Source organism: Nocardioides pyridinolyticus, from assembly GCF_054653575.1.
On sequence record NZ_BAAIFY010000016.1, the window covers coordinates 54,116 to 98,040 of the forward strand.

General features: G+C 72.5%; 42 protein-coding genes (1 of these 42 cut by a window edge). 13 read left to right on the forward strand and 29 right to left on the reverse strand.

The window, feature by feature from the left end; genetic code table 11:
* The 6 genes in view from ACYQ0U_RS14690 to ACYQ0U_RS14715 are tightly spaced (at most 27 nt apart) and all read right to left on the reverse strand, a layout consistent with a single transcriptional unit that may run on beyond the window.
* Positions 1-51: the 5' end (the start) of a class I SAM-dependent methyltransferase gene (locus ACYQ0U_RS14690; protein ID WP_459974140.1), read on the reverse strand. 1,221 nt of this gene lie to the left of the window's left edge; the window shows 51 of its 1,272 coding nt (coding positions 1-51); its start codon is at positions 49-51; the stop codon falls past the left edge of the window.
* Positions 48-1,403: an FAD-binding oxidoreductase gene (locus ACYQ0U_RS14695; protein WP_459974142.1), complete on the reverse strand. Its 1,356-nt coding sequence runs from the start codon at positions 1,401-1,403 to the stop codon at positions 48-50. The genes ACYQ0U_RS14690 and ACYQ0U_RS14695 overlap by 4 nt, the downstream gene beginning before the upstream one ends.
* Before the next feature lie 27 nt (positions 1,404-1,430).
* On the reverse strand, positions 1,431-1,784 hold the full coding sequence (locus ACYQ0U_RS14700; protein ID WP_459974144.1) for a cytidine deaminase: 354 nt from the start codon (positions 1,782-1,784) through the stop codon (positions 1,431-1,433).
* Positions 1,777-3,069, reverse strand: coding sequence for a hemolysin family protein (locus ACYQ0U_RS14705; RefSeq protein WP_459974148.1), 1,293 nt, complete (start codon positions 3,067-3,069; stop codon positions 1,777-1,779). Before ACYQ0U_RS14705 ends, ACYQ0U_RS14700 begins: the two co-directional genes overlap by 8 nt.
* Positions 3,066-3,527 carry an rRNA maturation RNase YbeY gene (ybeY, locus tag ACYQ0U_RS14710; protein ID WP_459974150.1) on the reverse strand — a complete coding sequence of 154 codons (462 nt, stop codon included), beginning with the start codon at positions 3,525-3,527 and terminating at the stop codon, positions 3,066-3,068. Before ybeY ends, ACYQ0U_RS14705 begins: the two co-directional genes overlap by 4 nt.
* Entirely contained in the window at positions 3,524-4,537 is a 1,014-nt protein-coding gene (locus tag ACYQ0U_RS14715; RefSeq protein ID WP_459974152.1) for a PhoH family protein, read from the reverse strand. Before ACYQ0U_RS14715 ends, ybeY begins: the two co-directional genes overlap by 4 nt.
* A 93-nt stretch (positions 4,538-4,630) precedes the next feature.
* On the opposite strand from ACYQ0U_RS14715, the gene ACYQ0U_RS14720 reads away from it, so the two are divergent.
* Positions 4,631-4,900: a hypothetical protein gene (locus tag ACYQ0U_RS14720; RefSeq protein WP_459974154.1), complete on the forward strand. Its 270-nt coding sequence runs from the start codon at positions 4,631-4,633 to the stop codon at positions 4,898-4,900.
* A 3-nt stretch (positions 4,901-4,903) separates the two neighbouring features.
* On the opposite strand, the gene ACYQ0U_RS14725 is transcribed toward ACYQ0U_RS14720, so the two are convergent.
* Both ACYQ0U_RS14725 and ACYQ0U_RS14730 read right to left on the reverse strand, forming a co-directional pair.
* Positions 4,904-6,106, reverse strand: a complete 1,203-nt coding sequence (locus ACYQ0U_RS14725; protein ID WP_459974156.1) for a hypothetical protein — start codon at positions 6,104-6,106, stop codon at positions 4,904-4,906.
* A gap of 11 nt (positions 6,107-6,117) precedes the next feature.
* Positions 6,118-6,456 (reverse strand): histidine triad nucleotide-binding protein, encoded by a 339-nt coding sequence (locus ACYQ0U_RS14730; RefSeq protein ID WP_459974157.1) that lies wholly within the window; start codon positions 6,454-6,456, stop codon positions 6,118-6,120.
* A gap of 51 nt (positions 6,457-6,507) precedes the next feature.
* Here ACYQ0U_RS14730 and ACYQ0U_RS14735 point away from each other — a divergent pair, with 51 nt between their 5' ends.
* From ACYQ0U_RS14735 to ACYQ0U_RS14745, 3 genes are read left to right on the forward strand one after another with little or no spacing between them, the layout of a single operon-like run.
* A complete protein-coding gene (locus ACYQ0U_RS14735) occupies positions 6,508-7,011 on the forward strand; it encodes a SigE family RNA polymerase sigma factor (RefSeq protein WP_459974159.1) in 504 nt (167 codons plus the stop codon).
* On the forward strand, positions 7,008-7,913 hold the full coding sequence (locus ACYQ0U_RS14740; protein ID WP_459974161.1) for a Gmad2 immunoglobulin-like domain-containing protein: 906 nt from the start codon (positions 7,008-7,010) through the stop codon (positions 7,911-7,913). The genes ACYQ0U_RS14735 and ACYQ0U_RS14740 overlap by 4 nt, the downstream gene beginning before the upstream one ends.
* A gap of 26 nt (positions 7,914-7,939) precedes the next feature.
* Entirely contained in the window at positions 7,940-8,830 is an 891-nt protein-coding gene (locus ACYQ0U_RS14745) for a Gmad2 immunoglobulin-like domain-containing protein (RefSeq protein WP_459974163.1), read from the forward strand.
* Positions 8,831-8,858: 28 nt separating this feature from the next.
* On the opposite strand, the gene ACYQ0U_RS14750 is transcribed toward ACYQ0U_RS14745, so the two are convergent.
* The 3 genes from ACYQ0U_RS14750 to hrcA are packed head-to-tail and all read right to left on the reverse strand — an operon-like array spanning position 8,859 to position 11,851.
* Positions 8,859-9,599: a 16S rRNA (uracil(1498)-N(3))-methyltransferase gene (locus tag ACYQ0U_RS14750; RefSeq protein ID WP_459974164.1), complete on the reverse strand. Its 741-nt coding sequence runs from the start codon at positions 9,597-9,599 to the stop codon at positions 8,859-8,861.
* Complete coding sequence (dnaJ, locus tag ACYQ0U_RS14755) at positions 9,599-10,777, reverse strand: molecular chaperone DnaJ (RefSeq protein ID WP_459974166.1); 1,179 nt, start codon at positions 10,775-10,777, stop codon at positions 9,599-9,601. The genes ACYQ0U_RS14750 and dnaJ overlap by 1 nt, the downstream gene beginning before the upstream one ends.
* Before the next feature lie 51 nt (positions 10,778-10,828).
* The gene (gene hrcA / locus ACYQ0U_RS14760; protein ID WP_459974168.1) at positions 10,829-11,851 is read right to left on the reverse strand and encodes a heat-inducible transcriptional repressor HrcA; all 1,023 of its coding nucleotides are present in this window, start codon (positions 11,849-11,851) and stop codon (positions 10,829-10,831) included.
* A gap of 157 nt (positions 11,852-12,008) precedes the next feature.
* On the opposite strand from hrcA, the gene ACYQ0U_RS14765 reads away from it, so the two are divergent.
* From ACYQ0U_RS14765 to ACYQ0U_RS14780, 4 genes are read left to right on the forward strand one after another with little or no spacing between them, the layout of a single operon-like run.
* Positions 12,009-12,674 (forward strand): hypothetical protein, encoded by a 666-nt coding sequence (locus tag ACYQ0U_RS14765; RefSeq protein WP_459974170.1) that lies wholly within the window; start codon positions 12,009-12,011, stop codon positions 12,672-12,674.
* A 19-nt stretch (positions 12,675-12,693) separates the two neighbouring features.
* Positions 12,694-13,542: an MBL fold metallo-hydrolase gene (locus ACYQ0U_RS14770; protein ID WP_459974172.1), complete on the forward strand. Its 849-nt coding sequence runs from the start codon at positions 12,694-12,696 to the stop codon at positions 13,540-13,542.
* Between the two features lie 18 nt (positions 13,543-13,560).
* On the forward strand, positions 13,561-13,761 hold the full coding sequence (locus ACYQ0U_RS14775; RefSeq protein WP_459974174.1) for a hypothetical protein: 201 nt from the start codon (positions 13,561-13,563) through the stop codon (positions 13,759-13,761).
* A 48-nt stretch (positions 13,762-13,809) separates the two neighbouring features.
* Entirely contained in the window at positions 13,810-14,658 is an 849-nt protein-coding gene (locus ACYQ0U_RS14780) for a DUF3097 domain-containing protein (protein WP_459974176.1), read from the forward strand.
* A gap of 8 nt (positions 14,659-14,666) precedes the next feature.
* On the opposite strand, the gene ACYQ0U_RS14785 is transcribed toward ACYQ0U_RS14780, so the two are convergent.
* The 11 genes from ACYQ0U_RS14785 to lepA all read right to left on the reverse strand — a co-directional run bounded on the left by ACYQ0U_RS14785 (position 14,667) and on the right by lepA (position 28,917).
* Positions 14,667-15,134: a TM2 domain-containing protein gene (locus ACYQ0U_RS14785; RefSeq protein WP_459974178.1), complete on the reverse strand. Its 468-nt coding sequence runs from the start codon at positions 15,132-15,134 to the stop codon at positions 14,667-14,669.
* A 28-nt stretch (positions 15,135-15,162) separates the two neighbouring features.
* Entirely contained in the window at positions 15,163-16,389 is a 1,227-nt protein-coding gene (gene hemW, locus ACYQ0U_RS14790; RefSeq protein ID WP_459974180.1) for a radical SAM family heme chaperone HemW, read from the reverse strand.
* Positions 16,390-16,423: 34 nt separating this feature from the next.
* A complete protein-coding gene (locus ACYQ0U_RS14795) occupies positions 16,424-17,266 on the reverse strand; it encodes a dioxygenase family protein (protein WP_459974182.1) in 843 nt (280 codons plus the stop codon).
* A 66-nt stretch (positions 17,267-17,332) separates the two neighbouring features.
* Positions 17,333-20,761: an error-prone DNA polymerase gene (locus ACYQ0U_RS14800; protein WP_459974184.1), complete on the reverse strand. Its 3,429-nt coding sequence runs from the start codon at positions 20,759-20,761 to the stop codon at positions 17,333-17,335.
* Positions 20,762-20,773: 12 nt separating this feature from the next.
* Positions 20,774-22,330: a DNA polymerase Y family protein gene (locus ACYQ0U_RS14805; protein WP_459974227.1), complete on the reverse strand. Its 1,557-nt coding sequence runs from the start codon at positions 22,328-22,330 to the stop codon at positions 20,774-20,776.
* Between the two features lie 2 nt (positions 22,331-22,332).
* On the reverse strand, positions 22,333-22,998 hold the full coding sequence (locus ACYQ0U_RS14810) for a hypothetical protein (RefSeq protein WP_459974186.1): 666 nt from the start codon (positions 22,996-22,998) through the stop codon (positions 22,333-22,335).
* A gap of 102 nt (positions 22,999-23,100) precedes the next feature.
* Complete coding sequence (locus ACYQ0U_RS14815; protein WP_459974188.1) at positions 23,101-24,918, reverse strand: AMP-dependent synthetase/ligase; 1,818 nt, start codon at positions 24,916-24,918, stop codon at positions 23,101-23,103.
* A gap of 133 nt (positions 24,919-25,051) precedes the next feature.
* Complete coding sequence (locus tag ACYQ0U_RS14820) at positions 25,052-25,699, reverse strand: MOSC domain-containing protein (RefSeq protein WP_459974190.1); 648 nt, start codon at positions 25,697-25,699, stop codon at positions 25,052-25,054.
* Positions 25,700-25,723: 24 nt separating this feature from the next.
* Positions 25,724-26,602, reverse strand: a complete 879-nt coding sequence (locus ACYQ0U_RS14825) for an aminoglycoside phosphotransferase family protein (protein ID WP_459974192.1) — start codon at positions 26,600-26,602, stop codon at positions 25,724-25,726.
* Between the two features lie 24 nt (positions 26,603-26,626).
* Entirely contained in the window at positions 26,627-26,959 is a 333-nt protein-coding gene (locus tag ACYQ0U_RS14830; protein WP_459974195.1) for a hypothetical protein, read from the reverse strand.
* Positions 26,960-27,006: 47 nt separating this feature from the next.
* Positions 27,007-28,917: a translation elongation factor 4 gene (lepA, locus tag ACYQ0U_RS14835; RefSeq protein ID WP_459974197.1), complete on the reverse strand. Its 1,911-nt coding sequence runs from the start codon at positions 28,915-28,917 to the stop codon at positions 27,007-27,009.
* 123 nt (positions 28,918-29,040) lie between these two features.
* Between lepA and ACYQ0U_RS14840 the strand changes: the two genes are divergently transcribed.
* Together ACYQ0U_RS14840 and rpsT are read left to right on the forward strand one after the other, a co-directional pair.
* The gene (locus ACYQ0U_RS14840; protein ID WP_459974200.1) at positions 29,041-29,997 is read left to right on the forward strand and encodes a phosphotransferase family protein; all 957 of its coding nucleotides are present in this window, start codon (positions 29,041-29,043) and stop codon (positions 29,995-29,997) included.
* Between the two features lie 119 nt (positions 29,998-30,116).
* Complete coding sequence (rpsT, locus tag ACYQ0U_RS14845) at positions 30,117-30,377, forward strand: 30S ribosomal protein S20 (protein ID WP_440902790.1); 261 nt, start codon at positions 30,117-30,119, stop codon at positions 30,375-30,377.
* A 188-nt stretch (positions 30,378-30,565) separates the two neighbouring features.
* Here rpsT and holA read toward each other — a convergent pair whose 3' ends face one another.
* The 5 genes from holA to leuS all read right to left on the reverse strand — a co-directional run bounded on the left by holA (position 30,566) and on the right by leuS (position 37,936).
* Positions 30,566-31,552, reverse strand: a complete 987-nt coding sequence (holA, locus tag ACYQ0U_RS14850; protein WP_459974203.1) for a DNA polymerase III subunit delta — start codon at positions 31,550-31,552, stop codon at positions 30,566-30,568.
* A gap of 12 nt (positions 31,553-31,564) precedes the next feature.
* A complete protein-coding gene (locus ACYQ0U_RS14855; protein ID WP_459974205.1) occupies positions 31,565-33,736 on the reverse strand; it encodes a ComEC/Rec2 family competence protein in 2,172 nt (723 codons plus the stop codon).
* Positions 33,737-33,742: 6 nt separating this feature from the next.
* A complete protein-coding gene (locus ACYQ0U_RS14860; RefSeq protein ID WP_459974207.1) occupies positions 33,743-34,492 on the reverse strand; it encodes a helix-hairpin-helix domain-containing protein in 750 nt (249 codons plus the stop codon).
* Positions 34,493-34,599: 107 nt separating this feature from the next.
* Positions 34,600-35,454 (reverse strand): DegV family protein, encoded by an 855-nt coding sequence (locus ACYQ0U_RS14865; RefSeq protein ID WP_459974209.1) that lies wholly within the window; start codon positions 35,452-35,454, stop codon positions 34,600-34,602.
* A gap of 10 nt (positions 35,455-35,464) precedes the next feature.
* The gene (gene leuS, locus ACYQ0U_RS14870) at positions 35,465-37,936 is read right to left on the reverse strand and encodes a leucine--tRNA ligase (RefSeq protein WP_459974211.1); all 2,472 of its coding nucleotides are present in this window, start codon (positions 37,934-37,936) and stop codon (positions 35,465-35,467) included.
* A 170-nt stretch (positions 37,937-38,106) separates the two neighbouring features.
* On the opposite strand from leuS, the gene ACYQ0U_RS14875 reads away from it, so the two are divergent.
* Positions 38,107-38,880: an SDR family NAD(P)-dependent oxidoreductase gene (locus tag ACYQ0U_RS14875; protein WP_459974212.1), complete on the forward strand. Its 774-nt coding sequence runs from the start codon at positions 38,107-38,109 to the stop codon at positions 38,878-38,880.
* Between the two features lie 50 nt (positions 38,881-38,930).
* On the opposite strand, the gene ACYQ0U_RS14880 is transcribed toward ACYQ0U_RS14875, so the two are convergent.
* Entirely contained in the window at positions 38,931-41,012 is a 2,082-nt protein-coding gene (locus ACYQ0U_RS14880) for a PhoX family protein (RefSeq protein WP_459974214.1), read from the reverse strand.
* A 112-nt stretch (positions 41,013-41,124) separates the two neighbouring features.
* Here ACYQ0U_RS14880 and ACYQ0U_RS14885 point away from each other — a divergent pair, with 112 nt between their 5' ends.
* Positions 41,125-42,573, forward strand: coding sequence for a flavin-containing monooxygenase (locus tag ACYQ0U_RS14885; RefSeq protein ID WP_459974215.1), 1,449 nt, complete (start codon positions 41,125-41,127; stop codon positions 42,571-42,573).
* A gap of 65 nt (positions 42,574-42,638) precedes the next feature.
* Here ACYQ0U_RS14885 and ACYQ0U_RS14890 read toward each other — a convergent pair whose 3' ends face one another.
* Positions 42,639-43,160, reverse strand: coding sequence for a VOC family protein (locus ACYQ0U_RS14890; RefSeq protein WP_459974217.1), 522 nt, complete (start codon positions 43,158-43,160; stop codon positions 42,639-42,641).
* On the opposite strand from ACYQ0U_RS14890, the gene ACYQ0U_RS14895 reads away from it, so the two are divergent.
* Positions 43,105-43,566 (forward strand): helix-turn-helix domain-containing protein, encoded by a 462-nt coding sequence (locus tag ACYQ0U_RS14895; RefSeq protein ID WP_459974219.1) that lies wholly within the window; start codon positions 43,105-43,107, stop codon positions 43,564-43,566. The genes ACYQ0U_RS14890 and ACYQ0U_RS14895 overlap by 56 nt on opposite strands.
* Positions 43,567-43,925 lie beyond the last annotated feature (359 nt).

Here is a 43,925-nt window from a genome sequence, read left to right on the forward strand (position 1 = left end):
GTCGCGCAACAGCGTCTCGACAGCCTGGCCGATCGTGTAGCTCCTGCTCACTGTCTCTTCACCGCCTTGTCGTAGAGGCTGGTCAGCCGGTCGTCGGGGTCGTAGCGCCCCTTCACGGCGGCGAGGTTGTCGCCGTCGTAGAGATCGTCGAAGGTGGCGCGGTCGTAGAAGGCCTCGCTGTAGAGCGACTTGTGGCCGCCCAGCTCGTGCACCTTCTGCTCGATCGCGCGGTTGAGCGGCCCCTCGAGGGCGTCCGGCCCCCGGTGGACCGTGCCCCAGAAGCCCACGTTCACGTAGAGACGGTCGGGCTCGAGGGGGTACGTCGGCCAGTCGCGCAGCGCCTGGCACGGGCAGAGCCACACCGGGCGCATGCCCACCACGTCGTCGAACCACTCGAGGAACTCCGGCAGCTGCTCGACCGGCACCTCGATGTCCTGGATGACCCGCTCGCGCAGCGGGCGCCCCTTCCGGCGGTCGATCCGGTCGACGATGCCGTAGCGGCGGTCAAGGGCGACGAGCCTGTGGTAGACGTCCGAGCGCCGCCACCGCTTGGGCCACAGCCGCCGGATCCGGGGGTTCTGCACGCCGAACGCCCCCGAGCACCAGAACCAGTCGGTGTCCCAGCGCCACAGGTAGTCGTACGTCGTCAGCAGGTCGGTCTCTCGCTGCTGGATCGACCGGTAGTAGATGTCCTGGCCGGTGTAGTCGCTCGTCACGCCGCCCTCGTCGGTCCAGCGGGCCAGCGTCAGGTAGTACTCCCCCGGCCCGAACGCGACCCCGTCGAGCGCGTCGACCGCGACCCCGTCGTACGCCCTCGCCTCGGAGATCTCCTGGATCGACTTGGCCAGCAGCCCGGGGTCGTCGAAGCGCAGGTGGCGAAGGGCGACCCGGCCCGGCACCTCGATCAGCGAGATCGTCAGGCGGGTGGCGTAGCCGAGCGACCCGTAGGAGTTGGGGAACGTGTCGAACAGGTCGTCGCCGGGACGGCAGGTGACGACCTCGCCGGCGCCGGTGAACACGTCCATCTCGAGCACGGACTCGTGCGGGAAGCCGAGCCGGAAGCTGGTCGACTCGATGCCGAGCCCGGTGACGGCGCCGCCGAGCGTGATCGTGCGCAGCTGCGGCACGACGTGCGGGATGAGGCCGAAGGGCAGCGTCGCGTCGACGAGGTCCTCGTAGGTGCACATCCCCTGCACGTCGGCGGTCCGGGCGTCCCGGTCGACCGCGATCACGCCGTTCAGGCCGGAGACGTCCAGGCCCGGGGCCGAGGTCGCCGCCCGGGGGCGGAACAGGTTCGAGGTCTTCTTCGCCAGGCGTACGGGTGCGCCGGCCGGGACCGCGGAGTACGACGCCCGCAGCCGCTCGACGGCATCCTCGTGTGCCTCCCAGCCACGCAGACTCACGGGCAGCAACCTACTCTGCCCGGAGGATCAGGTGGACAGAGTCTCGGTGATTGCACCCTTGACGTCCCCGCGGTGCACGACGACGCCGGCGCCGCCGAGGTCGCGGAGCGCGTCGAGGTCGCCGGGCGCGACGGCGTCGGCGCCGGTCAGGACGACCGCCGCCTCGAGCCCCCGCGAGCCGGAGGCGACGGCCATCGCCACGCACACGCCGGCAGCGGAGACGCGGAGCGACGGCAGGTCGACGGTGGCGGCGGCGTAGGTGCGGCCATCGGAGTCGCGGACGGCGGCGCCCCCGGCCGCGCCGGTGCGGGCGCGGGTGGCGCGGGCGAGCGTCACCAGCTTCTTGTCCTCGGCCGACAGCTCGGCGGAGAGGTCACTCATCGTCGTCCTCGGTCTCGTCGTCGGGCACGGGCACGCGGGCGATCCGCACGGTCCCGATCTTGTTGCGGCGGCCCTGCGCGGCCTCGGCCTCGAAGCGCAGCCCGTGCGCCTCCACGACCGACCCGGCGATCGGGACCAGGCCGAGGTGCTTGGCCATCAGGCCGCCGACGCTGTCGACGTCCTCCTCCTCGATGTCCTCGCCGAAGAGCTCGTCGAGGTCGTCGATCGGGTAGCGCGACGACACCCGCACCGCGCCGTCCTCGAGCTGCTCGACCTCGACGGTCTCCTCGTCGTACTCGTCGGTGATCTCGCCGACGATCTCCTCGAGCACGTCCTCGATCGTGACCAGGCCGGCGGTGCCGCCGTACTCGTCCACCACGACGGCGATGTGCTGGCGCTTGGCCTGCATCTCCGCGAGCAGCGCGTCGACGGGCTTGGACTCCGGCACGAAGTACGCCGGGCGGCAGATCTCCTCGATCCGCTGGGTGAACTCGACGTCGGGTGCCTCGAAGTCGCGGCGCACGATGTCCTTGAGGTAGGCGATCCCGACGACGTGGTCGAGGTTCTCGCCGATCACCGGCACGCGGGAGTAGCCGCTGCGCAGGAACAGCGAGAGCGCCTGGCGCAGGTTCTTGTAGTGCTCGATGTAGACGACCTCGGTGCGCGGCACCATCACCTCGCGGGTGGTGGTGTCGCCGAGCTCGAGGACGTCGTGGATCATCTTGCGCTCCCCGGACTCGATCACCGACGACGCCTCGGCGAAGTCCACGAGCTCGCGCAGCTCGGTCTCGGTGTTGAACGGGCCCTCGCGGAAGCCCCTGCCGGGGGTCAGCGCGTTGCCGACGAGGATCAGCAGCTTCGGCAGCGGGCCCAGGACCGCGGTGATCATCGCGAGCGGGGCGGCGGAGATCAGGGCGACCTTCTCGGCGTGCTGGCGGCCGAGGGTCCGCGGGGCGACGCCGATCGCGACGAACGAGACGACCAGCATCACGCCGATCACAGTGAGCACCGTCGGCCACCAGGACTCCGCGTACGCCTGGTAGACCTCGAGCGCGACGAGCACGATCGCGGCGATCTCACAGAGCAGCCGCAGGAACAGCGCGGTGTTGAGGTAGCGCGGCACGTCGTCGAGCAGCGCCAGCAGGCGACCGGCCCCGGCCCGGCCCTCGTCCTCGAGCTCCTCCGCGCGGGCGCGGGAGAACGTCGCGAGGGCGGCGTCGGCGGCGGAGAAGAGGCCGGCGAGGAGGACGAGGACGGCTGCCGCGGCCAGCAGCCAGACGCTCACTGCGGCTGTCCCGGGGACCGCCAGGCGGCGAGCAGCTCGTCCTGGAGACCGAACATCACCCGGTGCTCCTCGGGCTCGGCGTGGTCGTAGCCGAGCAGGTGCAGGATGCCGTGGACGGTGAGCAGCTCGATCTCGGCGTCGGCTCCGTGCCCGGCGGTCTCGCCCTGCCGGGCGGCCACGTCGGGGCAGAGCACGAGGTCGCCGAGCACGCCCTCCTCGGGCTCCTCGTTGACCAGGCCCGGGCGGAGCTCGTCCATCGGGAAGGCCAGCACGTCGGTCGGTCCCTCCTTCTCCATCCAGTGCTCGTTGAGCTCGGCGATGGTCGCCTCGTCGACGGCCTTGATGCACAGCTCGGCCATCGGGTGCACGCGCATCCGGTCCATGACGAAGCGGCTCAGCTGCGCGAGCCGCTTCTCGTCGAGCTGGCGGCCGGACTCGTTGAGGATCTCGATGCTCACTTCTGCGGTGCCGCCTTCAGGCCGCCGCGGGCGTCGAAGTCGTCGTACGCCGCCACGATCTTGCCGACCAGGCGGTGCCGGACGACGTCGTGGCTGGTGAGGCGGTTGAACGACAGGTCCTCGACGCCGTCGAGGATGTCCTCGACGACCCGGAGCCCGGACTTGGTGCCGCCGGGCAGGTCGACCTGGGTCACGTCGCCGGTGACGACGATCTTCGAGCCGAAGCCCAGGCGGGTCAGGAACATCTTCATCTGCTCGGGCGTGGTGTTCTGCGCCTCGTCGAGGATGATGAAGGAGTCGTTGAGCGTCCGGCCGCGCATGTAGGCCAGCGGGGCGACCTCGATGGTGCCCGCGGCCAGCAGCTTCGGGATCGTCTCGGGGTCGATCATGTCGTGCAGCGCGTCGTAGAGCGGGCGCAGGTAGGGGTCGATCTTCTCGCTGAGCGTGCCGGGCAGGAAGCCGAGCCGCTCCCCCGCCTCGACCGCCGGCCGGGTCAGGATGATCCGGTTGACGTTCTTGGACTGGAGGGCCTGCACGGCCTTGGCCATCGCGAGGTAGGTCTTGCCCGTGCCGGCCGGCCCGATGCCGAAGGTGATCGTGTGCTTGTCGATCGAGTCGACGTACCGCTTCTGGTTGAGCGTCTTCGGGCGGATCGACCGGCCACGGTTGCTCAGGATGTTGAGGCTGAGCACGTCGGCGGGGCGCTCGGTCGTCTCGGCCCGAAGCATGGTGTGGACCCGCTCGACGGTCTCGGACGTGATGCCCTGACCGGTGCGGATGATCGCGACCAGCTCGTCCAGGAGACGCTCGGCCAGCGCGACCTCGCCGGGCTCGCCGCGCAGGCTGATCCGGTTGCCGCGCACGTGGATCTCGGCGTTGAAGGCGCCCTCGATGATCCCGAGGTACTCGTCGCCCGGGCCGAGCAGGCTGACCATGTTGATGCTGTTCGGGACGACCACGGTGTGGCGCGTGGCGTTCGCGGGGGTCCCTTGGTGGTTGCTGTCAGTCATGGAGGCCCGTGCGGGCGGCCTTTCGGTAGGGGTTCGGCGCCCCTCCATGTTACGGGAGCGCCACGGGCGGTCCCAGCGAGTAACGTGGCAGGCATGCAGAGGGAGCCGGGTGGGGACCCGGACCGGGATCTGGACTGGGACCACGACGACGACACGCCGCCGATGTGGTTCGCCGGCCAGCACCTCCCCGAGGACGCCCGCCGGATGGGCCTCTCCCACCACGTGCCCGACGGCGCGATCCTCGACTTCGCCGGCCGGCTCGACCCCGACAAGCCGTGGCACCGGCTCACCGCGTGGGCGATGCTGCTGGTCTTCGGGCTGCCGGTGGTGCTGGTCGCGATGCGGGTCGCCCAGCTGTTCTGAGCGCTACCGCTCGTCGTCGAAGGCGACCGTGAGCGTACCCAGGCACATCTCGTCGGTGCTGCCCTCGGCCCACAGGACGTAGCGGTCCGGCTGGCCCTCGAACGCCGGCAGCACGTCGCGCAGCCACTGCACGTGCTTGCAGGTGACCCGGACGGTGTCGCCGGGGTCGAGGTGGAGCGGCTCCTTCAGCGGCTTGGAGCCCTGGTCGTCGAAGTCCCAGACCGGGATGTCGAGGACCCGCCTCTCCTCCGGCGTACCGGGGTTGACGTCGATCCTGATCTGCCGCCCCAGCAGATGCATGTGGCCGGCGACGCCGAGGATCGTCATGCCCCGGTTCACGACCCGGTTGCAGACGGCGGTGGACGTCGGCTCGATCGGGGTGTCGCACAGCAGGTGCAGCAGGTTGTGGGTGTTCTGCCCGGCACCGAAGCGGGCGCGCACGTCGGCCTCGGCCGCCGCGCGGGTGCACAGCGGGCCGTCGTCGTGGTCGGGGCGGCAGGGCATCTCGACCGGCGCCGGGAGCTGGTAGGTGTGCAGCGGGGTCAGGTCCTCGCTGCCCCTCATCCAGCGCAGCTGGGCGCTGGAGACGTCCGGGGACGCACCCTTCAGCAGGTTGTAGTGGACCTGCATCACGATCCGGGAGCCGGCGTCGAGCCGGACGCCGTAGCCGTCGGTCGTCATCGTCTCGTCGCCACCGGGCGCCCACGCGGCGAGCCACGGGGCGTCGTCGACCTCGGCGAAGTCGCTCCTCAGCCCGGTGCCGCCGAAGCAGGTCCAGCCCTGCCCGGGCGTGTCCGCGTCGGTCTGCTCGGCCTCCGCGATCTGGTCGGGGTCGAGCCGGAACAGGATGACGTGGTGCACGACCGACAGGTTGCCGGGCAGCACGTTGCTGCCGGTCAGCCAGACGTCCTCGTCGAGGCCGGGGTCGAGCAGGAAGCAGCGGTAGTCGTCGGTGCCGGTCCCGTTCGGCGCCGCGGGCGTATAGGGCTCGGGCATGCCGAGCGTCATCCGCCTCTCGCCGTCGCGCAGCGGCCGCAGCTTGCCCTGCGGCACGTCCGCGAGCTGGTCGGCCACCACCTCGGGCGGCGCGGCCGGCGACAGCAGGTCGGTGGGGGCGCCGGTGCGCCGGTCCTGACCCTCCTGCACGCAGGCCGTGAGGACGAGGAGGAGCACCGCGACCAGTCCGGGAGCGAGCCGGCGGCTCATCCCGGTCTCCCTCATCCGGGCGGCCAGGTGAAGGAACGCCCGGCCAGCAGGTGCAGGTGGGTGTGGAAGACCGTCTGCCCGGCGTCGGCGCCGGTGTTGAACACGAGCCGGTAGTCGTCGTACCCCTCGGCGGTCGCGACCGCGGCGGCGGTGCTCACGAGCTCGGCGGAGGCAGCCGGGTCGCCGGCGGCGAGCTCGGCGGCGTTCGCGAAGTGCCGCGTCGGGACCACGAGGACGTGGAGGGGCGCTTGGGGATTCAGGTCGCGGAACGCGACGGTCCGCTCGGTCGTGTGCACGATCTCGCCGGGGATCTCCCCCGCGACGAGCTTGCAGAAGATGCAGTCCTCCACGCCCCCAGTAAACCCGATGGCCCCGCCGCGCGTGGAAGTAGCGTGACCGTGATGACCGAACGAGCTGCCTGGACGGCGGACGAGGCGCTGGAGCAGCTGTACGCCGCTCACTGGCGCCAGCTCGTCCGGCTCTCCGTGCTGCTCGTGCGCGACCAGGGCACGGCCGAGGAGGTCGTCCAGGACGCGTTCGTCGCCGTCCACGGTCGATGGTCGCGGCTGCGCGACCCGGACAAGGCGCTCGCCTACCTGCGTCAGGCGGTCGTGAACCGCTCCCGCTCGGCGCTCCGGCACCGCGCGGTCGTGGCGCGGCACGCCGCGACCGTCCGACCGCTGGACGCAGCCGATCCGACCCCCGACTCCGACCGCCGCGCCGCCGTCCTGCAGGCGATGCGTGCCCTCCCCGACCGGCAGCGCGAGGTGCTCGCGCTGCGCTACTACCTCGACCTGTCCGAGGCCGACATCGCCGACACGCTCGGAATCAGCCGCGGCGCCGTGAAGAGCCACGCCTCGCGGGGCGCGGCCGCCCTCCGTGAGCTCCTCCAGGAGGACCAGTGAACACTCCCTTCCCCGACCTGGGCGATCTCCTCCACGACGCGGTCGACGAGCTCGAGCCCAACGACCGGCTCGCCGCGATCCGCGAGCAGGTGGCGTCGGCGCCCGCGCACGCCGCCCGCCCCTGGTGGTACGCCGCCGGCGGCGTCGTTCTCGCGACGGCCGCGGCCGTGACCGCGTTCGCGGTGATCGGCGACGGCGACGACGGCGCTGACCACGACCACGTGGCCACCTCGCCCGGGACGTTCCTGGTGCCGGCCTACTTCCTCGGCGACAGCCCGCGCGGCGAGCGGCTGTTCCGCGAGTTCGACGAGGCCCCCGGAGACGACGCGCTCCAGGCGGCGCTGGACCGCATCGAGCGGCCCGCCACCGACCCGGACTACCGGACGCCGTGGACCACCTCGTCGTTCGGCGACGTGATGCTCATGGACGGCGTCATCCACGTCGAGGTCGGCGACCCGGAGAACGCCGTGCTCGACGACGAGCTGGCCGTCCAGCAGGTCGTGTACACCCTCCAGGGCGCGGCCCAGGAGCGGCTGCCGGTGCGGATCGGCGACACGACGTACGAGGCGCAGCCGCAGAACGATGTGCTCAACCTGGTGAGCATCAGCGATCCGGCGGAGGGTGCCGCCTACGAGGACGGCGTCTTCACGGCTCGTGGGCGCGCCAACGTGCACGAGGGCACCGTGGGGTGGGAGGTGCGCGACGCGTCCGGGCAGACGGTGCGCGAGGGGTTCACGACCGCCCTCGGGACCGGCGACCGGCTCTACCTGTGGGAGGCGGAGGTCGACGTCTCCGGCCTCGCGTCGGGGTCCTACGAGTTCGTCGCGTCCTCCACCGACCCGTCCGGGGGCGCCGAGCAGGCGCTCCTCGACTACGACACGCGCACGATCATCGTCAGATAGCACCGACTCGCCGGAAGGATGAACCCATGCACACCCGGACCCGAATCGCCGTCCTGCTCGCGACGGCCGCGCTCGCGCTGGCCGGCTGCGGGGACGACCCCTCCGCCGACGACCAGCAGCCCGCCAGCAACAGCAACCGCCACCAGAACGGCACGGGCGGCACGGGCGGCGACGAGCCGTCCGACGACGACGCGCCGATGGCCGACCAGGTCACCGTGCCCGTGTACTTCACCGGCGAGACGCCGCAGGGCACGAAGCTCTACCGCGAGTTCCGCCGCGTCGACGCCGCGGACCCGCTCGGCGCCGCGCTGACCCTGGCCGCGTCCGGCGACGCGCTCGACCCGGACTACGGCACGGCCCTGCCCGCCGGCACGTTCACCACGTCGGGCAGCGCCGAGATCCCGCTGCCCGACGACTCGTGGACCGGCATCCCGGGCGGCATGTCCGAGAGCGCCTCGATCCAGGCGATCCAGCAGCTCGTCTACACCGCGCAGGGCGTGCTCCAGTCCCGCGACCCGATCACGTTCACCGACTCCTCGGGCGCGGCCACCCAGATCTTCAACATCGCCTCGGAGGACGGCTTCACGGCCGCCGACCCGATCAGAACGCTCGCGCTCGTCAACGTCACCGCACCCGAGCAGGGCGCCACCGTGGGCGACACGTTCACGGCCAGCGGGGTGTCGAGCTCCTTCGAGGCCACCACGCCCTGGCAGCTCCGGGACTCCTCCGGCGCCGTCGTGCTCGACGGGTTCTCGACCGCCGAGGGCTGGATGGACAAGCTCTACCCGTGGCAGACCGAGGTCGACGTCTCCTCGCTCGAGCCCGGTGAGTACACCTTCGTCGCATCGACCGACGACCCGTCCGACGGCGAGGGCGCCGGTCCCACGGAGGACTCCAAGACCATCGTCGTCGGCTGAGCGAGCGCGTCGGCGCGCCGCTGCCGACCTAGGTCCAGCGGGGCGTGCGCGCCAGCAGCGCCGACACGGCCGCGAGCCCGGCGGTCGAGGTGCGCAGCACCTCGGTGCCGAGTCGCACCGACACCGCACCGGCGGCGACGAACGCGGCCACCTCGTCGTCGGTGAGGCCGCCCTCGGGCCCGACCACGACGACGATCCGGCCGGCCGGTGGCACCTCGACGGCGGCCAGCGAGCCGGTCGCCTCCTCGTGCAGGACCACGGCCAGGTCGGCACCCGCGACCAGCGCCTCCACCTCGGCGGTGGAGACCATCTCGTCGACCTCGGGGAACCACGACCGGCGGGCCTGCTTGGCGGCCTCACGGGCCGTGGACCGCCAACGGGCCAGGGACTTCGCGGCCCGCTCGCCCTTCCAGACCGCGACGCTGCGCGCCGCGGCCCACGGCACGATCCGGGCGGCACCGACCTCGGTCAGCACCTCGACGGCCAGCTCGCCGCGGTCGCCCTTCGGGATCGCCTGGACCACGACGACCTCCGGCGTCGGAGCCGCGGTCGTGACGACCTCCTCGGCGACCACCGCGAAGACCCGCTTGCCGGTCGAGGAGACCACGCCGCGCACCGACACGCCGGCGCCGTCGGTCAGCACGACCTGCTCGCCCACGCGCAGCCGGCGTACCGCCACCGCGTGGTGGGCCTCGTCGCCCTCGACCGTGACCTCGTCACCGGTCGCGACCCCGTCGAGGGCCGGCACGAGGTGGACGGGCAGGGACATCAGTGCGGGTTGAACGCGTCGCGGAGCCGGCCGAACACGGACTTCGAGCCGGGGCGGACCTGCCCCGAGGGCGCCTCCTCGCCGCGGATCGTGGCGAGCTCGCGCAGCAGCTCCTCCTGGCGCGCGTCGAGCCGCGTCGGCGTCTCGACCACGACCGTGACGACCAGGTCGCCGCGACCGCCACGCAGGCCGGGGACGCCGCGCCCCTTGAGCACCTGCTCCGAGCCCGACTGCGTGCCGGGGCGCACCTCGAGCTCGAAGCTGCCCTCCGGCGCCGTCTCGCTCGGCTCGTCGTCGACGACGTCGGCCTCGAGGGTCGGCAGGGTCAGCGTGGTGCCCAGCGCGGCCGCGGCCATCGGCAGCGTGACCGTGCAGTGCAGGTCGTTGCCGTGGCGGGTGAAGGTCGGGTGCGGGGCGACGTGCATCTCGACGTACAGGTCACCGGCCGGCCCGCCGCCGGGACCGACCTCGCCCTCGCCGGTCAGCTGGACGCGGGTGCCGTTGTCGACGCCGGCGGGGATCTTCACGGTCAGCGTGCGGCGCGAGCGGACCCGGCCGTCGCCCGAGCACTCGCGGCAGGGCTCCGGGATGATCGTGCCGAAGCCGCGGCAGGCCGCGCACGGGCGCAGCGTGCGGATCTCGCCGAGGAACGAGCGCTGGACGTGGGCCACCTCGCCCGCGCCGCGGCAGGTCTCGCACGGCACCGGATGCGTGCCCGGCGCGGCGCCCTCGCCGTGGCAGGTGCTGCACAGCACGGCGGTGTCCACCTTGAGCTCGCGGGTCACGCCGAACGCCGCCTCGGCCAGCGTGACCTCGAGTCGGATCAGCGCGTCCTGGCCGCGGCGCTCGCGCGGTCGCGGGCCCCGCCCGCCGCCGCCGGCCGCACCGCCGCCGAAGAAGGCGTCCATGATGTCGGTGAACGAGAAGCCGGCGCCCTGGCCGAAGCCGGCACCGCCCATGCCGCCGAACGGGTCACCGCCGCGGTCGTACGCCGCCCGCTTGTTCGGGTCGGAGAGCACCTCGTAGGCCAGCGAGACCTCCTTGAACCTCTCCTGGGCCTCGGGGTCGGGGTTGACGTCCGGGTGATACTGCCGCGCGAGCCGCCGGTAGGCCTTCTTGATCGCGTCGCCGTCCGCGTCGCGGTCGACACCGAGCAGCTCGTACAGGTCCTGGCTCAACTGGGTTTCCTTGGTTGTTCGGGGATCGATCGTGGTGTGCGGGAAGGGGGCTCAGGCCTCGTCGAGGATCCGCGAGACGTAGCGCGCCACCGCGCGCACCGCGGCCATCGAGCCCGGGTAGTCCATGCGGGTCGGCCCGACGATGCCGAGCCGGGCGAACGCCTCGTCGCCGGGGCCGTAGCCCGCGGCCACGACGCTGGTCGCGGCGAGCTCCTGGTAGGGGCCCTCGTGGCCGATCCGCACCGTCAGCACCTCGCCGGCGTGCGCCTCGCCGAGCAGCTTGAGCAGCACGACGTGCTCCTCCAGCGCCTCGAGCAGGGGGCGTACGGCGGAGTCGAAGTGGTCGCCGTACCGGGCGAGGTTCGCCGCCCCTCCGACGGCGATCCGCTCGTCGGAGCGGTGGTCGGACATCGCCTCGGTGAGGGCGTCGACGACGGCGGCGAGCACCGCGTCGGACCCCTCGGCCTCGGCCGGGAGCAGGTCGCGCAGCCGGGTGACCGCCTCGGCGATCACCTCGCCGACGACGGCTCGCAGGACGCGCGTGCGGAGCTCGCCGAGCGCCTCCTCGTCCAGCGCGACGGGGAGCTCGACCAGGCGCTGCTCGACCCGGCCGGTGCTGAGGATCAGCACCACGAGCAGCCGGCTCGGCGCGAGCGCGACCAGCTCGACGTGGCGCACCGTCGAGCGCGACAGCGTCGGGTACTGCACGACCGCGACCTGGCGGGTCAGCTGCGAGAGCAGCCGCACCGAGCGGTTCACGACGTCGTCGAGGTCGACGGCCCCGTCGAGGATCGTGGCGATCGCGCGCTTCTCGGCCGCGCTCATCGGCTTGACGGTCGTGAGGCGGTCGACGAAGAGCCGGTAGCCCTTGTCGGTCGGCACCCGGCCGGCGCTGGTGTGGGGCTGGGTGATGTAGCCCTCGTCCTCGAGCGCCGCCATGTCGTTGCGGACCGTGGCCGGGGAGACCCCCAGGCCGTGCCGCTCGACGAGGGCCTTGGAGCCGACGGGCTCCTCGGTGGTCACGTAGTCCTCGACGATCGCGCGGAGGACGGCGAGCCGGCGCTCCTCCTGCATGCCCGTCCTCCTCTGCGTCTCACCCGGATGTTGGCACTCGAATGTCGGGAGTGCCAAGGGTACTAGCCCCACGCGGCGACCACCTCCCGGCACGACCGTTGACGCCGAGACGAATCCGGATAAGGTTAGGCTTGCCTAACTAGTCACAGGAGGTCCCATGCTCGCCGCCGTCGCCCGGAGCATCCTGGCCTGCCCCTCCGAGGTCAGCCTCGTCATCGACGGCGAGCAGCTCGTCGAGGACGACACCGGTCTCACCGACCGCCGCGGTACGCCGACGTTCCTGTGCCGTCCGGGCTCCCCCGTCGCGCGCGCCGCCGAGGCGCGCCGCAGCGCGCTCCTCACCCTGACCAGCGGACTCGGCCCCCGTGGCGGGGCTGAGCGCGCCGACATGCTCACGCTCGCCGGCCGGCTCGAACGGGTGGCCGTCGAGGACTGCGACTGCTGCCAGGACGTACGCCACGTGGTCTCGCTCGACCTGAACTTCGTGCTGCTCGAGCGGGCGTCGCGCCAGCACCGGGTGCCGCTGCTGGAGTTCCGCAGCCTCGAGCACGACCTCAACCGCGGTCACCTCCAGCGCTCCACGGAGCACGCCAACGACTGCCACCAGGAGGAGCTGCGCCAGGCCGTCTCCACCGGCACGCGGACCCGGCCGGCCGAGCTGCTCGGGGTTCGGCTGGTCGACCTCACTCCGGCGAGCGTCGAGGTGCAGTGGGTGGACGTCCAGGGCGCCCACTGGCACGTGATCGAGTTCCCGCGGGTCGCCGGCAGCCTCGAGGAGCTCGGCGACCTGCTGCGGCACTGCCTGCATGCCGGGATCTGCTGAGGCTCTCTACGCTGGGCCGGTGGCATTCACCGAGGTCGCCGACCGGGTCTGGGTCGCGCGCTACGAGTGGTTCGACGTCAACGTCTCGCTGATCGGCGGCGCCGACGGCGTGCTCGTGGTCGACACGCACGGGTCCGCGCGGGCCGCCGGCGAGGTGGTCGAGGACGTGCGCCGGCTCGGCGCCGGACCGGTGACCGGGATCGTCAACACCCACTGGCACTTCGACCACACCTTCGGCAACGGCATCTTCCGCGCGGCGTACGGCGAGATCCCGATCGTCGCCCACGAGACCGCCGCGACCGAGCTGGCCGACGGCGCGGACCGGATCAAGGAGCGGTACGCCGCCGAGCCGGCCGACCCGCACACGGCCGACGTGGTCACGACCGACGTCGTCGGCCCGGACCGCACCTTCTCCAGCGCGCTCGTGCTCGACGCCGGCGACCGGATGGTCGAGCTGGTGCACCCGGGGCGCGGACACACCGGCGGCGACCTGGTGGTCCGGGTGCCCGACGCGGACGTGCTGCTCGCCGGCGACCTGGTCGAGGAGTCGGCGACGCCGTGGTTCGGCGAGGACTCGTGGCCGATGGACTGGCCGCTCACGCTCGACGTGGTGCTCGGGCTGACGACGCCCGCGTCCGTGGTGGTGCCGGGTCACGGCGCACCGGTGGACCGGGAGTTCGTGGAGCAGCAGCGCAACGAGATCGGGATCATCGCCGAGACCATCCGTGACCTGGCCGGCCGCGGCGTGCCGCTCGACCAGGCCCTCGACGCCGCCGACTGGCCGTGGCCGCGGGAGCGGCTGGGCGAGGCGGTCCCCCGCGGCTACGAGCAGCTGCCGCGGAGCCAGCGGCGGTTGCCGCTGATCTGAGCGGGGTACGTCCCCGCCATGAGCGAGAACACCGACGAGCCGGCCACCGGGATCAGCGACGAGGCCCTCCCCGAGGACCTCCGGCCCACCGAGGACAACCCGCTGGCCCAGCCGCTGGACGAGGACGAGGCCAAGTCGCCCGAGGAGCTCGACATGCAGGGCGGCAAGACGCCCGACGAGCGTGACGACGAGCGTGACGAGGACGACAGCGCCGACTGACGGCGTGCCCTCCCGGGCGCCGTCGGTGGTCGCGCCTACCGTCGTGGGATGACCTCCCGCGACCGCTACGGCACCGACGTCCTCTCGACCGACTGGCGCGCCCCGAAGCGCGGCCGCGCCGTCGAGGCACCGGCCGAGATCGGCGCCGTCGTCGAGGAGGTCACCACCGACTGGTGCGGCGAGATCGTCGCGGTCGATCGCGACCTGCACACCGTCACGCTCGAGGACCGGCGCAACCGGCGCCGCACCTTCACGCTCGGCCCCGGGTTCCTGCTCGACGGCCGGCCCGTCATCCTCACCGCGCCGGTGCGGGCGACGGCGCCCGCGAGGCCGACCCGCACCGCGTCCGGCTCGGTCGCCGTCCACGACGCGAAGGCGCGCGTCGCCCGCGCCAGCCGGATCTTCGTCGAGGGCCGCCACGACGCCGAGCTCGTCGAGAAGGTGTGGGGCGACGACCTGCGCATCGAGGGCGTCGTGGTCGAGTACCTCGGCGGCGTCGACGACCTCGCCGACCACCTGCGCGACTTCCGTCCGGGGCCCGACCGCAAGGTCGGCGTACTCGTCGACCACCTGGTCAAGGGCTCGAAGGAGAGCCGGATCGCCCAGGGCATCGCCGCGTCCCCGGTCGGTCAGCACGTGCTGATCGTCGGCCACCCGTTCATCGACATCTGGGCCGCGGTGAAGCCCGAGCGCCTCGGGCTCGAGCGCTGGCCGGACGTGCCCCGCTCGATCGAGTGGAAGAAGGGCGTCTGCCAGCAGCTCGGCTGGCCCCACCGCGACCAGGCCGACACCGCCCGGGCGTGGCAGCACATCCTCGGCAGGGTCTCCAGCTACCACGACCTCGACCCTGCCCTGCTGGGCCGGGTCGAGGAGCTGATCGACTTCGTGACCAGCTAGCCGAGGGCCTAGCTGGCGCGCAGCGGACGTCCCTGGGCGTCCGTGCTGTCGGTCGCGAGGATGATGATGCCGTCGATGAACGGCCACAGCGCGCCGATGCCGCAGGTGAGGATCGTGACGACGAGCTGCCACACGCCGGTCTTCGTGTCGCCGATGTAGAAGCGGCCGATGCCGAGCGGGATGAGGATCTGCAGCAGGCCCGCGACGAGCTTGCTCTTGTCGGAGTACGGGAGCCCGGTCACCGGGTGCACGCCGTAGGGCGCGGCGGGGTTGTACCCGTAGCCGGCCTGCGGGTACTGCGGCGGGATCGGCTGGCCGTACGGCGGCGGGGCGGCCTCCTGGTAGGGCGGCGGCGGCGCGGACTGGCCACCGGACTGGCCACCGGACTGGTCACCGGACTGGCCGTCGGGCTGGCCGTCGGGCTGGCCGGGCTGCTGCTGGTTCGGGTCGAGGGGTTCCTCGGGGCCTTGGGTCATGGCGCTCACCCTAGGCCCGTCGGGTGTCCTACGGCAGCAGGTCGCGGACGATGGCGTCGGCCAGCAGCCGGCCGGTCCGCGTCGGCACCAGCCGGCCGCCCGCCGGGGCGAGGAGGCCGCGTTCGACCAGACCGGGCACGGCGGCCAGCCCCTCGGCGTCGAGGGCGTCGGTCGGCAGCCCCTCGCGCAGCCGCAGCTCCAGCAGGACCTGCTCCACGCGGCGGCTCTCGTCGTCGAGGACCTCCCGGGCGTGGGCCGGGCTCCGGCCGGCAGCGAGCCGCTCGGCGTACGCCGCCGGGTGCTTGACGTTCCACCACCGCACGCCGCCGACGTGGCTGTGCGCGCCGGGGCCGACGCCCCACCAGTCGCCGCCGGTCCAGTAGCGGAGGTTGTGGCGGCAGCGACTGGCCTCGTCCTTGGCCCAGTTGGAGACCTCGTACCACTCCAGACCGGCGGCGCCGAGCCGGTCGTCGACGAGGACGTACTTGTCGGCGAGGTCGTCCTCGTCGGGCATCGGCAGCTCGCCGCGCCGGACCCGCCGGGCCAGCGCGGTCCCCTCCTCGACGATGAGGGAGTACGCCGACACGTGGTCGGGGGCGCACGCGAGCGCCGCGTCGACGGTGGTCTCCCAGTCGGCGAGCGACTCCCCCGGCGTGCCGTAGATGAGGTCGAGGCTGATGCTTCCGCCCCCGGCCCGGTCGAAGCCGGCGGCCCGCGCCCACTCGACCACCGCCGGCACCCGGCGCGGGTCGTGGGTGCGGTCGAGCACCGCGAGGACGTGCGGCACGGCCGACTGCATGCCGAAGCTGATCCGGTTGAACCCCTGCGCCCGCAGCGACTCCAGCGCCGCGAGGTCGACGCTGTCGGGGTTCGACTCGGTCGTCACCTCAGCGTCCGGCGCGAGCCCGAACTCGTCGTCGATCGCCCGCAGGATGCCGCCGAGGTCGGAGGGGCTCAGCAGGGTCGGGGTGCCGCCGCCCAGGAACACCGTGCTGACCGGGACGTCCGCGTCACCGAGCACCCGGCGCGCCCGGCGTACCTCGTCGATCGCGGTCTCGGCGTACGTCGCCCGGCTCGCCCCCGGCCCGAGCTCGTCGGCGGTGTAGGTGTTGAAGTCGCAGTAGCCGCAGCGCACCGTGCAGAACGGCACGTGCACGTAGAACCCGAACGGCCGCTCCCCCAGCCCGGCCAGCGCCGACTCCGGCAGCGACCCGTCCTCGGGCACTGCGTCACCGGTCGGGAGGGCGGAAGGCACTGACCCATCCTCCCACCCGTGCCCCGACGCCGAGTCAGACAGGGATCGCGAGGGAGATCGTGTAGCCGTCGTCGACCGAGCCGGTGACCTTCGCGAGCTGGAGGGAGTGACCGTCGGCGAAGACCATGTCGGAGTCCAGGCCGACGCGGGACAGGTTGTCGACGGAGGCCTCGTAGCCCTCGGTGGCGTACACCTCGGCGCAGACGTCCTCGGGGAGGGCGAGCTGGGAGGTGCGCAGCTTGTTCGTGTACGACGTGGCGGAGTCGAGCGACTCGTAGACCTCGAAGTGCATGTGCGGCCAGCGGCCGTCGTAGCAGGCCGGGAAGACCGAGGTGAACTCCACGCGGCCCTCGGCGTCGGTCTCCTGGACGCCGCGCAGGTAGTTCTCGTCGGCGATCTCCTCGTCGTACATCGAGTAGCGGCCCTCGCGGTCGCAGTGCCACAGGTAGACCGCGGCGCCGGACAGCGCGGTGACGTCGTCGCCGTCGAGGTCGTAGACCTTCAGCCTGATCGTGACCGGGACGCCGTCGGCGACACCGGTGGCGTCGCCGAACGACGTCGTCAGGTCGCTGCGTACGACGCCGGACTCGGTGAGCACGTTGACGCCGTTCGAGCCGTCGCCCGGGTAGGGGCCCGCGGTCTCCTCCGGGATCTCGCCGGCCGCCACCTCGACCGAGGAGTCGCCGCCCATCGGGGCACCGCCGTCACCGGACGGCGGCCGGGTCCGGGAGGAGACCGTCGCGGTGTCGTCGGTGGCGCAGGCCACCGCGACGGTCGCGATGCCGGCGGCGCCGAAGAGGCCCAGCAGGCCGCGCCGGCCGAGGATCTTCGGGAGGTCGTGGGACAGGCCGAGGTCGTGCTCGTCGCGTTCTTCCATGCCCGCAAGGAGACCCGACCCGGCTGTGCGCTCCCTGTGTGCTCCCTGGGCGATGTCGGTGCAGCGTCAGTGGAAGTCTCGTGAGCGGTGCCGCGCGCGCAGCGCCTGGCCGGCCTCGGGGTGCACGGTCTCGATCGCGGAGAGCCGATCGGCGACCAGGTTGGTGACGCCGTCCTCGCGCTCCAGGATCCCGCGCACCACCATGCCGGCCGCGCTGTTGGCGACGTGGCGATGGCGCCGCCACACCCCGACCGTGCAGACCACGTTGAGCATCCCGGTCTCGTCCTCGAGGTTGAGGAAGGTGACGCCGCCGGCGGTGCCCGGGCGCTGCCGGTGCGTGACCAGCCCGGCGACGTGCACGCGGCGGTTGGGCTCGCACGTGTTGCAGTCCGCGACCGACCTGATGCCCGCCGCCGTGAGCTGGCCGCGCAGGTGCTCGAACGGGTGCCCGGCCGGGGTGATGCCGGTGGCCCACATGTCGGCCATGGTGATCTCGACGTCGTCCATGTCCGGCAGCGTCGGCGCCGGCCCGGCGACCCGGATGCCCTCGAGGTGCTCGTCGGTCTCGGTCCAGCCGGCGTTCCACAGCGCCTGCCGCCGCGAGAGCGTTCCAGAGGGGAACACAGCGTCGAAGGCGCCCGCGGTGGCCAGTGCCTCCAGCTGCCGCGCGTCGAGCCCGGCCCGCCGGGACAGGTCGGCCTGGTCGGCGAACGGCCGCTCCTCCCGTGCCGCGACGATCCGCTGCGCCACCCCGGTGCTGATGCCGCGCACGGAGTCCAGGCCGAGCCGGACGGCGTACGCCGTGTCGCGCCGGTGCTCCGGCGTCGGGTCGGGCGTGCCGGGCACCCACTCCGTGCGCTCACCGTCGCGGAGGCACGCGTCCAGCCCCGTCGGGCCGGGCGAGCCGATGAGCTCGAGGTCGGCGGTCGCGCGCGAGTGCAGGAGGTCGGGGCGCAGCACCTCGACGTCGTGGCGCCGCGCGTCGTGCACCAGCGACTGCGGCGAGTAGAAGCCCATCGGCTGCGCGCGCAGCAGCGCGGCGAGGAACGCGCCCGGGTAGTGCAGCTTGCACCATGAGCTCGCGTAGACGAGCTTGGCGAACGACAGCGCGTGGCTCTCGGCGAAGCCGAAGTTCGCGAACGACAGGATCTGCAGGTAGATCGCGTCCGCGCGCTCGCCGGCGAGGCCCTTGGCCGCCATGCCCGACATCAGCTTCTCCTTGACCGACTCGATCCGCTCGATGCCGCGCTTGGAGCCCATCGCCCGGCGCAGCAGGTCGGCCTCGTCGCGGTTGCAGTCGCCGAGGACGCGCGCCATGTCCATCAGCTGCTCCTGGAAGAGGGGTACGCCGCGGGTCCGCTCGAGCACCGGGATCAGCAGCGGGTGCGCGTACTCGACGGGGTCACGGCCGGTCGCCCGGCGTACGTAGGGATGGACCGCGCCGCCCTGGATCGGGCCGGGCCGGATCAGCGCGATCTCGATCGCGAGGTCGTAGAACTCGCGCGGCTGGAGCCGCGGCAGGGTGCCGATCTGGGCCCGGCTCTCGACCTGGAAGACGCCCACGGAGTCGGCGCGGCAGAGCATGTCGTAGACCGCGGACTCCTCCTTGGGCATCGAGGCGAGCGTCCACGACTCCCCGAGGTGCTCACGCACGATCGCCATCATGTGGTCGAGCGCGCTGAGCATGCCGAGCCCGAGCAGGTCGAACTTCACCAGCCCCATGAACTCGCAGGCGTCCTTGTCCCACTGGAGCACGGTGCGGTCGTCCATCCGCGCCCGCTCGATCGGCACCACCTCGCCGATCGGCCGCTCGGTGAGCACCATCCCGCCGGAGTGGATGCCGAGGTGGCGCGGGGCACCGAGGAGGTCATTGGCCAGTGCCACCACCGAGCCGGGGACGTCGTGGTCGCCACCCTCGCGCACGGCCACCTCGGTCCAGGAGGTGATCTGCTTGGACCAGGCGTCCTGCTGGCCGGGCGAGTGGCCGAGCGCCTTCGCGGCGTCGCGGACCGCCATCTTGGGCCGGTAGCCGACGACGTTCGCGACCTGGGCGGCGTTGTGCCGGCCGTATCTGCGGTAGACCCACTGGATCACCTCCTCGCGCCGGTCGGAGTCGAAGTCGACGTCGATGTCGGGCTCCTCCTCGCGATGCTGGGAGATGAACCGCTCGAACGGCAGCCGGTAGAAGACCGGGTCGATCGCGGTGATGCCGAGCGCGTAGCAGACCGCCGAGCTGGCCGCGGATCCCCTCCCCTGGCAGAGGATCCCGTTCTCGCGCGCGAACTCCACGATGTCGTGGACGATCACGAAGTAGCCGTCGAAGTCCTTCTCGGCGATGATCCGCAGCTCGTGCTCGACACGCTCGCGGGCCTCGCGGGCGTGCGGCTCGTGGGCGTACCGCTCGGCGAAGCCGCGCTCGGTGAGCTCGCGCAGCCAGCCCGACGGGGTCCACCCGTCCGGCACGAACTTCGGCAGCCGCGGCGACGCCTTCTGGAGGTCGAAGGCGATCGCGTCGGCGATCTCGACGCTGCGCTCCACCGCGCCCGGGTAGCGGGCGAAGCGCCGCGCCATCTCCTCCCCCGACCGCAGGCTGGCCATCCCGGACGCCGGCAGCCAGCCGTCCATCTCGGCCAGGCTGCGCCGCGCCCGGACGGCGGCCATCGCGCCGGCCACGCGGTGCTGCTCGGGCCGGGCGTAGTGGACGTTGTTGGTCGCGACGTAGGGCAGCCCGTGGTCGACGGCCAGCCGGGCCAGCCGGTCGTTGCGCGCCGAGTCGCCCGGGAAGCCGTGGTCGATCAGCTCGACCGCGACGTGCTCGTGCCCGAACAGCGCGGTCAGCCGGTCGAGCTCCTCGGCGGCGTACGACGGGCCTCCCCTAGGTCCAGCAGAGTCCAGCGCCTGGCGCACCATGCCCTTGCGGCAGCCGGTGAGCACCAGCCAGTGCCCGTCCCGAGGCCCACCCGCGCGCTCGGCGAGCTCGGCGAGGTCGTAGACCGGCTTGCCCTTCTCGTCGCCGCGCAGCTGGGCGTCGGTGATCGCGCCCGCGAGCCGGTGGTAGCCCTCGACGCCGCGCGCGAGCACGAGCAGGTGGTTGCCCTCGGGGTCGGCGACGCCGTTCTGGGGCTTGGTGAGCCCGAGGGAGAGCTCGGCGCCGTAGATCGTCTTCAGCCCGCCGTGCAGCTGCGCGGTCTCCGCGAACAGCGGAGCGCCGTAGAAGCCGTCGTGGTCGGTGATCGCCAGCGCGTGCAGCCCGAGCCGCAGCGCCTCGAGCACCAGGTGGTCGGGGCCGCTGGCGCCGTCGAGGAAGCTGAAGTTCGAGTGCGCGTGCAGCTCGGCGTACGGCACGACCGGGCCGGCCGGCCGCTCGACGTCGACCAACCGGTTCTTGCGCTTGCGCTGCGAGATCGGCGCCTCGGGGTCCTGGGGCGTGACCATCCGCCCGGAGAGCCGCTTCTCCAGCTCGCCCCAGGAGATGGCGGGGTTCGACCAGCCCACTAGTCGGCCCTGCTAGTCATAGGCCGCTTCCGTGAACCAGACCCCGGAATCCCAGGTCAGCAGCCAGGCGCTGCCGTCGACACCGACCACCTGGAAGCGCGCGACCCGGCGTGGGGTCGACTCCCACCACAGCTCCTCGACCGGCCACGGGCCGGCCCAGGCGGCGACCGGCTGCAACGGGTCCGACGGTCCGGGGCGGAACCGCTCGGGCGGGCAGGTCACGCCTCCGCGGTCGTCGACGTCGACCGTGCGGCCACCGGTGCCGAGCACCTCGGCCGCCCACGGGCTGGCCAGCACCCGGGCCGGCGCGGGCGGCGGGATGCTGCCCGGCCACGGCGGGCCTCCCTGATCGGCACGGGGCCGGAGCCCGGTCGGGCGCTCGCCCCACGGCACCAGCGCCTGCCGGTCGGCGGGGCTGCGGCCACCCTGGAGGACCGGCCGCACGACGGCCTCGTGGCCGAGCATCCCCTGCACCCGGGCGATGCCGCGCTCGACCCGCTCGTCGGTGCCGCCCCACAGGCCGTCGGCGTGCACGGCCTCGGGGACGACGGTGAGCGGCTCGAGCCGCACCCGGTCGACCGGCGCGCGCACGTCACCGGCCCGTCTCAGCCCGTTCATGGCGCCCTGGAGCTGCCAGTGCAGGCGGTCGACCAGGTCGGCGGCGGTGAACCAGCGCGGGTGCAGCCAGACCCGCGCGGACGCCGGCTCGGACTCGCCTTCGCAGCGCGCCTCGACCAGCACCTCGGTGCAGACCAGCCGCTGCCGGGCCAGCCCCGCGACGAACCGGTCCGCGGTCTGCCGGGCGCTGAACACGATCGTCTCGGCGGAGTCCAGCGGCGGCTCGAAGTCGACGTGGCAGGCGAGGTCGGGCGGCGGGGTGCGCGCGGCGAGCGGCACCGCGCCGGCGCCGCCGACCACCCGGTGCACCCACGCGACCTGGGCGCCGAACCGGTCGCGCACGTCGGTCGCGGACAGGTCGCCGAGGTCGCCCAGGGTGCGCAGGCCGAGCCGCTTCATCAGGCTGACCGCGTCTCTGCCGTCCCGGGAGTCCTCGATGGCCTCGACCGGCAGCGCGCGCAGGAACGGCACCGACTCCCCCGGCCCGACCACGCGGCAGTCCTGGGGCTCGGCGCGGCGCGCGGCCTGCTCGGCGGTGAACAGCTCGTCGGCGGCGCCGAACCGGCAGTCCCACACGCCCAGCGCGACCAGCCGCTCGGCGAGGATCGCCGCCCCGGCCGGCTCGCCGCCGTGGAACCGGCCCGGCGCGCGCACGGCCAGCAGGCCGGGGCGCAGCGACATGACGCCCGGTCGGATCTCCTCGACGGCAGCCAGCACCGGCTCGAACGCGTGGGCGTCGCGGTCCGGTCTGGCGGCGTACACCTTGATCTCGGGGCAGCGCGACTGCGCGTCGCGGCGCCGCATGCCCCGGCGTACGCCGGCGGTGCGGGCCGCCCCGTTGCAGGCCTGCACGATGTTGGCGCTGAACACCGCTGCCGGCAGGTGGGTGGGCAGCCCCTCGTCGGCCAGCGCCGCGACCACGGGCCAGTCCGGGCACCAGACGGCGAGCACCCTCAACTGGCCGCCTCCACGGCCACGGGTGCGCCCGGCTCGAACACCGTGGCCTCCACCCGGCGGACGGCCTGGTCCTCGGCCGGGAACCACAGCGCGCCGCGTCGCGGCGGCGCCGACCCGCGGTGCGCCTCGACCATGACCCGGCGCGACCGCAGGTGGCCGTGTCCGTCGCCGACGCCGGCCCAGGCGGGCTCGCGCGAGGTCAGCCGGACCTCGGCGCGCGGCCAGTCGCCCAGGGAGACCAGGACGGCGGAGCGCTTGCGGAGCCGGGCGCCGAGCTTCTCCGCCACGTGCTCCGGCACGCGCCCGCGCGGGTGGACCAGCACGACCGTGACGACGTCGACCAGCGCCGCAGTGACCTCGAGCCACTGGTCGCCCGGGTCGGGCACCAGCACGGTGCGGTCGAGGTCGACCCCGAGGGCGTGTGCCGCCTCGGCGCCGAAGTCGTCGACGCCGACCACGCCGCACCAGCCACCGGCCCTCGACGGACCGGCGAGCAGGGTCAGCGCGAGGCTCGCGCTGTCGACGGAGTAGCTTCCTCCCGCCCGCAGCTGGACCAGCCCGGCGAGCGCCGGGTGGGTCTCCAGCGCCAGCCGCGGCACGCCGTTCTCCAGGCGCGCCATCCTGCCCCGGAGCTCGGCGATGGTGTCGAGGGTGCTGGCCACGCCCTATCTTCGAACACCTGTTCGAATGAGTCAACAGCGGGGTCGGAAATGCCGAGTCGGCGCTGTCTCACGCTGAGACAGCGCCGACTCGGCAGGAATGACTCAGCTGTAGAAGGAGTCGATGAGGGCCTTGTTGCGCTCCTCGACGACGTTGCGCTTGACCTTCATCGACGGGGTGAGCTCACCGGACTCGATGGTGAGGTCGTGGTCGAGGATCTCCCACTTCTTCACCGTCTCCCAGCGGTTCAGGCCGGCGTTCATCTGCTCGACGTACTCCCCGATCATCTTCTTGACCGGCTCGGAGTTCACGATCTCGGTGTAGGACTTGCCGGCCATGCCGTTCTCCTCGGCCCAGCCCCCCATCGCGTCGGGGTCGAGGGTGATCAGCGCGGAGACGAAGTTGCGCTCGCTGCCGAAGACGAGGAACTGGCTGGCGTAGGGGCAGACCGCCTTGAACTTCGCCTCGATGGCCGGCGGGGCGACGTACTTGCCGCCGGAGGTCTTGAAGAGCTCCTTGATCCGGCCGGTGATCGTGAGGAAGCCGTCGGCGTCCAGGCTGCCCTTGTCGCCGGTGTGCAGCCAGCCGTCCTCGGTGAGCGTCTTCGCGGTCTCCTCGGGGAGGTTGTGGTAGCCGGCCATGATGTGCGGGCCGCGCAGCATGACCTCGTCGTTCTCGCCGATCTTGACCTCGCTGCCCGGGAGGGCGGGGCCGACCGTGCCCATCTTGTAGTCGTCGGGGTGGTTGACCGTGGCGCCGGCGGCGTTCTCGGTCATGCCGTAGCCCTCGAGGATCTTGATGCCGGCGGCGTGGAACCAGGCGCCGATCTCCGGGTTGAGCGCGGCCGAGCCGGAGATGAAGAACCGCACCCGGCCACCGAACCGCTCGCGCACCTTGCTGAAGACGAGCTTGTCGAACAGGCCGTGCTGGACCTTGAGCGACAACGGCACCGACTTGCCCTGGAGCGTCAGCTCGTCGACCTTGAGTCCGACCTCGAAGGCCTTCTTGAAGATCTTCTCCTTGGCGCCGCCCTCGGCCGCCTGCATGGTGATGATGCGGGCGTAGGCCTTCTCGAAGATGCGGGGCGCCGCACCCATGAACGTCGGCTTCACGACGCCCAGGTTGTCGACGATCTTCTCGACCCGGCCGTCGATCGCGGTGGCGAAGCCGCAGGCGAGCTGGGCCGAGAGCAGCACCTTGCCGAACGAGTGGGCCATCGGCAGCCACAGGAACTGGAGGTCGTCCTCGTGCAGGATGTCCTGCACCTGGATCGCGGTGCCCTCGTAGACCCACGCGCGGTGCAGCAGCCGCACGCCCTTGGGGCGGCCGGTGGTGCCGGAGGTGTAGATCAGCGTGGCGAGCTGGTCCGGCGCGATCGATCGCGCGGTCTCCTCGACGACGCCCGGGTGCTCGGCCAGGTAGGCCTCGCCGAGCTTGGCGAGGTCGTCGAGGCCGATGATCCAGTCGCCGTCCGCCGTCCCGTCGAACGTGACGACCTTGACCAGGTGCGGCAGCTCGTTGCGGTGCGCCTTGAGCTTCGCGATCTGCTCGTCGTCCTCGGCGAACACGACCCGGGACTCGGAGTCACCGAGGATGTACGCCGTGTCGTCGGCGTTCGTCGTCGGGTAGACCGTCGTGGTGGCACCCGCGGCGCACATCACGGCCAGGTCGGCGAGGATCCACTCGTAGCGCGTGCCGGACGCGATGCCGACGCGCTGCTCGGACTGGATGCCGAGGGAGAGCAGGCCCGCCGCGAGCTTCTCCACCAGGTCTCCGGCCTGCCGCCAGGTGACCGACTCCCACGCCTCTCCCCGCGGGTAGCGGAACGCCTCGCGGTCCGCAGACTTCTCGACTCTGTCGAGGAACTGGACGGCGAAGTTGGGCGCGAGGTGGTCGACGAAGCTGGTGTCCGTGTTCTTCATGGTGGGCACTCCTGCAGGGCGGCCGAGAGGGACGGGGTTGCGGAGTAACCTAGATCACGAACCCAACTCACCGGTAGCAAACCCCCCTGTGACGCCTGCGCCACCCCGCGATCACGCCTGGATCACGCCTGGATCACACCTGGGCGGCGGCGTACCGCTCGGCCGAGACCCGTGCCTCGTCGACGAGGTTCTCGACCTTGAGCAGCTCCGGAAGGAGGGCCGCCTCGGTGGTCAGCGCCCGGAACATCGTGCTCACGGTGACGCCGTGGCCCGGTCGGTGCACGACGGTGAGCTCGTCACCGGCGCCGACCTCGCCCTCGACGACCACGCGCAGGTACGGCCCGGGGCGGCCGACCCGGGCGAAGCGCTTCACCCAGGCCCGGTTGTCATAGCCGCCGAGGCCCATCCAGTTCTTGAAGTCGTTGCACGGGATCCGGGTGCTCGCGACCTCGAGCTCGGCGGTGCCGACCCGCCAGCGCTCCCCCACCTCGGCCTCGTTGACGTCGATGCCCTCGGTGGTGAGGTTCTCGGCGAACATGCCGTTGCGGAGGTCCTGACCGAGCTCGCGGCCCCACCAGTCGAGGTCCTCGCGCGCGAAGACGTAGACCGCCTGGTCGACGCCGCCGTGGTGCAACGTGTCGCCGACCGCGTCGCCGTCGAGGCCGAGGGTGTGCGCGGCCACCCGGCCGGCCACCGGGCGCTTGTCCATGCCGGAGTGTCCGAGGTTGGCGTACGGCGCGCGGCGGACCGCGCCGACGTTGACGGAGATCACGGAGGGCACGGGCCCATTCTCGCAGCCGACCGCCTAGTCCTGGACCGATTTGGCGATCGTGACGCACCGGGTGACCCAGGCGGCGTCGGCCGGCTCCCCCATCACGTTGACCACCATCCGGAGCACCACCCAGTCGCGGGCCCGATCCTCGTCGAGACCCGCGGCGTCGACCACGGCGTGGAAGCGGGCCCGGACGGCGCGGCGGACGTCACCCGCCATCTCCTCCCACCGGTTCCACAGCAGCGGCGCGACCTCGTAGTGAGGGTCGCCGCTCAGGGGCTTCGGGTCGATGGCCAGCCAGGGCTCGCGGTCCGCGGCGAGGACGTTCTCGTAGTGCAGGTCGGTGTGGAGCAGCCGGCCGTCGGTGCCGTCGTCGGCGGCGAACGCCCGGGCGATCGCCGCCGCCTGCTCGACCATCCGGCGCGGCACGGCGGCGTCGCGCGGGAGCGTCCGCAGCTCGTCGCCCCAGCGGGTGGCCAGCGAGGACAGGGTGCGCAGCTGCGGAGGCGCCGGCACGTGCAGCCGGCCGTAGAGGTCGGCCACGAGCTCGCACGCCTCGACGTCCCACAGGTCGCCCAGGTCCTCCCGGTGCAGCCTCTCCAGCAGGAGGGCGAACCGCCGCGGGTCCGCCCGCAGCAGCTGCACCGCGCCGTCGCCCTGCCAGTGCTGGAGCGCCAGGGGCTCGTGCTCGGCCTCCCAGTGCGGCCAGCCCACCTTGAGCACCGCCGGCCGGCCCGCGGGCGTGCGCACCGGAAGCACGACCGCGGTACGCCCATGGGTGGCGTCGCCGTCGGTGACGAGCTGCCACTCGTCGAGGAGGTCGCGGACCAGGCCGGGCAGCCGGTCCAGGAAGTCCGACCACCCCGGTCCACGGTCAGCGAGCGCCAGGAGACCGGCGGGCAGGGAGGTCACCGCCCCATCAGATCAGGCGGGCCCTCAGGAGAGGTAGAACGGGACCGCGTTGGCGAGGAAGCCGACCGCCACGGCGAGGAAGCCGACCGCCACGGCGAAGAAGAGGATCACGGCCTCGCCGTAGGCCCAGCCCCGCAGGCCGAGGTAGGCGGCGAACGGGTTGAGGGCCACCGCCACGACCGACCAGACCTGCCCGGTGCCGGCGAAGAAGATGATCTGAACGGGGACCAGGGCGACGAGCGCGAGCAGGAACGTGGAGATGCGTCGACGGCTGCCCGGCGAGGAGTGGTACCGACGCCGGACGACCGCCTCGCGCAGGGTCGTCCGCTGTCCCGAGACCTGGACGTCGTCCGCCATGACGGCGGGATACCCGACGCCGGCTCGTCGAAACGGGCTGCCGCGGGCTACTTCTTCGTCTTCTCGGTCGGCTGTGTCGTCGACAGCGCGGCGACGAACGCCTCCGGGGGGACCTCGACCGTGCCGATGTTCTTCATCCGCTTCTTGCCCGCCTTCTGCTTCTCGAGCAGCTTGCGCTTGCGGGTGATGTCGCCGCCGTAGCACTTGGCGAGCACGTCCTTGCGGATCGCGCGGATGTTCTCGCGGGCGATCACCCGGGCGCCGATGGCGGCCTGGATCGGCACCTCGAACTGCTGGCGCGGGATCAGCTCCTTGAGCTTGCCGGCCATCATCACGCCGTAGGAGTAGGCGGCGTCGCGGTGCACGATGGCCGAGAAGGCGTCGACCGGCTCACCCTGGAGCAGGACGTCGACCTTGACCAGGTCGGCCGCCTGCTCGCCGGAGCGCTCGTAGTCGAGCGAGGCGTAGCCCTTGGTGCGCGACTTGAGCTGGTCGAAGAAGTCGAAGACGATCTCGCCCATCGGCAGCGTGTAGCGCATCTCGACCCGGTCCTCGGAGAGGTAGTCCATGCCCTGGAGGGTGCCGCGCTTGGTCTGGCAGAGCTCCATGATCGTGCCGATGAAGTCGCTCGGGCTGAGGATCGTGGCGCGGACGACCGGCTCGCGGACCTCGGCGATCTTGCCGTCGGGGAACTCGCTGGGGTTGGTCACCTCGTGCTCGGTGCCGTCCTCCATGACGACGCCGTAGACCACGTTGGGGGCCGTCGAGATCAGGTCGAGGTTGAACTCGCGCTCGAGGCGGTCGCGGGTGATCTCCATGTGCAGCAGGCCGAGGAAGCCGCACCGGAAGCCGAAGCCGAGCGCCCCCGAGGTCTCGGGCTCGTAGGTCAGCGCCGCGTCGTTGAGCTGGAGCTTCTCCAGCGCCTCGCGCAGGTCGCCGAACTGGTCGCCGTCGATCGGGTAGAGGCCGGCGTAGACCATCGGGTTCGGGTGCTTGTAGCCGCCGAGCGCCTCGGTCGCGCCGCCGTGCTGGGTCGTGACGGTGTCACCGACGCGGGACTGGCGGACGTCCTTCACGCCGGTGATGAGGTAGCCCACCTCACCGACGCCGATCTTGTCGGCCTTGACCTGCTCGGGGCTGATCACGCCGAGCTCGAGCAGCTCGTGGGTCGCGCCGGTCGACATCATCTTGATCCGGTCGCGGTGGGTGAGCTCGCCGTCGACGACCCGGACGTAGGTCACCACCCCGCGGTAGGTGTCGTAGACCGAGTCGAAGATCAGCGCGCGGGCGGGCTTGTCGGCCTCGCCGACCGGCGGGGGCGTCTCCTGGACGATGTGGTTGAGCAGGTTCTCGACGCCGAAGCCGGTCTTGGCGCTGACCTGGAGCACGTCGCCCGGGTCGCAGCCCACGAGACCGGCGAGCTCGGCGGCGTACTTCTCCGGGTTGGCGCTCGGCAGGTCGATCTTGTTGAGCACCGGGATGATGTGGAGGTCCGCGCCCATCGCCAGGTAGAGGTTGGCCAGCGTCTGCGCCTCGATGCCCTGGGCGGCGTCGACCAGCAGGATCGCGGCCTCGCAGGCCTCGAGCGAGCGAGAGACCTCGTAGGTGAAGTCGACGTGGCCCGGGGTGTCGATCATGTTGAGCACGTAGGTGCCGGGCTCGGCGCCGGCCTCATTGCCGGCGGGGACCGTCCACGGCATGCGTACGGCCTGGCTCTTGATCGTGATGCCGCGCTCGCGCTCGATGTCCATGCGGTCGAGGTACTGCGCCCGGGCAGCCCGCTCGTCGACGACACCGGTCAGCTGCAGCATGCGGTCGGCCAGCGTCGACTTGCCGTGGTCGATGTGCGCGATGATGCAGAAGTTGCGGATGATCGCCGGGGGCGTGTGGCCGGGCAGCGGCGCGGTCGGGTTCGTGGGCACGGATGACTCTCGTCGGACGGTCGCGGACGCCTCCATTGTTCCACCGGCGGGCGAGAAACCCTCACTCACCGCCTGCTGCCGGTCGTGGCGATCCCCTCGATGATCTGCCGCTGGGCCGCGAAGAGACGCCTCTCCGACGGCTCCGCGAGGATGGTCCCCGTGACCGACGTACGCCTCCCGACGACCATCCCCCACGGCCGCACCGCCCGCCGCCTGGAGTGGGCGCACCTGCCGCCGCACCTGCGGGCGCTGGTCGAGAAGCGGTGCGGGTCGCCGGTGGTGGAGGCACGCTCGCAGGGCGCGGGCTTCACCCCGGGGTTCGCGTCGGTGCTGACCTGCGCGGACGGCTCGCGACACTTCGTGAAGGCGGCGTCGCACAAGGCGCAGCGGATGTTCGCGGCGGCGTACCGGGAGGAGGCGCGCAAGCTCGCCGTGCTCCCGGCCGCCGCGCCCGCACCGCGGTTGCTGTGGACCCACGACGACGAGGACTGGGTGGTGCTGTCGACGGAGTACGTCGACGCCCGCGCGCCGCGCCGGCCGTGGCGGCCGCACGACCTGGCGGCGTGCGTGGCGATGGCCGACGGCCTCGCCGCGACGCTGACGCCCCCGCCGGCGGCCCTCGGGCTCACGCCGGCCGAGGAGGAGTTCGCCGACTGGCCGGCGTACTGGGACGCCGTCCGCCAGGTGCCGCCCGGCCCGGCGGAGCGGGTCGACGAGGCGGCCGCGCTGGCCGCGCGCTACCGCGAGGTCGTCGGGGGCGAGACCCTCGTGCACACCGACATCCGCGACGACAACCTCCTGCTGGCCGCCGACGGGCGGGTGCTGCTGTGCGACTGGAACTGGCCCTCGCTGGGCGCCGCCTGGCTCGACACGGTCTTCCTCCTGATCGGCCCGCGCGGCGACGGGCTCGACGTCGACGCGGTGCTGGCCTCGTCCCGGCTCACCCGCGACGTCCCCGCCGAGTCCATCGACATCGTCCTGGCGCTGGTCACGGGGTACTTCCTCATGTCCGCGCAGCAGCCCGTGCCGCCGACCTCGCCGCACATCCGGGACGCCCAGCGGTGGCAGGGTGTGGTCTGCTGGGACTGGCTGGCCGAGCGGCGCGGCTGGTCCTGAGCGGATTTGGGCGCCCGAGCTGCCGCTGCTAGCCTTGTCCGTCGCGTGTCAGGGCTGTTTCCTGCCCGCGCGCACCTCGACGTCAACGACCGATCCACCACGAAACGAAGGCAGCAACAGTGGCGAACATCAAGTCCCAGATCAAGCGGAACAAGCAGAACGAGCGCCGTCACGAGCGCAACAAGGCCGTCAAGACCGGCCTGAAGTCTGCCGTCCGCAAGTTCCGTGAGGCCGCCGAGGCCGGCGACAAGGACGCCGCGGTCGCCGCGGGCCGCGACGCCGCCAAGAAGCTCGACAAGGCCGCCTCCAAGGGCGTCATCCACAAGAACCAGGCCGCGAACCGCAAGTCCGCGATCGCCAAGAAGGCCGCCTCTCTCTGATCTCACCGCCCGTCAGCTCTGACGGGCCGATCGGTCGTCGCACTGACCCGTCAGGACCTCGTCCTGGCGGGTCAGCGGCATTTGGGGCGCGCCTCGTCGTCGCTATACCCACGGACGTCCCTGTTGCTCCAGGCGCCCAGCAACGACAGGACCGTCCGTGGCTATGCCGCCGCCACGTCGCCAGACGGCTACCGGTCGTCGCGCAGGTCGGTGACGGTGAGGACCAGGCGCTCGAGCGTGTACGACGCGTCGCTGGCCGCACCCTTGATGTCGGCGTCGGCCTGGGCGATCGCCCGGATCGCCTGCCCGATCCCGGTCTCGGTCCAGCTGCGGGACTGCTGGCGCAGCGTGCGCAGCTTCCACGGCGGCACGCCGACCTCGCGGGCGAGGTCGTTCTCGGACATCCGGCCCGGCGCGGCGAGGTAGCGCGCGAGCCCGCGGGCACCGCCTGCGAAGGCGGACGTGACCAGCACGGGCGCCGTACCGCCGTCCAGGGCCCAGCGCAGCTCCTCGAGCGCGGCGGTGCGCTGGCCGTTGAAGGCGGCGTCCGCCACCGCGAACGACTTGGCCTCGGCCCGCCCGCCGAAGTACTGCTTCACCTGCTCGGCGCCGATCGGCTGGCCCGCGAAGTCGTTCGCGAGCTGGCTGGCCGCGGCGGCGAGCGCCCGGAGGTCCTGGCCGACGGCCTGGACGAGCGCGTCGGCGGCGTCGCGCTCGATCGTGGTGCCGTGGCTGCGGACCTCCGCCGCCACGAAGCCGGGGAACTCCGAGGGCCGCAGCTCGCCGGACTTCGCCTCGGTCACCGTACCGAGCTTGCGCAGCTTGGTGAGCACGCCGGAGCCCTTGGGCCCGCCGCCGTGCACCAGCACCAGCGCGACCTCCTCGGCCGGGCTGCCGGCGTAGTCGAGCAGTCCGGCCACCGACTCCTCGGGCAGGTTCTCCAGCGACCGGACGACCACGCAGCGGATGCTCGAGAACAGCGACGGCGCCGCCAGCTCGCCGAGCGTCGCCAGCGACAGCTCGGAGGCCACGGTCTCCGAGAGCTCGGCCTCCGGGTCGTGCTTGCGGACCGCGTCGCGGACCGCGCTGACCGTGCGCTCGTTGAGGAACTCCTCCTTGCCGGTCACCAGCGTGACCCGGCCCAGGACGTCTGACGCGCGCGGGGAACCAGCCATGGTGCGCTCACCCTATCCAGAGGCCACCGACAGCCGGCCGTGCTCCACGACGACCGCGATGTCCCCCTCCTCGTCGGTGCGATGGACGGCCGTCCCGGCCGCCGTGAGCGGGTCCAGCGTCTCGGGTGCGGGATGGCCGTAGTCGTTGTCCTCCCCCACCGACACCAGCGCCACTCGGGCACCGAGGGACAGCAGCCAGCCCTCGTCCTGGTAGCGGCTGCCGTGGTGCGGCACCTTGAGCACGTCGACCCGCAGTCCGGGCAGCATCCGGGCCAGCCGGGCCTGGGCCGGCGGCTCGACGTCACCCGTCAACAGCAGGCGTACGCCGCCCACCTCGGCCACCAGCACCACGCTGGCGTCGTTCGGGTCGTCGGCGACCCACCCCGGCGCCGGCCACACGGCCTGCATCGTCACCGCACCGACCTGCCGGGGCTCGCCGTACGCCACGGGCGTGCGCTCGACGGCACCCACCGTCCGCCCGTCGAGCACGCCCGGCAGCCCGTCGACGTGGTCGGCGTGCGGGTGGGTCAGCACCACGAGCGGCACCTGCTCGACGCCGAGCCGGTCCAGGCAGCGGTCGACCGCGGCCGGCTCCGGCCCCGTGTCGACCACGACGGCGCTCGCCGGGCCGGCGTTGAGCACGAGCGCGTCGCCCTGCCCGACGTCGCAGGCGACCAGCACCCAGCCGTCCGGCGGCCAGCCGAGGCTCGGCGGGCGCACGAGCACCGCGACCACCAGCAGCGTGCAGCAGGCCGCACCGGCCACCGGGCGGCGGACCAGCCGCGGCCCGGCGAGCGCGATGGCCGCCACGAGCACGGTCAGCAGCGCGAGCGCGACCACGCCGGTCCCCCAGCCGACCGCAGCGGTCGGCAGGTCCGCGCCCCGGGTCGCCACCGTGACGATCCAGGCCACGCACCAGCCGGCCCCGGTGCCGAGCAGCCGCCCGGCCGGGTCCCACGCGAGGCCGACCAGGCCGGCCCCGAGCCCCAGCACGGTGGCCGGGCCGACGACGGGCGCGACGGCGAGGTTCGCGACGACCGCGACCAGGCTGACCTGGCCGGAGATCGCGGCGACCACCGGCGTGCAGGCGAGCTGGGCCGCGAGCGGGATCGCGATCGCCTCCGCCGCCCAGCGCGGCAGCCAGCGGGCCAGCGCGTCGCGCCACGCCGGCGCCAGCAGCAGGATCCCGGCGGTCGCGAGCACGGACAGCGTGAACCCCGCCAACACCGCGAGCGCCGGCTGGACCAGGAGCAGCACGAGCACGGCGACCCCGAGCGCCCGCGCGCCGCGGCGTCGTCCGTCGGTGCCCATCGCGAACAGGGCGACCGATCCCATGACGGCCGCGCGGAGCACGCTGGGCTCGGTCCGGGCCAGCAGCACGAACCCGACGATCCCGCAGGCGCCGACCAGGTAGAGCCACCGGCCGCGCACCCGGCACCAGCGGGCGAGCACGAGCAGGAAGCCGACGACCAGCGTCAGGTTCGTGCCGGACACGGCGAGCAGGTGGGTGAGCCCGGTGGTCCGGAAGTCGGCGGCCAGCGCCTCGTCGACGAGGGCGTCGTCGCCGTCCACCAGGGCCGGCACGAGCGCGCGCTGGGCGTCCGGCCGGTGGGCGACGGCGTCCCGGACGGACGCCCGCACCGCGGCCGCGGCGTCCCACCACGGGTCCGGGTCGGCCAGGAGCTCGGGCGGCCCGCGGGCTCCGAGCACGCCGGCCAGGTCGTCGCCGTCGGCCGGGCCGAGCGTGCCTGAGGCCCGCACGGTGCTGCCGAGGGCGGCCTGCTGCCAGCCGTCGTCCCCCATCACCAGGACCGGGACCGCGACGGCGTAGGTCGTGCCGCGCCCGGTGATCCGGCGGACGTCGACGCGGGTCAGGACCACCTCTCCGAACCGGCCCTCCCGGACCCGCGGGTCGGAGCTGACCGTCCCGGTGATCGTCACCGCGGCGCCGTCGGCCGCGAGGTCGGCCGCCGGGCTCTCGCTGACCAGCTCGGCCCGCAGGGTCGCGACCGCGGCCACCCCCGCGAACACCACCACGACCCCGGCGACCGTGCGGCGCCGGCCGAGCGCGAGCCAGGCGAGCGGGCCGGCCAGGGCCACCGCCACCGACCACCAGCCCAGCCACCCGGCGCTGAGCGCGGCCGCCCACGCGGTCCCGCCGAGCAGCAGCATCCGGACGTCCACGAGCGCTCACACCGTCACGTAGGGGGCGATCTGCTCCAGCGTGGCGTCACCGATGCCGTCGACCTCCAGGAGCTCGTCGACCGCGGTGAACCCGCCGTTCTCCTCGCGCCAGGCGAGGATCGACGCGGCGGTCACGGGCCCGACCTCGGGCAACGTCTCCAGCTCCGTCTGGGAGGCGGTGTTGAGGTTGACCAGCGGCCCGCCCGGCGCGCCGGCCGAGGGCTGCACGGCCGCCGCGACCCCGCCGGGTGCGGGGACGCCGACGACGACCTGCTCCCCGTCCACGAGCACGCGCGCGAGGTTGAGCCCCGACAGGTCGACGCCCGGGCGTGCCCCTCCTGCGGCCTCGAGGGCGTCGACGACCCGGGCGCCGGCGTCGAGGACGACGATGCCCGGCCGGCGCACCTTGCCGGCCACGTCCACGGTGACGGACTCCGCCGGCGAGGCCGACGCCGCCACCGGCGACATCTCGGCGAGCGGAGACGCCACGCCCGCGGGCTCCAGCGTCGGCGCCTCGATCCGCTCCGGGGCGCCGCGGACCACCCACCAGCAGGTGACGGCGAGGCCGACGGCGACCAGCACCGCCACCACCGCCAGCTGAGGCGGCCCCAGCGCGAACCGGGGCCGCCGCGACGCGTGTCGCCCGGGCAGCGGGATCTCGGGGGGCTCCGGTTCCGGTGGCCGGTCCGCGCTCAGCAGCGCGAGCCGGCGGGTGACGGCGTCCTGGTGCTCGGCGGTCGGTCGGCGAGTGGGCATGCGGCGACGCTAGGCAGCGCCCCCGACGCTCCGTGCCGAGCCGACGACGAGCTGGGGATGACGCCGCAGGAGTCCGCGCCTGTGGACGGCGAGCGGGTCGGCGCCCCTCAGACGCGCGGCGAGACGCAGACCGCGATCATGCCGGGGCCGACGTGCGCCCCCAGGACCGCGCCGAGCTCGCCGCACCACACCGATCGGCCCTCGAGCTGGCCGGCGAGCCGCTCGTGGAGCCGGTCGGCCAGCTGCGCGGCGCGGTCCGGGCTGGCCAGGTGGGAGACGCAGACGTCGACCGGCCTGTCGCCGGCGGCCTGAACGGCGAGCTCCTCCAGCCGGGCCAGGGCCCGGCCCGAGGTGCGGACCTTCTCCAGCGGCGCCACCCGCCCGTCGGTGATCGTGAGGAGCGGCTTGACCGCGAGCGCGCCCCCGAACAGCGCGTCGACGGCCCCGATCCGGCCACCGCGGCGCAGGTAGGCGAGGGTGTCGACGTAGAAGAGCGACACCGCGGCGTCGGCGCGGGCGCGCGCCGTGGCGGCGGCGTCGTCCGCCGTGCCTCCCGCGTCGAGGACGTCGGCGGCGGCGAGCGCGGCGAAGCCCGTGGCGACGCCCACCTGCCGGGTGTCGACCGGCAGCACCCGGATCGACGCGTCCCGGGAGGCGAGCTGGACGGACTCGAAGGTGCCGCTCATCTCCCCGGACAGATGCACGGACACGATCTCGGTGGCGCCGTCCCGCGCAGCCTGCTCGTAGACCTCGACGAGCGCGGCCGGGCCCGGCCGCGACGTGCTGACCGGCTTCCACTCCTTGAGCGCGGCCGCGACCTTCTCCGGCGTGGCGTCCTCGGACCCCTCGTCGTAGACGGTCGCCCCGATGACCACCTGGAGCGGCACGACCACGATGCCGCGCTCGACCGCCAGCTCCGGAGGGAGGCTGGCGGTCGAGTCGGTGACGACCACGACCGGCATGGCCTGAAGGCTAGACGACGACGTTGACCAGCTTCGGCGCGCGCACGACCACCTTGCGCACCGGCCGGCCGTCGATCGCCTTCGCCACGGCCGGGTCGGCCAGGGCCAGCGCCTCCAGGTCGGCCTCGGCGATGTCGGGGGCGACCTCCAGGCGGGCCTTGACCTTGCCCTGGATCTGCACGATCGCCGTGACCGTGTCCTCGACCAGCAGCGACGCGTCGACCGCCGGCCAGCCGGCGCGCGCGACGGTGGGCTGGTGTCCCAACCGCTCCCACATCTCCTCGGCGGTGTACGGCGCCACCAGCGACAGCAGGATCGCGACCGCCTCCACGGCCTCGCGCACGGCGGGATCGGCCGGTCCGCAGCCGGAGTCGATCGCCTTGCGGGTGGCGTTGACCAGCTCCATGACGCGGGCGACCATGACGTTGAACCGCAGCGACTCCACCAGTTCGGCCGCGTCGTGCACCGTGCGTGCGGTCACCCGGCGCAGCGCCTCGTCGCCGCCGACGGCCGGCGTCCCCGGCTCGGACGTGACGTCACCGGAGAGCCGCCACGCGCGCTGCAGGAAGCGCAGCGAGCCGGCCGGCGACATGTCGGCCCAGTCGATGTCATCCTCCGGCGGGCCGGCGAAGACCAGCGTCAGGCGTACGGCGTCCACTCCGAAGGCCGCAAGTTGCTCCCCCAGACTGACGCCGTTGCCCAGCGACTTGCTCATCTTCTTGCCCTGGTTGATGACGAAGCCCTGGTTCAGCTGGGCCGCGAACGGCTCCCGGACCTCCAGCATCCCCATGTCGGCCAGCACCTTGGTGAAGAAGCGCGCGTACAGCAGGTGCAGCACGGCGTGCTCGACACCGCCGACGTAGATGTCGGCCGGCATCCAGGTATTCGCCCGGGCGACGTCGAACGGGCCGTCGGTGTAGTCCGGCGAGCAGAAGCGCAGGAAGTACCACGACGAGTCGACGAAGGTGTCCATCGTGTCGCTGTCGCGCTTGGCCGGGCCGCCGCACGTGGGGCACTCGACGTTCACCCACTCCTCGGCCGCGGCCAGGGGGGACACGCCCTTGGGTTTCAGGTCCGCGCCTCGCAGCTCGGGCAGCTCCAGCGGCAGCTGGTCGTAGGGGACGGCGACCTCGCCGTCCTTCTCGCAGTGGATGATCGGGATCGGCACGCCCCAGTAGCGCTGGCGGCTCAGCAGCCAGTCGCGCAGGCGGAAGTTCACCGCGCCCTTGCCGGTCCCCTGCTGCTCCAGGAAGTCGATCGTGGCCCGCTTGGCCGCCGCCACGTCCAGGCCGTTGATGTCCAGCGGGGCGTCGACGCCGGGGGCGGGCGAGTTGATCGCCGGGCCCTCGCCGTTGTAGGCCTCGCCGTCGTAGCCCTCCGGGGTCTGGGTGGTCCGGATGATGTCCAGGCCCATGACCGTCGCGAACTCCCAGTCGCGCTGGTCGCCGCCGGGGACGCCCATGACCGCGCCGGTGCCGTAGTCGGCCAGGACGTAGTCGGTGGCCCAGACGGGGATCTGGGTGCCGGTCACCGGGTTGGTCGCCGTCACGCCCAGGTCGACACCGGTCTTCGGGCGGTCGGTGGACAGCCGCTCGATCTCCGTCTCCTTGCGGATCTCCTCGCGGTAGGCCTCGAACGCCGGCCGCTGCGCGTCGGTGACCAGCTCGTCGGCCAGCGCGGAGTCGACCGCCACGACCATGAACGTCGTGCCGAAGATCGTGTCGGGACGGGTCGTGTAGACCGTGATCGGCTCGTCGCGGCCCTCGACCCGGAAGTCGACGTGGGCGCCCTCGGACCGGCCGATCCAGTTGCGCTGCGCGCTGACCACGCGCGCCGGCCAGGTCGGCTCCAGGTCGTCCAGGCAGTCCAGCAGCTCCTGGGCGTACTCGGTGATCTTGAAGTACCACTGGGTCAGCTCGCGCTTGGTGACGTCGGCGCCGCAGCGCTCGCACCTGCCGTCGACGACCTGCTCGTTGGCCAGCACGGTCTGGTCGTTCGGGCACCAGTTCACCGGGCTGTTCTTGCGGTAGGCCAGCCCGCGCTCGCGGAACTTCAGGAACAGCCACTGGGTCCAGCGGTAGTACTCCGGGTCGGAGGTGTGCAGTCGCCGGGACCAGTCGAAGGAGATGCCGTAGCGCCGGAACGACTGGTACTGCGTCTCGATGTTCGCGTAGGTGTACGTCGCCGGGTGCTCGTTGTTGCGGATGGCGGCGTTCTCCGCCGGCAGGCCGAAGGAGTCCCAGCCCATCGGGTTCAGCACCTCGTAGCCACGCTGCCACCAGTACCGCGCGATCACGTCGTGGAGAGCCGTCACCTCGGCGTGACCCATGTGCAGGTCGCCGCTGGGGTAGGGGAACATCGTCAGCGCGTACCGCTTCTCGCGCGGCGAGTCGTCGTCGGCGCGGAAGGGCTGCAGCTGGTCCCAGACGGGCAGCCACTTGTCCTGGACGGCCTCGACGTCGTACGTCTCCTGGTCGCTCATCTCGTCTCTCTCATGCGTGTGGTGGGGGCTCTGGCTCCGGGCACAAAAAAGCCCCTCGGAACGAGGGGCAGCCGCGTCGATGGTTGCTGAGTCGACGCGGCTAGGTAAGGAGCAGGATCCTCCGCATGGGCTCAGGATACCCCGGCGGTACCGATCGCTACAGTCGCGGCATGCCTGATCATCGGACCGTCACCGACCTGTTCCGCCTCGACGGCAAGGTCGCCGTCGTCACCGGCGCTTCCAGCGGCCTGGGGGTCGCCTTCGCCCGGGGCCTCGCGGAGGCCGGGGCCGACGTCGTCCTCGGCGCCCGCCGCGTCGACCGGCTGGCCGAGACCGCTGTCCTGGTCGAAGCGACCGGCCGCAAGGCGCTCAGCGTCGAGACCGACGTCGCCGACCCCGAGGCGTGCACGAACATCGTCGCGCTGGCGATGGAGGAGTTCGGCCACGTCGACGTGCTCGTCAACAACGCCGGGATCGGCACCGCCGTGCCGGCGGTCCGCGAGACGCCCGAGCAGTTCCGCCAGGTGATCGACGTCAACCTCAACGGCTGCTACTGGATGGCGCAGGCCTGCGGCCGCGTGATGCAGCCGGGCTCCTCGATCGTCAACATCAGCTCGGTCCTCGGCCTCACGACCGCGGGCCTCCCCCAGGCGGCGTACATCGCCTCGAAGGCGGGCCTGCTCGGCCTCACCCGCGACCTCGCGGCCCAGTGGACCGGCCGCAAGGGCATCCGCGTCAACGCGATCGCGCCGGGCTTCTTCGCCTCCGAGATGACCGACCAGTACCACGAGGGCTACCTGGAGTCCCAGGCCCAGCGCATCCCCGCCGGCCGCACCGGCGATCCCGCCGAGCTCGCGGCGGCGGTCGTGTTCCTGGCCTCCGACGCGGCGGCGTACGTCACCGGCCAGACGCTGGCGGTGGACGGTGGCCTGACGATCGCCTGACCGCCGAGTCGGCGCTGTTTCATGATGAAACAGCGCCGACTCGGCGTGGGTCAGCGGCGGCGGAAGGCCACGCAGACCGACGGGCGGGGGAAGTCGTCGGTGTGCGGCCAGGTGCTGAGCTGGTTCTCGAACGTGGCCCCGTCCAGCTCGCCCGGGTGCTGGACGGCGAAGAACAGCGACCGGCTCCGGTCGGCGATGAGCGGGCCGCAGGCCTCGGCCCCGCGCGGCATCGTGACGAACTGGAGCACCTGGCCCCGGTTCGGGCCGGCCACCGGCACCCGGAAGATGCCGTCGTTGGAGCCCAGCGCGTTGCCGTCGGTCGAGATCCAGAGGTTGCCCTCGTCGTCGAAGGACACATTGTCCGGGCACGAGATCGGGCTGATCCTGCTCCGGTCCACGAACCCGCCGAAGTAGGTCTCGGCGGCCGCCGGGTCGCCGCAGATCAGCATCAGGTCCCAGGTGAACGCCCTGGCGGCGTGGTCGTCGCCCGCCGCGGTCATCTCGAGCACGTAGCCGTTGCGGTTGCCGCTGGCCGGGGTCAGCGGGGCGCCGAGGGACGAGCGCACCATCGAGGAGCCGACCGGGTTGGCCTCGTCGACCGGGAGGCTCGCGCTGCCGCGGTTGGAGTTGTTGGTGAGGGCGGCGTAGACCTTGCCGTTGACCGGGTTCGGCTCGACGTCCTCGGGGCGGTCCATCTTCGTCGGCGCGACCTGGTCGGCGGCCAGGCGCGTGAAGATGAGGACGTCGGCGATCGACATGCCCTCGACGTACGACGTGGTGTCGCTGCACAGCGGGATCCACTCGCCGGTGCCGTCGTGCCGGCCGTCGGCGGTGCCGTCACCGGTGAGCCGGGCGACGTAGAGCGTGCCCCGCGAGAGCAGCGACTTGTTCCTCTTCCGGGCCGCGGCGTTGCCGCGGCGGTCCACCTTGCTCCTGGAGACGAACTTGTAGAGGTAGTCGCCCCGCTCGTCGTCGCCCATGTAGGCGACCGCGCGGCCGTCCTTCGCGAGCACGATGTTGGCGCCCTCGTGCTTGAAGCGACCGAGCATCGTGTGCTTGACCGGGTCGGCGTCCGGCTCGAACGGGTCGACCTCGACGATCCAGCCGAAGCGGTGCGGCTCGTGCGGCTCCTGGGTCAGGTCGAAGCGGACGTCGACGTCCTTCCAGCCCTTGGTGCCGGTGCCGGTGATGCCGTAGCGCGCGTACTGCGCGGTGTAGTGGGGGTCCAGGTCGCCCGACTTGTCGAAGTACTGGTTGAAGTTCTCCTCGCCCGAGAGCACCGTGCCCCACGGGGTCGTGCCGCCGGCGCAGTTGTTGAGCGTGCCGAGCACGGCCCTGCCGGTCGGGTCGGCCGACGTCCGCAGCCGGGCGTCACCCGCCGCCGGGCCGTCGAGCACGAAGCGGGTGTCGATGTGGATGCGGCGGTTGTACGGCGTGGCGGAGAGGTTCTCCTCGCGGTACCACGACCCGGGCACCAGGCCCCGCTTGATCGCCACGACCGACATGCCGTGGTTCATCATCGCGATGGCCTTGATGTCCTGCGAGGTGTAGACGCCGGTCGGGAACATGAGGTTCTCGTCGGTGTACTCGTGGTTGACCACGAGCAGCGCGCGCCGGGAGTCGCGGTCGATCGGCAGCACGCCGACGTAGTCGCAGTTGTAGCCGAACTGCATCTTCGCGGCCTGAGGCGTCTGCCGGTACGCGTCGAACTCGGGCGCACCGGGCACGACGGGGTCGCCCCAGCGGATGACCACGTCGTGGTCGAAGCCCGGCGCCGTGGTGACCGCGTCGCGCTTGTTCGGCTTGACCGGCGTGAACGCGGCGCGGCCCAGGTGCGCGGTGCCACCCGCCTTGCCGGCGTACGGCGCGGGGCCGACTGCGGCGGCGGAGCCCGCGGTCGCGGTGGCGGCGAGGCTGCCGACGACGAGGGCCCCGGTGCCCTTCAGGACCGCGCGGCGCTGCACCGCCTTCGCGATCTCGTCCTGGACGTGGCCGTGGTCCGTGGGGTTCGGCTCGGACTTGTCACAGGCGTTGCCGCAGCGGAAGAAGCAGGTGAGGTGGCTGCGGGAGCCGTGCCGGAAGCCGGACACGGGCCGCAGCGGGATCAGGTCGCGCGTGGCGGGGACAGTCATGGCCGGGACCGTAGGGACACCCGGTGCTGCGCCGGCGTGCGGCGGGTGACGGGTCGGTGAACGTGAGGACGCCAGGAGACAAACAGTCAGACCTGACGGCATGTTGCCGGGCATGGCGCTGCGAGTGGTCGTGATCGGAGCCGGGTTCGGCGGGCTGGGCGTCGCCCATGCCCTGCGGCAGTCGGGCGTGCGGGACGTGACGATCCTGGAGCGCTCCGACGACATCGGCGGCGTATGGCGCGACAACACCTACCCGGGGGCCGCGTGCGACGTCCCGTCCCCGCTCTACTCCTGGTCGTGGGCGACCAACCCCACCTGGGGGCGCCGCTACTCCGTCCAGCCCGAGATCCTCGACTACATCCGGCGCACCTCCGAGCAGCACGGCCTCCTCGACCTGGTGCGGTTCGGCACCCACGTGACCGCGCTGGAGTACGTCGACGGGACGTGGCGCATCACGACGAGCCAGGGCGTGCTGGAGGCCGACCTCGTCGTCGCCGCGACCGGCCAGCTCTCCAACCCGGTCATCCCGGAGATCCCGGGCGCGGACACGTTCGCCGGGCCGGCGTTCCACTCCGCCCGGTGGCGCCACGACGTCGACCTCACCGGCAGGCGGGTCGCGGTGGTCGGCACCGGCGCGAGCGCGATCCAGTTCGTACCCGGCATCGTGGACCGGGTCGGGTCGATGACGGTGTTCCAGCGCTCGGCGTCGTACGTCGTCCCGAAGCCGGACCGCGCCTACACCCCCGGACACCACCGGATGTTCGAGCGCCACCCCGCCGTGCCCGCGGGCGAGCGCCGGCTCACCTACTGGATCACCGAGCGCTTCAACGGTGCCCTCGAGGGCACCTCCCCCATCACCCGGCCGCTGATGGCCTCGATGCGCGCGGCGTGGCGGCTCCAGCTGCGCCGCCAGGTGCGCGACCCGGAGCTGCGGCGCGAGCTGATGCCGGGCTACGAGCTCGGCTGCAAGCGCGTGCTGTTCTCCAACGACTGGTACCCCGCGCTCGACCGCGACCACGTCGACCTGGTGACCGAGCGGATGACCGCCGTCGAGCCGCACGCGGTCGTCACCGCGGACGGCGTCCGGCACGCCGCCGACGTGCTGATCTGGGGCACCGGCTTCGCCGCGACCGACTTCCTCGGCGGGCTCGACGTCCGCGGCGCCGACGGCCTCTCGCTCAAGGAGGTCTGGGCCGACGGCGCCCGCGCCCACCTCGGCATCACCGTCCCCGGCTTCCCGAACCTGTTCACGATCTACGGCCCGAACACCAACCTCGGCGGCAGCTCGATCATCAACATGCTCGAGTCGCAGGCGGGCTGGATCGCCCAGGTCGCGCGCCGCGTACAGGACGGCCGCGCCCACCGGGTCGCGGAGCGGCACGACGTCTGGGAGCGGTACGACGCCGAGATGCAGCGTCGCCTGGGCGACGGCATCTGGGCCGGCTGCGACAGCTGGTACCGCGACGGGCGGCGGATCACGACCAACTGGCCCGGGCTGGTGGCCGAGTACAAGCGGCGTACCGCCGTCGTCGACTGGTCGGAGCTGGAGGAGGTCGGCTGACGACGCCGGACGTCATACGAGGTGGTCGCCCGGACGACCGGCGCGTATGACGTCCCGCTCGGCGCTCAGGCGGAGCCGGCGATGTTCACCATCCAGTCGACTCCGTACTTGTCGGTGAACATGCCGAACGAGTCGCCCCAGGGCGCCTTCTCCAGCGGCACGGTGATGCTGCCGCCCTCGCTCAGGCCGGTGAACCAGGCGCGCAGCGTTGCCTCGTCGTCGCCGCTCAGCGAGATCGAGCCGTTCGCGATGTCGCCGCCGGTGTCCATGTGGCTGGGGACGTCGGCGCCCATCAGCTGCACGGAGTCCGACACCGACAGGGCCGAGTGCATGACCAGGTCGGCCTCGCTCTCGGCGACCTCCATGCCGCCCTGGTCGGCGAAGGTCATCACGTCGAGCTGGCCGCCCAGGACCGACTGGTAGATGCACCGCCGGAGAACGGAAGGCCGGCGCCCACGGCGCCCATCGCGCACGGGGCGCCCACGGAAAGCGAGAAGCCCGGCGCACCGCGCCGGGCTTCCTCTCTGTTCGGTGGTCCTGACGGAACAACAATTGAACCGCTCTCCCCTACTAAAGCGGCTCTTCACAGTTGAGGGTGTAGGGAGCTGGGGTCTGAATGAGCGGCTGGACGAGATCGAACGGCTGGCCCTGGAGCCATATGAGTCGCCGGCGTTGATCCGCCGGCGACGTCAGGGTCGGATCGATCCGGCTCGAGTCGCGGGGCTAGTCGCGGCTTATGAGGCCGGGGCCACCATGCGCGAACTTGCCGCAGCGCAGGGCGTTGATCCGTCGACCATCAGCTTGCTGCTAAAGCGGGAGCACGTGGTGAGTCGAGGGCGGGCCACGGTCATCCACGCGCAAGCCGGCAAGGCTCGGGACTTGCGTGACCAGGGCTGGTCGATGCAGCGGATTGCTGACCACTACGGCTGCTCGGTGACAACGGTGTGGCGGATCCTCCACCGGTCAGGCGCTGAGCCTTGTGCTGGCCGGTGAGGCCAGCGGTTCAAGCTAGTCTGCAACGATCCCATCGAGCAATTGCGGGAAGCGCCCGCAGGACTGCGTGGTGGGTTGGCCTCGCAACCCTGGCACTGGACTCTCAGGCCCTAAACCCGGATCCACCGATGGCCATTTTGGTGATTGCGTGATCGGGATTGGCGGGGTTTGAGGGGTCGGGGGCGTGTTGATCTGCCGGACCTCGTTGTCCGGGTCGTCCACAGTGATCCTCGGTCGCGCAGCGGTGGCTGCTGGGTGGTCAGGCCGCGAGGACGGGTGGTGGGTCGCTGACTCGGTCGAACAGTGCGGTCCAGGCGGGCTGCCAGGGCCAGGCTCGGGGCAGGTGCAGGGTGATGCGG

Coding starts and splice junctions, on each gene's coding strand:
- ACYQ0U_RS14880 (WP_459974214.1), bottom strand. CDS start 41,012: ATGACTGTCCCCGCCACGCGCGACCTGATCCCGCTGCGGCCCGTGTCC.
- ACYQ0U_RS14715 (WP_459974152.1), bottom strand. CDS start 4,537: ATGACTGACAGCAACCACCAAGGGACCCCCGCGAACGCCACGCGCCAC.
- ACYQ0U_RS14865 (WP_459974209.1), bottom strand. CDS start 35,454: ATGCCGGTCGTGGTCGTCACCGACTCGACCGCCAGCCTCCCTCCGGAG.
- ACYQ0U_RS14775 (WP_459974174.1), top strand. CDS start 13,561: ATGAGCGAGAACACCGACGAGCCGGCCACCGGGATCAGCGACGAGGCC.
- hrcA (WP_459974168.1), bottom strand. CDS start 11,851: ATGCAGGAGGAGCGCCGGCTCGCCGTCCTCCGCGCGATCGTCGAGGAC.
- ACYQ0U_RS14750 (WP_459974164.1), bottom strand. CDS start 9,599: ATGTCCCTGCCCGTCCACCTCGTGCCGGCCCTCGACGGGGTCGCGACC.
- ACYQ0U_RS14885 (WP_459974215.1), top strand. CDS start 41,125: ATGGCGCTGCGAGTGGTCGTGATCGGAGCCGGGTTCGGCGGGCTGGGC.
- ACYQ0U_RS14735 (WP_459974159.1), top strand. CDS start 6,508: ATGACCGAACGAGCTGCCTGGACGGCGGACGAGGCGCTGGAGCAGCTG.
- ACYQ0U_RS14725 (WP_459974156.1), bottom strand. CDS start 6,106: ATGAGCCGCCGGCTCGCTCCCGGACTGGTCGCGGTGCTCCTCCTCGTC.
- ACYQ0U_RS14765 (WP_459974170.1), top strand. CDS start 12,009: ATGCTCGCCGCCGTCGCCCGGAGCATCCTGGCCTGCCCCTCCGAGGTC.
- holA (WP_459974203.1), bottom strand. CDS start 31,552: ATGGCTGGTTCCCCGCGCGCGTCAGACGTCCTGGGCCGGGTCACGCTG.
- ACYQ0U_RS14795 (WP_459974182.1), bottom strand. CDS start 17,266: ATGGAAGAACGCGACGAGCACGACCTCGGCCTGTCCCACGACCTCCCG.
- ACYQ0U_RS14785 (WP_459974178.1), bottom strand. CDS start 15,134: ATGACCCAAGGCCCCGAGGAACCCCTCGACCCGAACCAGCAGCAGCCC.
- ACYQ0U_RS14745 (WP_459974163.1), top strand. CDS start 7,940: ATGCACACCCGGACCCGAATCGCCGTCCTGCTCGCGACGGCCGCGCTC.
- ACYQ0U_RS14860 (WP_459974207.1), bottom strand. CDS start 34,492: ATGCCCACTCGCCGACCGACCGCCGAGCACCAGGACGCCGTCACCCGC.
- ACYQ0U_RS14700 (WP_459974144.1), bottom strand. CDS start 1,784: ATGAGTGACCTCTCCGCCGAGCTGTCGGCCGAGGACAAGAAGCTGGTG.
- lepA (WP_459974197.1), bottom strand. CDS start 28,917: ATGGAGGCGTCCGCGACCGTCCGACGAGAGTCATCCGTGCCCACGAAC.
- ACYQ0U_RS14720 (WP_459974154.1), top strand. CDS start 4,631: ATGCAGAGGGAGCCGGGTGGGGACCCGGACCGGGATCTGGACTGGGAC.
- ACYQ0U_RS14830 (WP_459974195.1), bottom strand. CDS start 26,959: ATGGCGGACGACGTCCAGGTCTCGGGACAGCGGACGACCCTGCGCGAG.
- ACYQ0U_RS14875 (WP_459974212.1), top strand. CDS start 38,107: ATGCCTGATCATCGGACCGTCACCGACCTGTTCCGCCTCGACGGCAAG.
- leuS (WP_459974211.1), bottom strand. CDS start 37,936: ATGAGCGACCAGGAGACGTACGACGTCGAGGCCGTCCAGGACAAGTGG.
- ACYQ0U_RS14780 (WP_459974176.1), top strand. CDS start 13,810: ATGACCTCCCGCGACCGCTACGGCACCGACGTCCTCTCGACCGACTGG.
- ACYQ0U_RS14815 (WP_459974188.1), bottom strand. CDS start 24,918: ATGAAGAACACGGACACCAGCTTCGTCGACCACCTCGCGCCCAACTTC.